Annotated in this window: 40 protein-coding genes and 1 pseudogene (2 of these 41 running past the window's edge); 17 read left to right on the top strand and 24 right to left on the bottom strand. The window is 67.5% G+C overall.

Annotation, left to right across the window (positions count from 1 at the left end; translation table 11 throughout):
* Both O7633_RS25990 and O7633_RS25985 read left to right on the top strand, forming a co-directional pair.
* A protein-coding gene (locus tag O7633_RS25990; protein ID WP_282324265.1) for a hypothetical protein crosses the window boundary here: on the top strand, positions 1–489 show its 3' portion. The gene continues 78 nt to the left of window position 1, outside the view; the window shows 489 of its 567 coding nt (coding positions 79–567); its start codon lies off the left edge, out of view; the stop codon is at positions 487–489.
* A 509-nt stretch (positions 490–998) separates the two neighbouring features.
* A protein-coding gene (locus O7633_RS25985; RefSeq protein WP_282323940.1) for an IS3 family transposase occupies positions 999–2194 on the top strand; the annotation gives its coding sequence in 2 pieces (ribosomal slippage) (positions 999–1284 and positions 1284–2194; 1197 coding nt in all).
* Positions 2195–2261: 67 nt separating this feature from the next.
* On the opposite strand, the gene O7633_RS25980 is transcribed toward O7633_RS25985, so the two are convergent.
* Positions 2262–2615, bottom strand: a complete 354-nt coding sequence (locus O7633_RS25980; protein ID WP_282324264.1) for a hypothetical protein — start codon at positions 2613–2615, stop codon at positions 2262–2264.
* 701 nt (positions 2616–3316) lie between these two features.
* On the opposite strand from O7633_RS25980, the gene O7633_RS25975 reads away from it, so the two are divergent.
* Positions 3317–3940, top strand: coding sequence for a hypothetical protein (locus O7633_RS25975; protein WP_282324263.1), 624 nt, complete (start codon positions 3317–3319; stop codon positions 3938–3940).
* On the opposite strand, the gene O7633_RS25970 is transcribed toward O7633_RS25975, so the two are convergent.
* Together O7633_RS25970 and O7633_RS25965 are read right to left on the bottom strand one after the other, a co-directional pair.
* Positions 3909–5084, bottom strand: a complete 1176-nt coding sequence (locus O7633_RS25970; RefSeq protein ID WP_282324262.1) for a hypothetical protein — start codon at positions 5082–5084, stop codon at positions 3909–3911. The genes O7633_RS25975 and O7633_RS25970 overlap by 32 nt on opposite strands.
* Positions 5081–6184: an XRE family transcriptional regulator gene (locus tag O7633_RS25965; protein WP_282324261.1), complete on the bottom strand. Its 1104-nt coding sequence runs from the start codon at positions 6182–6184 to the stop codon at positions 5081–5083. Before O7633_RS25965 ends, O7633_RS25970 begins: the two co-directional genes overlap by 4 nt.
* Before the next feature lie 347 nt (positions 6185–6531).
* On the opposite strand from O7633_RS25965, the gene O7633_RS25960 reads away from it, so the two are divergent.
* From O7633_RS25960 to O7633_RS25940, 5 genes are all read left to right on the top strand, one after another.
* Positions 6532–7257, top strand: coding sequence for a Hachiman antiphage defense system protein HamA (locus O7633_RS25960; protein WP_282324260.1), 726 nt, complete (start codon positions 6532–6534; stop codon positions 7255–7257).
* On the top strand, positions 7247–10738 hold the full coding sequence (locus tag O7633_RS25955; protein WP_282324258.1) for a DEAD/DEAH box helicase: 3492 nt from the start codon (positions 7247–7249) through the stop codon (positions 10736–10738). Before O7633_RS25960 ends, O7633_RS25955 begins: the two co-directional genes overlap by 11 nt.
* A gap of 145 nt (positions 10739–10883) precedes the next feature.
* A complete protein-coding gene (locus O7633_RS25950; RefSeq protein WP_282324257.1) occupies positions 10884–11816 on the top strand; it encodes a hypothetical protein in 933 nt (310 codons plus the stop codon).
* Between the two features lie 69 nt (positions 11817–11885).
* Positions 11886–12755, top strand: coding sequence for an HNH endonuclease (locus tag O7633_RS25945; protein ID WP_282324256.1), 870 nt, complete (start codon positions 11886–11888; stop codon positions 12753–12755).
* A gap of 435 nt (positions 12756–13190) precedes the next feature.
* Positions 13191–15044, top strand: a complete 1854-nt coding sequence (locus tag O7633_RS25940) for an AAA family ATPase (RefSeq protein WP_282324255.1) — start codon at positions 13191–13193, stop codon at positions 15042–15044.
* 678 nt (positions 15045–15722) lie between these two features.
* Here the strand turns inward: O7633_RS25940 and O7633_RS25935 are convergent.
* From O7633_RS25935 to O7633_RS25915, 5 genes and pseudogenes are all read right to left on the bottom strand, one after another.
* A pseudogene (locus O7633_RS25935) lies at positions 15723–16092 on the bottom strand (IS701 family transposase); the annotation flags it as partial.
* A 214-nt stretch (positions 16093–16306) separates the two neighbouring features.
* A complete protein-coding gene (locus tag O7633_RS25930) occupies positions 16307–16450 on the bottom strand; it encodes a hypothetical protein (RefSeq protein WP_282324254.1) in 144 nt (47 codons plus the stop codon).
* Positions 16451–17073: 623 nt separating this feature from the next.
* Complete coding sequence (locus O7633_RS25925; protein ID WP_282324253.1) at positions 17074–18549, bottom strand: site-specific integrase; 1476 nt, start codon at positions 18547–18549, stop codon at positions 17074–17076.
* Positions 18546–18944, bottom strand: a complete 399-nt coding sequence (locus tag O7633_RS25920) for a hypothetical protein (protein ID WP_282324251.1) — start codon at positions 18942–18944, stop codon at positions 18546–18548. Before O7633_RS25920 ends, O7633_RS25925 begins: the two co-directional genes overlap by 4 nt.
* 17 nt (positions 18945–18961) lie before the next feature.
* The gene (locus O7633_RS25915) at positions 18962–19825 is read right to left on the bottom strand and encodes a DUF2637 domain-containing protein (protein WP_282324250.1); all 864 of its coding nucleotides are present in this window, start codon (positions 19823–19825) and stop codon (positions 18962–18964) included.
* Between the two features lie 441 nt (positions 19826–20266).
* Here O7633_RS25915 and O7633_RS25910 point away from each other — a divergent pair.
* Positions 20267–21462, top strand: a protein-coding gene (locus tag O7633_RS25910) for an IS3 family transposase (protein ID WP_282323940.1) whose coding sequence is annotated in 2 segments (ribosomal slippage) — positions 20267–20552 and positions 20552–21462 — 1197 coding nt in all. Because the reading frame shifts where the segments join, the coding sequence is not laid out codon by codon here.
* Between the two features lie 54 nt (positions 21463–21516).
* Here O7633_RS25910 and O7633_RS25905 read toward each other — a convergent pair.
* On the bottom strand, positions 21517–22404 hold the full coding sequence (locus tag O7633_RS25905; protein WP_282324249.1) for a replication-relaxation family protein: 888 nt from the start codon (positions 22402–22404) through the stop codon (positions 21517–21519).
* A gap of 1331 nt (positions 22405–23735) precedes the next feature.
* Here O7633_RS25905 and O7633_RS25900 point away from each other — a divergent pair.
* Both O7633_RS25900 and O7633_RS25895 read left to right on the top strand, forming a co-directional pair.
* Positions 23736–26954, top strand: a complete 3219-nt coding sequence (locus tag O7633_RS25900) for a hypothetical protein (RefSeq protein WP_282324248.1) — start codon at positions 23736–23738, stop codon at positions 26952–26954.
* Positions 26951–27733, top strand: a complete 783-nt coding sequence (locus O7633_RS25895; protein WP_282324247.1) for a hypothetical protein — start codon at positions 26951–26953, stop codon at positions 27731–27733. Before O7633_RS25900 ends, O7633_RS25895 begins: the two co-directional genes overlap by 4 nt.
* Positions 27734–28561: 828 nt before the next feature.
* Here O7633_RS25895 and O7633_RS25890 read toward each other — a convergent pair.
* The 9 genes from O7633_RS25890 to O7633_RS25850 form a co-directional block, all read right to left on the bottom strand.
* Complete coding sequence (locus tag O7633_RS25890) at positions 28562–29248, bottom strand: helix-turn-helix domain-containing protein (RefSeq protein ID WP_282324246.1); 687 nt, start codon at positions 29246–29248, stop codon at positions 28562–28564.
* 103 nt (positions 29249–29351) lie between these two features.
* Positions 29352–29789 carry a hypothetical protein gene (locus O7633_RS25885; RefSeq protein WP_282324245.1) on the bottom strand — a complete coding sequence of 146 codons (438 nt, stop codon included), beginning with the start codon at positions 29787–29789 and terminating at the stop codon, positions 29352–29354.
* A 450-nt stretch (positions 29790–30239) separates the two neighbouring features.
* Positions 30240–30794 (bottom strand): class IV adenylate cyclase, encoded by a 555-nt coding sequence (gene cyaB / locus O7633_RS25880; RefSeq protein ID WP_282324244.1) that lies wholly within the window; start codon positions 30792–30794, stop codon positions 30240–30242.
* Between the two features lie 13 nt (positions 30795–30807).
* Complete coding sequence (locus O7633_RS25875; protein ID WP_282324243.1) at positions 30808–31854, bottom strand: aldo/keto reductase; 1047 nt, start codon at positions 31852–31854, stop codon at positions 30808–30810.
* An 11-nt stretch (positions 31855–31865) separates the two neighbouring features.
* On the bottom strand, positions 31866–34004 hold the full coding sequence (locus O7633_RS25870; RefSeq protein WP_282324242.1) for a radical SAM protein: 2139 nt from the start codon (positions 34002–34004) through the stop codon (positions 31866–31868).
* Positions 34005–34243: 239 nt separating this feature from the next.
* A complete protein-coding gene (locus O7633_RS25865; RefSeq protein ID WP_282324241.1) occupies positions 34244–34396 on the bottom strand; it encodes a hypothetical protein in 153 nt (50 codons plus the stop codon).
* Between the two features lie 565 nt (positions 34397–34961).
* Positions 34962–35111 carry a hypothetical protein gene (locus tag O7633_RS25860; protein ID WP_282324240.1) on the bottom strand — a complete coding sequence of 50 codons (150 nt, stop codon included), beginning with the start codon at positions 35109–35111 and terminating at the stop codon, positions 34962–34964.
* Positions 35112–35505: 394 nt separating this feature from the next.
* A complete protein-coding gene (locus O7633_RS25855) occupies positions 35506–36390 on the bottom strand; it encodes a phosphotransferase (protein WP_282324239.1) in 885 nt (294 codons plus the stop codon).
* A 7-nt stretch (positions 36391–36397) separates the two neighbouring features.
* Positions 36398–37765, bottom strand: a complete 1368-nt coding sequence (locus O7633_RS25850) for a hypothetical protein (protein ID WP_348776303.1) — start codon at positions 37763–37765, stop codon at positions 36398–36400.
* A 758-nt stretch (positions 37766–38523) separates the two neighbouring features.
* On the opposite strand from O7633_RS25850, the gene O7633_RS25845 reads away from it, so the two are divergent.
* The 6 genes from O7633_RS25845 (at position 38524) to O7633_RS25820 (ending at position 48860) form a co-directional block, all read left to right on the top strand.
* Complete coding sequence (locus tag O7633_RS25845) at positions 38524–39294, top strand: DUF429 domain-containing protein (RefSeq protein WP_282324237.1); 771 nt, start codon at positions 38524–38526, stop codon at positions 39292–39294.
* Positions 39291–40526 carry a DUF6361 family protein gene (locus tag O7633_RS25840; RefSeq protein WP_282324236.1) on the top strand — a complete coding sequence of 412 codons (1236 nt, stop codon included), beginning with the start codon at positions 39291–39293 and terminating at the stop codon, positions 40524–40526. Before O7633_RS25845 ends, O7633_RS25840 begins: the two co-directional genes overlap by 4 nt.
* Positions 40513–42264 (top strand): phospholipase D family protein, encoded by a 1752-nt coding sequence (locus tag O7633_RS25835; RefSeq protein WP_282324235.1) that lies wholly within the window; start codon positions 40513–40515, stop codon positions 42262–42264. Before O7633_RS25840 ends, O7633_RS25835 begins: the two co-directional genes overlap by 14 nt.
* 23 nt (positions 42265–42287) lie before the next feature.
* Entirely contained in the window at positions 42288–45389 is a 3102-nt protein-coding gene (locus O7633_RS25830; protein ID WP_282324234.1) for a DEAD/DEAH box helicase, read from the top strand.
* Positions 45390–45459: 70 nt separating this feature from the next.
* Entirely contained in the window at positions 45460–45876 is a 417-nt protein-coding gene (locus tag O7633_RS25825; RefSeq protein ID WP_282324233.1) for a hypothetical protein, read from the top strand.
* A complete protein-coding gene (locus O7633_RS25820; RefSeq protein ID WP_282324232.1) occupies positions 45873–48860 on the top strand; it encodes a tetratricopeptide repeat protein in 2988 nt (995 codons plus the stop codon). Before O7633_RS25825 ends, O7633_RS25820 begins: the two co-directional genes overlap by 4 nt.
* Before the next feature lie 323 nt (positions 48861–49183).
* Here the strand turns inward: O7633_RS25820 and O7633_RS25815 are convergent, their stop codons facing one another.
* The 6 genes from O7633_RS25815 to O7633_RS25790 all read right to left on the bottom strand — a co-directional run.
* Positions 49184–52225, bottom strand: coding sequence for a hypothetical protein (locus O7633_RS25815; RefSeq protein ID WP_282324231.1), 3042 nt, complete (start codon positions 52223–52225; stop codon positions 49184–49186).
* A gap of 347 nt (positions 52226–52572) precedes the next feature.
* Positions 52573–53739 (bottom strand): hypothetical protein, encoded by a 1167-nt coding sequence (locus O7633_RS25810; protein WP_282324230.1) that lies wholly within the window; start codon positions 53737–53739, stop codon positions 52573–52575.
* Positions 53740–53825: 86 nt separating this feature from the next.
* Positions 53826–55298 carry a site-specific integrase gene (locus O7633_RS25805; protein WP_282324229.1) on the bottom strand — a complete coding sequence of 491 codons (1473 nt, stop codon included), beginning with the start codon at positions 55296–55298 and terminating at the stop codon, positions 53826–53828.
* Complete coding sequence (locus tag O7633_RS25800) at positions 55295–55693, bottom strand: hypothetical protein (RefSeq protein WP_282324228.1); 399 nt, start codon at positions 55691–55693, stop codon at positions 55295–55297. Before O7633_RS25800 ends, O7633_RS25805 begins: the two co-directional genes overlap by 4 nt.
* Entirely contained in the window at positions 55690–56586 is an 897-nt protein-coding gene (locus tag O7633_RS25795; RefSeq protein ID WP_282324227.1) for a DUF2637 domain-containing protein, read from the bottom strand. Before O7633_RS25795 ends, O7633_RS25800 begins: the two co-directional genes overlap by 4 nt.
* A 387-nt stretch (positions 56587–56973) precedes the next feature.
* Positions 56974–57671 carry the 3' portion of a replication-relaxation family protein gene (locus O7633_RS25790; protein WP_282324226.1) on the bottom strand. It continues 190 nt past the right edge of the window, so the window shows 698 of its 888 coding nt (coding positions 191–888); its start codon lies beyond the right edge, outside the window — the gene reads right to left on this strand; it ends in the stop codon at positions 56974–56976.

Here is a 57671-nt window from a genome sequence, read left to right as displayed (position 1 = left end):
GGGGATGACAACCAGGCACCGACAGCCTGGGCGAGGTTCAACCCACCACCGCTTCCGACCGTCCAGATGTTCGGCGACCCAGCGTGCGCCGACTTCGTCCTCGCGATCGAGCCACGAACTCGTCACGGCGCCGTAAGGCCACCGAGCAACCTCAATTTCTGGTTCCGTTGGCTGGTACGAACGCTGTCGGTCCCCACCGCCGTGCGCAACCTTGCCACCGAGGAACTCGGCCTGTCGACTGCCGCGGACCCACCTGACCGGGTGGGGGTCTTCTTCAGCACCCCAAGCGCACTCACCGAGCTGGTCGACATCGGCGATCTCCCGCGTGTCCCAGGCAGCCACATCGCCCAGCGCTTCATCGCTGGTGCCGTCGCCGATCCCGGCGGACAGCATGCATCGGCGACCACACAAGAATGGGTCATGCAGCTTTGCGATCGGGACCTGCCGCTTGATGGCTACGAGCACACTCTCCTGACGATGGGGGCGTGACCACTCCGGCCCGCTGCGCGTCTTCGCCGGCTTCCTCGCTGCCGACGCTGACGCCGATCCTGCCGACGGCCTACCACCGGTAGCGGAATGGGGCGCAAATTGCTCCGCCCACAGGACCACCGTCGATGCCTGGGCCAGCACCGCAGGCCACATCTGGGATCTCCCGCTGCCCTGGCGGTGGGCTCTGGGCGTTGCCCCGAACGAGGACGGCCAGCGCTGCGCCGCAACACTGACTCACCTGGTCTGCGGCCTGCACTAGCGCGGCCAGCCTGCCGCCCTGCAGCTGGCCGCTGGCGAGCCGGACGCCCCGATCCGAGCCGTGTCGGATGCACGATGAACGCACGTTGACCCAGCCCGAACAGGTCGATGGCGGCTGCAGAGCCAGTCCGATCCCGACCTTGTGATGGCAGGAATCCGAGCGCGGAGTCCACGGACGGGAGTTTCCCCCTGGTCCTGGACACTTGAGCCTTGGATCGTGGTGGTCCGGGGAGATCAGGAGTCCCTGACAGATGGTGATGAAGCACTACCCCGCCGAGTTCAAGGCCGACGCGGTCGCGTTGTACCGGTCTCGGCCGGGGGCGACGATCGCGCAGGTCGCTGATGATCTCGGGGTCAATCGGGAGACGTTGCGCAGTTGGGTCCGCGCCGACGATCAGCGTCGGGGCGTGACGGCGGGGCCGGCGGCACCGGCGGCCGGGTCGGTGGAGGACGAGAACGCGGCGTTGCGACGCAGGGTCCGGGAGTTGGAGGAGGAACGGGACATCCTGCGGAAGGCGGCCCGGTATTTCGCCGGGGAGACGCGCTGGTGAACCGCTTCCAGTTCGTCGCCGACCACCAGGCGCGCTACGGCGTGAAGCGGTTGTGCACGGCTATCGGGGTGTCCCGTTCGAGCTTCTACTACTGGCGCTCGACCGCCGAAGCGCGGGCCGCCCGCCATGCCGCGGACGTCGCTCTCGTGGGCCGGATCCGGGCGGTGCACGCCGAACACGACGGCACCTACGGAGCACCACGGGTCACCGCCGAACTCCGCGACGCCGGTCTGGCGATCAACCGTAAACGGGTCGCCCGGGTGATGCGCCGCTTCGGCGTGCAGGGACTGCGACTGCGCCGACGAACTCGTACGACGGTGCCGGACCCGGCCGCGGCGAAGGCGCCGGACCTGATCGGCCGGGACTTCACCGCCGGGCAACCGAACCAGCGCTACGTCGGCGACATCACCTACCTACCAGTCGGTGACCGTGGCTTCCTCTACCTGGCCACCGTCCTGGACCTGCACTCCCGGCGCCTCGCGGGCTGGGCCATCGCCGATCACATGCGCACCGACCTGGTCATCAACGCCCTGCACGCCGCCCGGCGCACCCGGGGCAGCCTGCACGGGGCGATCATGCACACCGACCACGGAGCCCAGTACACCTCCCGGGCCTTTGCCGCAGCCTGCACGGCGGCAGGGGTCCGACAGTCGATGAGCGCTGTCGGCAGCTCCGCCGACAACGCCGCCGCGGAGTCGTTCAACGCCACCTTCAAACGCGAGACCCTGCAAGGCCGCCGCGCCTTCACCGACGAACGCGAAGCACGCCTGACCACGTTCCGCTGGATGCACCGCTACAACACCGTCCGACGCCACTCCCGCCTCGGACAACAACCACCGATCACCTACGAGAAGAACACCCGGCCGACGCCAGCTACGCTCGCCCCAGCCGCATAAACCCCGTGTCCAGGATCAGGGGTCAAGCCCCGACAACGCCGACAGGATCCGCGAACCAGTCGTGTGTTCACGCTCGCTCGGCGCTCCGCAGTGTCAGCGCACCGCTGAACGGGTCGTCGTGGGGGATGTCGTCGTCCCAAAAGCCGTAGCGTTGGGCAAGGAGGCTGATGACGGCATCCGGGTCAGCGGTGGCGTGATGCAGGGTCAGCCCCCCGCGTTTCAGGCTGCTCGCCGCGACAGCTCGAATGCCGGTCTCCATCGCTTCGCGCGTGACTGCCGCAGGCGAGATCCGCGGGTCGGTGGGCTGCTCAGCCCTTACCGAGTCCTCGAACAGAACGCGGCGCAGGCGTGCTGCGCTGTCGCTGGTGAGCGGCCCATGCCGCAACCCGATCCGGTGCGTGACAGTCAGGTTCATCACCACGCTGAGTGGATCGACGCGATGGCCGTCTCTCATCTACGCGACACGCCCAACACAGGCAAGTCGTACACCACTCCCGTGGACGCAACCACGGGCGATCGACGGCACCGTGTTCCCACCGGCCGAGGCGAGCACGACCATCGCCCGCCGAAAGCGGATCGGCGAGCCGGTACCTCTACGAGTGATCCTCAGCAGCTGCTGACCCTCCTGGTCACTGAGCCGCCGAACGCGAACGGGTTCTGCCACCGCCACAGCCTGACCGCCACGACCCCGCCCAGCCGACAGGCCGGGACGGCGTGTCACCCAACACCGTGAACATTCGTGGCCACGGCACTAGACACCCGCCACCGGCATGTGGAGACTGTCCCGCACCGCCGGCTACTCGGAAACGGTCGGCCGGACCGTCACCGACTGTCCACCACCCGCACGCCGCGTCCCTGCCCTTTGTCGGGCGCCTCACAATCTGCCCGGAGTTTTATGTCTCGACCTTGGCCTGCTGCGGCCATGGGCCAGCTATCGTGCTAGCGGGCGTGGGCGGTCCGCAGGTGACCGGTTGACCCGCCGGAGCCAATTGCTTCGCCCTCGTCCGACAGGTGACTCCAGCGCCACATCGGTGGTAGAAATACTGGCGATCATGACATCTGCCCAGTACGGGACAAGGTGCGTGGAACGCTTCAATCAGGCGGACGCAGACGGGTGATCATGTGAGTAGCGCGCTGCAGGACATGTGTACGGACACGGTCCAGCTGGCATCGCGCCAGGTCGCCGACTTTGTTCCAGGCGATCGGGACTGGTCCCTCCTGCAGATGTTCGGCAGTGACGTTCTCATCGCTCATCGCGTCGATGAGGCAGAGCATGATCGTCGGCAACGTGACGGCCTGGGGGTGCTGCTGTCCTCTGATCACCTTGAGCTGCTGATGTCAATGCCGGTCGGATGGCCTGTGCCGGTCTCCTCGCTGTCTCATTGTGATCAACGTACGCTACGCCAGATGCCCCAAGGTTCCGTTCGAATTGCCGCAGGAGCCGCCGAGCGGTTGGCTGTCCGTCCGGCACGGGTCGATCTGGCAGTGGTGCCGGCGACGCGCTGGCGAGCCGGCCTGGAACGTGCTGGCAGGTTCGCCCCGTTCACCGCCCGGATGATGTGGCTGCGGCGCACTCCCCTGGACGTCGACACCATGGTCCGAGAGTCGCGTCGGTTCGGCGTCGGAGTGATGGTCGGGCCCTCCGAACGGGGCGAGGTGCTAGTGCCGCCGGCGCCCTTCAACCAGCGACGGTTTACCGCCGCTGGATGGCTCTTCACCGAGCAGGCTTACCGACACCTGCGATGACGCTCGGATGGGTTCCTTCCATCAACTTCGCAAGGCGCTGCAACGTCTTGGAGGGCTTGAAGGCGTTCGCCTGCTGGATGCGCTCGTTCTCCGCCTCGTAGGCCAGGTGCGCGAGCCGGATCCGCTCGGCCAGCCACCGCTGCCGCTCCGTGCCGGTCGGTAGGGCTTGCATGTGCGCCCAGAGCGCCGACCACGAGGCGGCGTTGTGAGCGCGCGCCTCAGTGTCAACCCCCGTGTCATGGCTGTCGAATCGGTCGAGCCCTCGGCCCGCGCATACCGTGCACCAACAGGACAACGGATCCACGTTCGCCCACCGTTGCGCCAGGGTGTCGGCCCGGAAGAAATGCAGCAGTTCCAGGATGAATACTGACGGCTTGAACCGGTTCGTGATCTTCGTGGGCTGACCGGGGGGTACGAGGTGCCGCAGGCTTCCCGAGGACCCGATGCCGGCGAACATCCCGCCCTGCGCCATCGCATCCAAAGCCGTCACCGGGTCGGTCCGCCACGGTCCAACGCGGCCGATCTCCTGGTAGACACGCCGCAGGTTCCTCATGATGTCGGCGTAGGAGTCGGTCGGATTGTACTGGCCGCCGAGGACGAGCGCAATCGGGTGAGGGATCGTCTTGAGGATCGCGATGAGCTGATCGATCTTGTTGTCGCGCAGCCAGGTCACGTCCAGCGGCACCACGATGACCACGTCGGTGCGGGTTACCTCCTGAGCTGCGGAACGGATGGCCTTAAGCGCGGCCGGCTCACCGGCCTCGACGTATGCGGTAGGCGTGAAAATCGCTGAGTCCGTTCGTGCCCGCATGTCATCGAAGAAGCCGTCACGACCGAACAGGGTCTCCGGGAACAGCATCGGCGTCTCAGGGGTGGCCAGTGTCTTCTCGTAGTAGGCGAGGTCGGCCACCACTGGCAGGCGGCGACGCCCGGAGAGCTCGCCGATACGCTGCTCGCCCTGAGGGCCGCAGAGAGCGAACCCGGTGATGGTCGGGTCGAGGTACTGGGGCACGGCCCAGGTGCCCTTCGGCCTGGTCAACAGGAAGATGCGACCCTTCGTAGCTTGCTCCGCAGCCGTGGTCAGTTCGGCTGTGGCGTCCCAAGCCGGCCGTCGTGACGACGGCGGCACAGGGTCATGCGTCATCTCTCACCTCTTCTGGCGGCGCCCCGAAGGCGTCCGTGTGACGGCGGTGCCAGGTATAGCTGTTGGAACTCATCGGGGAACAGTCCGACTGTAGCCGCCAACTCCTCCACAGTGGCGCCTCGGTCGCGGACTAGGACCTGCACAACATCAAAGATCATCGATGCACTCTCAGGTTCCAGAGAAACCGGCTCGCGCGTCTTGTAGCCCAACATCGACAACTCGACCGCGAGATTGCGGTACTGCCAGTCACTCAGAGCATTCACATCGAGCGCGCGTCGGGCTAGCGCCGCCATCGAAGTCCCCCATCTGGGTTTCAGCTGCATGAGGCGGTTGACATCGACGCCTTGACGCAATTGTTCGCGGATGCTCCTGGCCGGCATCAGAAACTCACTGGCGAACATGTCGGCCTGCTTCTCCTGCGCCGTCGTGCCACCTGGAACGTGATGCATGATCACATGCCCCAGCTCATGAGCGAGACTGAAACGAGCGCGATCAGTGGACGCCGCGACGTTCACGAGAAACAGCGGGATGCCCTCGCTGGGCCAGGCGCTGACCGCATCGAGTTCCCGGGTGCCGAGGTCCCGAATAAGGACGACGGCGCCGGCACCCTCAAGGACGGCGACCACGTCAGGTATCGGACCGTCGCCCAGACTCCACTCTCGACGCACCAGCTGCGCGATCTCCTCGGGAGACTCGTCCTCAGCGAGTTCGTGCCGACGGAAGCGGTGCTGCTGATCTCCCGCTGCAGCAAGCAGTGGCGCAGTCTGACGTCGCCCGAACTTCAGCTGGTTGTGAATGCGCCGCAGAGCCGGAGCGCCCAGGGATGCCCGCTTCCGGTGGTGAATCAGGCCGACACCGACACCTTCCTCGTCGGGAGCATCGCAGAGCACGGCGACCGGGTATCCCAGCGCGGTCGAGAACGCCTCCAGGCGCTCGCCGGAGACGCTCACGCGTCCCGCTTCAGCCTTGCTGACGTACGCCTGCGAGACCGTCATCCCGAGGTGCTTCGACATGGCCTGGGCTACCTCGTTCTGGCGCAGTCCGCGAGACTCGCGCGCCTGAATGAGCATCCCCGGGTCTGCGACCAACAGCTCGGCCATCCATCTCACCACCTCTCGCCGTCGACCACAGTAACCACCCTGAAACCTGAACCACAACCTACGCCCTCAGGAAAGCGCTAGAAATTATTCGCCCTGCTGTTCGGGGTCGCCGGCTGCCCGCCGAACTCCCTGGTGGGTTGAACATGCTCCGAGACCCAGCGCAGGGACCGGTGTGGCTGCCGAGCTGGCGTCGCGCGGCCATGTCCGGCCGGGGGGTGTGCCCCGGACAGGGTGCTGCCAGAGATGCCTGCTCGATACAGTTCGTCCACTCAGGTGCGACACGAGAAGGGACGCGGACGCTGGTGGACACGGCTAACTTTCGGAGCTGGTGCACGGTGGGGACACCCGTGCCCACTGGCCAGCACCACGCCGGGCTGGTCGAGTCGTTCGACGACAGCATCGGGGTTGCCACTCTTGCTGCAGCGCTGCCGGCCGTGTACGCACCGTCTGCGGCCCTGACGGCGATGGCGCAGCGGCTAGAGAAGGACGCTCTGGCTAAGTACCTGCGTAACAAGCTGCCCACTGAGAAGGCCGCCCGCTCTGGGGACATGGGCGAGATTCTGGCGACCGCCTACCTGCGCGAGGAGGCCGGGTACGTAGTGGGGCCAAGCCGGCTCATCCACCGTGATCATCAGCAGTGGGCGATGCGAGGCGACGACGCCCTCGGGGCGAAACGGCACACCGACGGTGCACCCGTCATCGCCAAGGCCGAGGCCAAGAGCCGGACCAAACTCGGCAAACCTACCATCACCGAGGCCCGCGAGGGCTTGGCCCGCAACGACGAGCTGCCCTCGCCGCACTCGCTGACCCAGTTCGCCGACCGGCTCCTGTCGACAGCCGACGACGACCTAGGCCACGCCATTTACGATTTGCTGGTCAACAACGGGGTCCGTCCGGACCGGGTCCGTCACCTGATGTTCCTGCTCACCAGCAGCGATCCCAGCAGCCAGGTGGCCGCGGATCTTCAGGCGTACTCCGGCCGGGTGCGGCAGCTGACGATCACCGTACGGGTCCAGCAGCACCAGGAGTTTATCTGGGATACCTACGAGATGGTGATCGCCGATGGCGCGTGAGCCACAGGAGTTGGCTGCCCGGCTGACGGTGGCCACCGACGCCGGCTTCCGCGGCCGGCTCCTGGCCCGTGGACAGGCCCAGTCGGTGATTCGCCGGGCCGGGGTCCTGCCCCCGGGCGCACCCCCGTTCAGTGCCTTCCTGGACGCTGACCTGCTCAACTACGGATACGCTCTGCTGTCCACCAGCCTACTGCTGATGGAGGCCAGCAATGTGCTGCCCGAGCAGATCGTCGTCGCCCAGCGGGGATTCATCCAGAGCTCGTACGCGATCGAGGCCGCTACCCGCAACGCGGCACCCGACCCGGATCTGGTCTTCCATGGCCTAGTCGCCGGTGCGGCCAGCCACCTGGGCGGCTACGCCGCCCGCGCGTACTCGCTCATCCAGGCCAGTCGCGGGTCCGCCCGCTCAACGCCGATGGAGCAGACCCTGGCGGACCTAATCATGCGAGACCTAGGTGCCATCGAACGCCGTACCCGGCAGTTGCGGCAGTCTCCCCAGGCCACCGACGAGGCCCTGCTCGCGGCGTTCACCGGCGGGGACGACGACGCAGCCGAGGCCGCCACACCGGACCAGGTCGGCCCCGTGAACCTCCTGCTGAGCGAGAACTACCTCTCCGCGCTCTCGGCGGCGCTGTTCGCGATCGAGATCGGCGACCGGGACCTGTTCGCCGCCGCCCTGCGGGATCTGCTCCTGGGCGAGCAAGCGTCCTCCGACGTGCGCGCACCCGGGCCCTGGTGGATCTACCGCCTCACCCGGCACCTGCTCGGCGGCCTATTCGACACCAGCCTGGAAGCCACAATCCCGCAGGCCCCGCCGCCAGGGGCCGCCGATCGGCTCGAACGGTGGCGCGAGCTGCGGGACACATTCGTCACCTCGCTGCTGGCCCGCGACCGTGCCGAGATCGACCTGTGGCCGTCCCAACTGCACGTCGTCAACCGGATCTTCCAGAACCTGCACGATCTCGTCGTCGCGCTCCCGACCAGCGCCGGCAAGACCCGCATCGCCGAGCTGGCGATCCTGGCGTGCCTGGCCCGTGGACGCCGGACGGTCTACATCACTCCGCTGCGGGCCCTGTCCGCGCAAACCGAACAGGTGCTGACCCGCACCTTCACCCCGCTGGGCATCCGCGTCTCGTCGCTCTACGGCAGCATGGGCGCCAGCAACGTCGACGAGGACACCCTGCGCTCCAGCGAGATCGTCGTCGCGACCCCCGAGAAGCTGGACTTCGCGCTGCGCTGCGACCCATCCGTCCTCGACGATGTCGGCCTAGTCGTGCTGGACGAGGGCCACATGATCGGAGCCACCGAGCGCGAAGTCCGCTACGAGGCCCAGATCCAGCGGTTGCTGCGCCGATCCGATGCCGACCTGCGTCGCATCCTGTGTCTGTCAGCGGTGTTCCCCTCCGGCAGCGACCTCGACGACTTCGTCGCGTGGATCACCGACGACGAGCCGGACGGCCTGCACCGCGAGCAGTGGCGGCCCACCCAGCAACGCTTCGGCCTGGTCGAATGGCGCGGCGACCATGCCCGGCTGGAGATCACGCTCGGTCCGGAGCAGTCGTTCATTCCGCGCTACTTCGAAGCCAGGACACCGCGCCGGCCATTCCGCCGAAAGTTCCCGTCCAGCCAGCGCGAACACGTCATCGCCACCGGGTGGCGGCTCGTCGAGGAGGGCCAGACCGTCCTGGTCTTCTGCCCGCAGCGCAACACCGTCGAGAAGTACGCGGAAACGATCATCGAGCTGCACTACCGGGGTCTCGTCGCCTCGGTGCTGCCGCCCGACGTCGACCTCAGCGACGCGCTAGCCGTCGGTGCCGAGTGGTTCGGCGCCGACCATCCCATCCTGCGGTGCCTGCAGCTCGGCGTGGCCATTCACCACGGCGCCCTGCCCGGCCCCTTCCGGCGCGAGATCGAGCGGCTCCTGCAGCGCAAGATCCTGAAAGTGACCATCGCCTCTCCGACACTGGCCCAGGGCCTGAACCTGTCCGCCTCGGCGGTGTTGTTCCACGGGATACGCCGCGGCCAGGACCTGCTGAACGGTGCCGAGTTCGCGAACGTGATTGGCCGCGCCGGCCGGGCCTTCGTCGATACCGAGGGCCTCGTCCTGTATCCGCTGTTCCAACCCGCTGCTTGGCGCCGCCAGGAGTGGCACGAGCTCACGCAGGGTGACAGCGGCCGACCACTGCAATCAGGACTCATCGGCATCGGCATCGCCCTTCTGAGGCAGATGGCCGAAACTCACGGGATCTCCGCCATCGAACCGCTGCTCAGCTATGTGACCGGCGGCCCGGACTGGGCACTGCCGGTGCACACACCCGGCACAGACGAAGGTGCCGCCGCAGCAGCCTGGCGGGACAACCTCGCGCTGCTCGACCTCAGCATCCTGAGCATCGTCGGCGAAGCAGACCAGGACACGGTCGCCGACGCGGCAACGCAAATCCTGGCCGACGGTCTGCGTGACTCGCTATTCGAGCGGCAACTGCGCCGCTACAACCAGCCATGGCAGGCCGCGCTGCGCGAGCTCGTCGTCCGCCGAACCCGGCACCTGTGGCAGACCGCCACCAGCTCACAACGTCGTGGCTGGTACTTGGCCGGGCTGGGCGCGCAAGCCGGCACCGAACTCTCGCAGGTCTCCGGGCGCATCGTCGCCCTGGCCGGTCAGGCCGAAACCGCGCTCATCGGCGACGACCACGAACAGGCCGCCGACCTGATCGTCCAGATCGCCGACATCGTGTTCGCGATGGAGAAGTTCGCGCCGAAAAACCCGCTCGCCAACCGAGACTACGTGATCCGCCACTGGGTGCAAGGCACCGCCCTCGCCGACGTGGCCGGCGACCGCGTCCAGATCGCACAGTTCATCGAAACCGACCTGATCTACAGCCTGGTGTGGGGCTTGGAAGCCGCCCGGGTCTACGAAGCCGCCCAGAACAACCCCGACGCCGGTGCCCTGCTGGGCAGCGCGGTGACCGCGATCGAAACAGGAACCTTCCACCCCTCGGCCGCCATCCTCATCCGCTCCGGCTTTGACTACCGCCTCGCTGCCATCGTGGCGGTGACCGACTCCGACGCCACCTTCGACTCGGTGGCCGGCATGCACCAGTGGATCGATGACCTGGACCCCTGGCTGGCCTCTGACCCGCACTGGCCGACCCCGGAATCCCGGGCGGCGTGGGAAAGGTTCGCGAACCCCTCCCGGACCCGCCGGTCGCGTCGATGGCTGCCACAAAGCGTCGCGATCCCGGAGGTCACCTGGTACGCGACTGTACCCGCACCCGGGACGTGGCTGCGCATCACCGATGCCGGACGAGCAAGAATCGCGATCTGGTCCACCGGATTCGATCTGCTGGGCGAAGCCGCCGTAGACCTCGCCCCGCACCGGCACGGCGTGCTTCGCGGCCAGCGGCCACCAGCCGGCACCGGAATCCGGCTGCACTACCGCGGACCCAGCGATCTGTTCCTGCCGTCGGGCGCCTCCGCGTGAGACACGCGCGGCCCGCGACAGTCGTCTACTCGAGAACGATCTCCAATGGTTCTGTCGGTGGCGAGCCGTACTATCTCCTACCGCCCATTACCCAACGTGAGGGGAACTAGCAATGGTCGAGGCTATCGCGTTCCGGGATCAACTCATGGACTGGGTCTACGACAAGGCGAACGGCACCTCCACCGAAAACACCGCCATCACGGAGTTCACCGAGAGTGTCGGTGTCGACCTTGATGGGGCGTTCACGCTGCTCTGGTACTGCCGCGACGAAGGCCTCCTCAGCGACGAGGGCACGGGCATGGGTAACCCGTGCGCTGTCCTCACCGCGTACGGCATCGCCGATGTCTTGGAGCGCCGCCGTCGGCGGGCGGACCCAGCATCGCGAGCGCGTACGTGCCGGTCGGCCTTGCTGAGCTGGTTCTACCGTCAACGCATCACCCAGGTACACATGCCGGTCACCGATGAGTTCGGGCAGGCCGACGGCTCACTTTGGGAGGCGACCCGGTTCTCCACGGTGGAGATTCAGGATGCGGCCGAGTACCTGTCCGACAAGGGACTGATCAACGGCGTCAGTGTCGCCGAGATCCGTGGACCGGTGCAGGCTGAGATCACCACCGACGGAATCGACTGTGTGACGGACTGGAAGAGCAACGTGGCGGCATACCTGCGTGACCAACGCGGATACGGTCCGACAATCAACCACGGGCCTGTGTTCCATGGAAACACCCAGGGCGGGCAGTGGGCGTGGGGCAACCGCGACGTGTCCCAACACCAGGACATCGCCCACCAGGTGGCGCCGGAGTTCCAGCCGCTCGCGGAAGCAGTCGCTACCATCCTCGGACAACTTCCCGCCTACGGACTCAAGCCGCAGGAACAGCAGGATATCGAAGACGCCGCGAACGAGGTGCTGGCCGAGGCTCAGCAGGACCAGCCCGAGCCGGGGAAACTGCGCCGGCTAGCAACGACTGTCAAGGGCTTCCTGTTCCCGATCGCGACCGACGCGGCGAGCGAGGAGGCGCGCCAGCTGGCGCAGCAGGGACTCGACCAGATCACTGCGGCGATCACCTCGGCCGTCTGATGCCCGCCCGCGCTTCCCAGTCGAGGAAGGGCTGCCCTCGTGCGTAAGCGGCCACCAGAGGCGATGTCCGTGGACCGGGCCGGAGAGGCCCCACTCGATTTCGGGGATGAGCCGCCAGGACCGACGGAGACGGCGCCGCTCAGGCTGATCAAGGTGCTGCGCCCCCGCTCTTTCGACCGCTGCCCGATCTGCGGTGACGCCGCCACGACCGAGGAGCACGTACCGCCGCAACGGCTCGGCGGCACGAAGATGACCCGCACGTGCGACCGGTGCAACCACGGATTCGGAAGCCTCGTCGAAGCCGACCTCATCGACTGGTACGACGGCGCTTTGACGATGCCGTCGTTCGAGGCGGACACGGTCCGAGGCAAGCGGCAGACAGGCCGGCTACTCGTGCGATGGTCACCGAACAGGCAGTTCGTTCTCCTTCCCGAAGGACGCGTCGATCCCGCCATCTGCGAGATCCTGGCCGCCGGGGACGTCACTCTGGAGGTCTCACCACCGAACGAGAACCGATGGCGTCTCGCACTTCTCAAGTCGATGTACCTCGCCGTGTGCCTCAACGCCGGCATACCCGAAGGCGAACCAGCCGACCGCATACGGGCCGAACTCATGGCCGTACGCAACGCCAAGCGCAAGGCCGACGTACCCGTCAGCGCGATCGCCCACGGACTGACCGTGCTGCGGCACTGGGGAGATCCGATCACCGAGGAATCCGTGATGCTGGCCGAAATCCAGCTCGAAACCGGACCGCTCCCGGGCGTCCTCCTCGCGGGCCGCGTGTTCGTCTCCCTGTCATCAACAGGCGGCGAAGCCATGCCAGCACCGACCGGGCGCCTCACCCATGAAGTCCGGGTCGGCACTTCGGTGAAAGGCACGGTCGCCTCCGTCCGTCCCGAGCCGCCGCCGCAACGGACTCACCGGAACCAGGCAGGGTAAGTTCGATGTCGTCGGCCGCGCCGGAGTTACCACCGGCTTCGAGACGATCGCCTTGTCCCTCGGCGCTGCGTCGCCGGCCCTGGGCCTGCGGTCGTGGGCCCACGCGGCAGCTCAGGCCACTGCGGTATTCGCGGTCGGTGACAGCGATGTCCGCAGCACGGACCGTAGTCAGCCTGAGTTCATCCTGGTCTTCGGCTGGGCGCGGCTCGTGGCGGCGTCCCAGAGCCGACCTCGATGAGCAACTGACGGACAGGCTTGGTGGATAGTCGCCGCCGCTGTAGGAGGTCATGCTGGTGGCCCGCGAGTCGTTGACGGGCAGCTCATCGCTGCCGGGGTATGTTGTGGGGCCCAGTGGCGATAGTCGCCGAGCGTTACCACAACGGTTGGCGTAGTGCTCGCTCCCTGGCGGAACTTGTAGAAAGCTGGAGTCAATACGTGCGTCTTGCAACGATCCGAGTGCAGGGCTTCCGGAGCCTCGCCGACATCGGCCCTCTTGAGATCAGCCAGCCGATGATCTTGGTTGGCCACAACGACAGCGGGAAGACAGCATTCCTCGACGCCCTGTCGTTCCTGCTGGGCGCGTACACACTTTCGGACGAGGATCGCACGTACCTCGACACGCAGCCCGGTTCCTCAGACTCGCCGGCCCGGCGACGGGTCGAGGAAACGATCGTCACGGGTGAGTTCCAACTCTCCGTTCACGAGCAGAACACCCTTGCCCTGCCTTCCCGTGTGCGAGTGCGTCGCGGGCGGTTCCCGTCCGGCAAGGTCGAGGCATCGGTTGAGCTTGACGTTGCCGAGGACGAGTCCTTGCGCGGGTTGGCAGGTAAGAAGCTGGATGAGCTTCGGCGTCTTGCCAGGGAGAACTTGGTCGACTTACAGGGCAAGACCCGTAAGGAAGACATCGTGCAAGTGCTGGAGGACTTCGCCAAGGGAGAGCCGACGGTCAGAGACTGGGTTCCCCTGCCGGCACAGGTACGCGATGCCCTGCCTCGGGTGCTGCGTTTCGGCGATCACGAGTCAGCCGAGTCCGCTGTCCGATCAGCGCTCAACGCCCGATTCCAGCAGCACTTGGAAGATCCTAAGCTCAGTGAGCAGGTCACCGTCCTGCAGCAGGAACTGAGCGCGCGAGTTCGTCAGGACGCGCAGGGCCTGGTCGACCACATCAAGGCACGATGCGACGAGTTGACCTCGGTCGAGGTGGAGCCCGAGATCAGCTTCACCAAGGTCCTGAAAGCCACACATCTGAATCTGGCAACCGCCGACGGTGAGGGCGTCGGCGTCGGTCGCTCCGGCGCCGGACGGGCCCGACGGGTCAGCCTCGCCGTCTGGGAATGGGCCAGCGACGCACTGCGCGACACGCTGAACACGCCGGGACCTGACGCCGAAGCGGCCGGTGAAAGCGGGCCGCACGACTGCATCGTCATCTACGACGAACCGGACACCCATCTGGACTACCTGCAACAACGTCGCATCATGAAGGTCATCCGCGAGCAGAGCGCTAACGAGCACATCGGGGTGGTCGTCGCTACTCACTCGATGAACCTCATCGACGGCGCCGAGCCCGGCGACATCGTCCACCTGCGGCTGCAGACGAACAACCGAACCGAGATCGACAGCATCCTCACCTCAGATGCCCACGACATGCAAAGCCGGCACCTGATGCAGATCGCCGCAGCTCTCGGCTTACGTAACACGATCCTGCTTCACGAACGGTTCTTCCTCGGCGTCGAGGGAGACACCGAAATGGTAGCTTTCCCGGTGCTCTTCCGCCTGGTCACCGGACGGACCCTGCAGTCCGCAGGCATCGTTCTGGTGCCGTGCAACAAGGATGAGGGCGCGATCATCTTCGCCGGTCACCTCGTCAGGCACGGCAGACGTGTCGCCTTCGTCGTCGACGGCGACGTGTACGGCAAGAAGTTCTACAGCGAAACAAGGCTGGCGAACGCCGGGCTGGTGAAGCGCGAGCACGTCCACCTGCTCGGCGACCCTGGCAACGAGTTCGAGCACGAGTTCTCCGACGAACAATGGGCGCACGCCGGCAACACACTCTGGAGGCGTACCGACGGCCGCCCCTGGAGGGCAGCCGACATCGCCGAGCTGCGTAGCGGCCCAAAGTTCAGCGCGGCGCTAGAGGATGCTTTCCGGGTCAACAGCGATACCGGGCCCAGCGGGAAACCAGCCACCATGGCAGGCCTCGTGCGCAGCCTCCAGGACGCATCCGAGGTCCCTCCGAAGATTCAGGAGATCTTCGCCAAGATCACTGCGCTCGCCGCACTCGACGAGTGACCCGTCTGTTCGGCGCGGCGGGCTAGCATCCGCACCCGCCGTTGCGCGGGCGTCGGTGCCTCCCAGCCGTGCCATCCGCGGCCTTCGGTCCATAGCTGGACGTGATCGCGTTCAGCTATGCCACACCATCGGCAGCCGTTAGGTGATGTCGGCTGTCCATGCTGGTTGAGGACTTGCACGAGACTTCCTCCTCACCCGCGCGCCTGATCCCACTGTGCCACGGGGGTACGACGATTTCTATCGGTCACCGCCACACATCACGGCCGGACGGACGCATGAACGCACACCCTTTGTAGTCGTATCACACTTAATGCCATGCCAGGTACGTTTTGTCTCCTGATCCATGTTACGAGGCGGGGCAGCACAGGATTGAGGAATCCGCGACGAAGGCCACCTCAAATCGGCGGCGTCGCCGACGTAGAGCACGGCCCGCCGGGTGTTAAGTAGCTGCAGAAGCCTTTTGATCATGGTGTCGAGGGGTTCTTCCGCCGCCAGGGCTTAGCACTTCAGCCGCATCTGGTGAAGTCGGTTCTTCGCTGGTAGTGAACGGTTCCGACGCGGTACTGATGTCGGCATCGCCATCGTGACCATCGATGTATGTGGTCGAACGGTCGGATCGTGGTGGTCAGGTGTGCCAGAAGACGGCGGATCTCACCGTGGGTGAGAGGAATGAGGCCGTCATCGGATTCGGCGCCCCCTTTTGACGTTGGCGGCGGTGACGGTGAGGTAGGTGTGGGCGCACAGAACGAGAGTCATGTGCCGGTACCAGGCGTCGTACCGACGCACCTGGTAGTGATCCAGGCCGACCTCAGTCTTGGCGGTCTGGAAGCACTCCTCGATCGCCCACCGAGTCCCGGCGATGCGGATCAGATCCTCGTCGAGGGTGCCCGCGGGGCCGAAGCACAGGTAGTAGGCCAGGTCCGTGGGGTCGGTGATGCTACGTCGGATGAGCAGCCAGGCCGTATCCATCGACCGTGCCGGCTAAGGAGGCCACGGCCCAGTCGTAGAGTCGCTGTCCTTTGGCGCCGTCGCCGCAGCTGCGCCGTTCCACGCCAGGACCGGTGCATTGTGGCGAGGACGTCAGGACGGGAACTGCCCACCACGGTGGAGACCTGCGGTCGAGCGCGCGGCCGGGCCACGCGAGCAGGTCGCCGGCGCGGTGGCGCCACGCGATCGAGAAGGTGCCGGCGCAGCGCGTGGTGGAGGTCCTCAACGCCGCCCTGGCTTCCCGCCGTGGTCCCCACGCCCGATGACCAGGCGGACTATCCGGCCGGGAGTGCGTAGCGCCGAGCGAGGTCGTCGAAGAACTGGTCGAGGCGCTGCTCGATGCCAGGCTCGTCCAGTTCGTGACCGCCGAACCGGTAGATCTCGTAGCCACGCAGCCGCAGTGCCCGGCCCTCGGCCATCGTCTCGGCATAGCGGCTCGGGTTCGCGTACCGGCGCCGGTTGGCAGCACGTCGTCGTCGGCGTAGTGCTGCGCCCCGTCCCACTCGATCACCACCCGGATCCGGTGGGGCAGCAGCAGGAGGAAGTCCATCCGCTGGCGAGTCAGCGGCGGGGTGTTCGTACCGTAGCGGGCCTGGTGGTAGGGGTCGTAGTGCAGGTAGACCTGCGGGATCAGGGCTGCGATGTCGGGCCGAGGCGCCGGTAGCGCCTCTTGTACGCGTCCAGGATCTGGCGTTCGCCGGGGTTGCCGCCCAGCGAGCGCTCCAGCCGGTCGTGCAGGTTGTTCCAGACCTCTCGCTCAGGCAGGTGTGCCAGGTCGGCGTGGTCGGTCCACCAGTCGCCGAGCTGCCGCCAGGTGAGGCCGTCAGCACCCAGCGGCCGGTCGTAGGAGGCCCTGCCCGGTGCGTCGTGGCAGCGCTGCCGGCCCCGCTACCTGCGCACTGGGCTGGCGAAGATGCCCAAGTCGGCGCAGCCATGGATCGCCGCGGTGTGTGGCGCGCTCGTGCGCCACACACCGTGTCTCCGTCGTTTGAGAGGGCCTGGAGAATCTGGGTGATGACCGCATGCGCGGGGTCGTACCGGTCTACGCCGGCCTTGTCGTCGAGCCACGCCGTCGCGGGACGACTGATGCGGTTGCTTCTGCGGCGGCGTGTGAGAGTTCGGGTAGGACGGCGCCGTAGAAGGTGGCGGTGAAGTGTGGGTTGGAGTGGCGTAGTCGGTTGGAGATGACTTTCATGTGGATGCCGGCGGCGAGGCCCATGGTGGCGGCGCCGTGGCGGAGGTCGTGGAGTCGGATGGGTGGTAGTCCGGCTTGGGTGGCGAGGTGGTGGAAGTGGTCGGTGACGTCGGCGGGGTGGAGCCGCTCGCCGGTGGGGGTGGTGAAGACGAGTCCGGTTTTGGTCCAGGCTGCTCCGGCGGCGAGGCGTTCGCGGTTCTGTTGGGCGCGGTGGGTGCGGAGGACGGTGATGGTTTCGGTGTCGAGGGCGATGGTGGCTTCGCTGTCGGTGGTTTTGGGGGTGTCGATGGTGGTGGCCCAGCCGTGTTGGACGAGTTGCCAGCGGACGGTGAGGGTGGCGGCGTCGAGGTCGAGGTCGTCCCAGTGCAGTCCGCATGCTTCGCCTCGGCGTAGGCCGGTGAAGGTGATGAGGTGGTAGAGGGCGTAGAGGCGGTCGCCGGCGTCGTGGGTGTGGTCGAGGAACCGTCCGGTGTGTTCGGGGGTCCAGATCATGACCGGACTCGGGGTCTTGCCGGTGTCGCGCCAGGTTTTGACGCGTTGGTCGGTCCAGACAGTGGGCTTGGGTACTCGGGCGGCGGGTAGCTCGACCAGGAGGGCGGGGTTGATGTCGAGGTAGCGGTGGCGGCGCATCGCGTCGTTGAGGGCCTTGCGGAGGGTTGCGTGGATGAGGTGCATGGTCCTCGGTCCGACGACCCGCTGGTTCTTGACCTGGTCGCGTTTCGCCGGGTCGCGGCTGGCGCGCAGGGTGGCGATGGTGGTGTTGCGTTCGGCGATGGCCTCGTACATGGCGTCGATGTGGCCGGGGCGGAGCCGGTCGATGCGTAGGTGCCCGAGGTGCGGGATGAGGTAGAGGCGGATGTGTCCTTCGTAGGAGCGGACGGTGCCCTTCTTGATGTTCTGGCGGCCGGCGAGCCAGTCGGTGAGGTACTCGGCCATGGTGGGCAGTTCGGTGGGGGTGATGTCGAGGTGCAGGGTGCGGCGGACCTGGTCGGGGGCGGGGACGGGTGCGCCGGTCTTGACGGCGGTTTCGATGAGGTCGCCGGTTTTGACCATGACGTGGGGGTCGGTGGGGTCGGGGACGGCGAGGGCGGCGCGGATGCGGTCGAGGGTGGTGTCGGCGTCGGTTTGGGTGGGGTAGGGGCCGTGGCGCAGTGTGCGGCGGGTGCCGTTGGCGCGGGCGGGTAGGTCGATCTGCCAGTGCCATTGGCCGTGGTTGCGGGACCAGCCGCCGCCAGGCCGGCGCAGATCGGGGCAGGAACGTCCCAGCCGCCGGCCCGTCGCGGTGTCGCGGCAGCCGCAGCGTTTGAACGTGGAGCCTTTCATCCGTTGTCTCCGGGGTGCTCGACGTGGTGCCGCCAGCGGTGGTGGGTGTAGTCCGCTGGTGGCGGGGTCGATGCATCCACGCTCGACACCACGGCGGGATCAAGTCGCCGGCTGACGTCGGGATCCGGGGCAGGCTGGTCGATGAGGAGGAGCTGGAGGAGGCCGGTGACGGGGACGATGATGCGGGTGCCGGCGCGGATCAGTGGTGTGGGGAAGGTGTCGGTGGCGGCGAGCCGGTAGGCCTGGGACCGGCTGATACCGAGGACGGCTGCGGCGGTGGGCAGGGTGGTGGCGGCACCGAGCGCGCGGATCCGCTCGACGGTCCACGGCACGTTGGTGGGCGTGTGGGGGCCGGCCGGTTGGGTGTGGGGGTCTGGAGTGGTGTGGGCGTTCACAGGTTGGGGTCTCCTGACTACGGTAGAAGCGATGCAGAGGCACGCGCGGTGGCGGGTTCTGGTGGTGTCGGCGGGGTGCTGCGGTCCGCGGGTTCGGGAGTCTGCTGATCGGTGGGTGGGGCTGGTGGGGCCTGGTCGGCTTTGAGGATCTTCAGTAGTTGTGACGCGCGGGTGTTGGACACGGTGTGGCCGGTGGCGCGCAGTGCGGTGGCCAGGGCGGCGCGGGTGAGCGGCCGGCCTTCGGCGGCGAGGTCCTCCTGGGCGCGTCTGGCGACCAGGAGCAGGGCTTCGGTGTCGGTGGGGTGGGTGGTCGGTCCGCGCCGGGACGGCCGGTGTCGGCGGACCGGTCCCCCGGTCCGGGAGTGGCCCGGTCCGGCGTCCGGGTGATTGGTGGGGTGGTGGACGGTCCGCGCGGGCAGACGCCGGTCTGTGGTCGGCAGGGTGGGTTGGGCGTCGGTGCGGTCCGCCGGAAGCTGGCTTGCGGTGGCGGTGGGCTGGTCCGCTGGTCGGGTGGTGGACGGGTTCGTGCCGGCTGGTGTGGGTTGGGGTGGGGTGTTGGTGTAGCCGAGGGCGATCTTGACCATGACGAGGAAGCCGAGCGCGGGCACGGCCGCGGCGGTCCAGCCGATCGGTGACGGTTCGGCCTCCACGACCTGCGCCGCGAGCGACAGGGTCACCGCGCAGGCCAACACCGCCGCCGGGAACACTGTTGAGACCTGTGCCCGTTTGCGGCGGCGCAGTTCCAGGCCGGAGGCGATGGACATCAGCTCCAGCACGATCGCGTCCGCCCACGCCAACCACCCCGGCTGACCATGCGCGGCGGCGACGTTGTGGACGTGGGTGAAGCTGGCCGCACCCGCCGCCCCACCAATCGCCAACATGATCACGACCTGGACAGCTCCCTCTGCCGGATTCCGTCCCGGACCGGCGTCCGGGTCACCGGGTGCGGTCGTGGTCGCCCACCTCCCCCGGCCGGACCACCACCACGCCCGGTCCACCCGAAGGTGCGGACCGGACCAGGGGACGGACGGTCCCGGCGTGCCGGACCAGGAGCGTGGATGGCCCGGTCCGTGGCCGGTCCGCAGACCGGCCACGCGGAGACCGGGACGATACCTTCGCCGGCTCGCTGTCAGGGCTGCTCGGTGCTGTCGCCGGTCTGTCAGCAGCCCCCGGTGAGACGCTGACAGTCCAGTGACAGAACGACCCCGGGGCCATCGTCGTCGCACATGCCGACCGCACGATGAAGGGGGGAGTTTCCCCCTGGTCCTGGACACTTGAGCCTTGGATCGTGGTGGTCCGGGGAGATCAGGAGTCCCTGACAGATGGTGATGAAGCACTACCCCGCCGAGTTCAAGGCCGACGCGGTCGCGTTGTACCGGTCTCGGCCGGGGGCGACGATCGCGCAGGTCGCTGATGATCTCGGGGTCAATCGGGAGACGTTGCGCAGTTGGGTCCGCGCCGACGATCAGCGTCGGGGCGTGACGGCGGGGCCGGCGGCACCGGCGGCCGGGTCGGTGGAGGACGAGAACGCGGCGTTGCGACGCAGGGTCCGGGAGTTGGAGGAGGAACGGGACATCCTGCGGAAGGCGGCCCGGTATTTCGCCGGGGAGACGCGCTGGTGAACCGCTTCCAGTTCGTCGCCGACCACCAGGCGCGCTACGGCGTGAAGCGGTTGTGCACGGCTATCGGGGTGTCCCGTTCGAGCTTCTACTACTGGCGCTCGACCGCCGAAGCGCGGGCCGCCCGCCATGCCGCGGACGTCGCTCTCGTGGGCCGGATCCGGGCGGTGCACGCCGAACACGACGGCACCTACGGAGCACCACGGGTCACCGCCGAACTCCGCGACGCCGGTCTGGCGATCAACCGTAAACGGGTCGCCCGGGTGATGCGCCGCTTCGGCGTGCAGGGACTGCGACTGCGCCGACGAACTCGTACGACGGTGCCGGACCCGGCCGCGGCGAAGGCGCCGGACCTGATCGGCCGGGACTTCACCGCCGGGCAACCGAACCAGCGCTACGTCGGCGACATCACCTACCTACCAGTCGGTGACCGTGGCTTCCTCTACCTGGCCACCGTCCTGGACCTGCACTCCCGGCGCCTCGCGGGCTGGGCCATCGCCGATCACATGCGCACCGACCTGGTCATCAACGCCCTGCACGCCGCCCGGCGCACCCGGGGCAGCCTGCACGGGGCGATCATGCACACCGACCACGGAGCCCAGTACACCTCCCGGGCCTTTGCCGCAGCCTGCACGGCGGCAGGGGTCCGACAGTCGATGAGCGCTGTCGGCAGCTCCGCCGACAACGCCGCCGCGGAGTCGTTCAACGCCACCTTCAAACGCGAGACCCTGCAAGGCCGCCGCGCCTTCACCGACGAACGCGAAGCACGCCTGACCACGTTCCGCTGGATGCACCGCTACAACACCGTCCGACGCCACTCCCGCCTCGGACAACAACCACCGATCACCTACGAGAAGAACACCCGGCCGACGCCAGCTACGCTCGCCCCAGCCGCATAAACCCCGTGTCCAGGATCAGGGGTCAAGCCCCGGGGTCTGGTGAAGCGTTGTCGGTCATGCCGCCTCCCTGGTCGGGTCACGGTCGTCGAGGACCCAGGCCGACAGGTCAGCCAGCGTGGACCGTTGTCCGCCGTCGCCGGCCACCGCCCACACCGCCTCAGCCGGGCACAGGCCGGCCGTAGTGGCGTGGTCGCGGGCACCGGTAGCGACCGGCACCAGCGGCGGCGTCTCGGCCCACACCCGGCGGAGGTTGCGTTCCCGGGCGGCGGAGTGCAGCCAGAACAACACCGGCCATGCCCGCCCCAACGCGGCGAACCACTCCCGGTAGCCGACCAGCTTCCCGGTCAACACCGACAACGGCTCACCACCGATGTCGTACTCCACGAAGAACGGCACCACCCTGCCACCGGTAACCCACAGGCCGTAGCCGTCCGGACGCACACGAGGCTGGTAGGCGCGCACCAGAGCCGGATCCCCCGGCCGGGTGAACACCCCCGACCGCCGGCACTCCGCCTCCGACAACCACTCCCCCAACCGGGCCTCAGAATGAGTGCGGGCATAGCCGGCGAGATCGGTGAAGAAGCCGTTCACCCCCAGGCGGTGCTCCAGGGTGCGGCTGGACGTCCAACGGCGCCGCTCCACCCGGGCGTGATCACGCCGAGGCGGACGCTCGTCGCGGCCCGCGGCGACAACCTCCGCGCCGAGCTGGTCAATTACGTAGTGGTACGGATACGAGCCGCCGTCAGCGCGCTGCGGGCGGAACCGTGCCACCAACCGCAACCGGTACAGGATCCGCAACCGCCGCTGACAGAAATCCAGGGACGGGAACAGGGCATGCGCGATCTGGAACGAGGTCAACACTCCGTGGTCGTAGAGCCAGCCCAACAGCACACGGTCACGGGCGGTCAGCTGGGACTGGACCCGAAGAACCGGATCATCCACCAACCACCACCTCCCCTCCTGCAGGGGATGCCAGCCCCAGGGGGAGAGACCCGAGACCACGCAGGGTCTGTCGCAGGACAAGCCAGCAGGGCTGACAGCCGACCTGACCTGCGGTGCGAGACGGAACAAGGGGTCCGTTCCGGCGTCCGGCTGAAGACTGACCTCAACACCGACGCCAACCCGGACCCCGCAACGGGCACCGAAACGAAATCCGCCGCCGCCACCGGCACCAAACCGGAGCGCGCGACGACAAGATGGACGACGAACACAACAACTCCTTGATCGAGAACAATGAAGATGGGCGACGACAGTTACGACGCCGCAGGGGTACGCAGCCACAGGCGAGCGCGGTGGGCTACGGAAAGGCGCGCTGTGGAGTTGTCAACGAACAAGCCGACCGGCGCACCAGCCGGCCCAGGGGCGGATGAGGACGGCAACCACCGACACGACCACCAGAAGGGCGGTCGCGGCAGCGGGAACAGCGGTAGCAGGTAGCGGCGGAGCATGGCGGCAAGCGGCCCACACCGACAACGGGCTCGTCTCGGCCTGACGCAGATGCTCTGGCGGCCGCAGCATCGCAACGGCCCGATGGAGCGTCGGCTCAACCAGCCGGAGAAAGATCCTTCATCGCGAACCCCCTGACACCCAGAACCATCGACGGCCCGCCCACCCCAAGCCCCGAACGACCGGCAGCGCTCCCGAGGAAGGGTCACCAGACCGGCCGATCGAACCCGACGGACAGACCACCACGCGGTCACGTGCATACCAGTACGCCTCCGCCAGCAACACCCTGTCAACCAGCATCACCAGCAGCCAAACGCCACGCTCCCGGACCCAGCCGGACGCAATGGCACCCGCTAACCCGCACTGACACCCAGTAGCACGGAATCCCGCCCGAAACAGGCAAAAAAAATCTTGACCAACCGGACCAGATGTCTCATATTTTGAGACGAGCTCTTGCCGGCAGACCGGCCGGAGCCACGCCGCCGCTTCTCAGTTGCCGAAACCGCATGCCGGACCAGCGACAGCACGGGCGGACTGGCAGACGAGACCCGCCCCGATAGCACCCCCACCTACAAGTCGAAGGCGCGCTCAGCCGACAGGTCTTCGACGTCGGCCCGATCTGGCACTATCAACCCGACACCCCACCCCAAGACGACGAGATCCACGAGCAGACGATGGCCAGGCCAGGCCCTCTCATGCCGATGACGGGACGTGCGTCTACGGAACTTGGACTCGAAGACGACTGTCCGGTTCACTTTGACCATTCCGCGTGGAACGATCTGAGCTTGAGTGACCATGCTTGCCGCTGATGCCTGCCGAGGAGAGCGATGCCGAAGTCGATGCCCGCGCTGCAGGGGTTTGCTGCTCGGCTCGCCAACGGGCCAGCGTTCCTCCTGCTCGGCCGGTCGGCATCCCTTAATGAGAGCCCCGCTGTGGAGTACCGCTGGAGCGGGATCTACACGACGCGGACCGATCCCGCGGTACCAGCGCAGTTCCGCACCGCATGGCGTACGGTCATGCCGCTCGGCGCGATGTCGTCCACGCCCTCTCGCAGTCAAACCCAACTCGAGGTCCGCTTTCTGCTCGGTGGGCAGGACCTTCCGGAGTCCGAGCGGCCCCCGATCAACCCGCTACAGATAGCGGATGCCCGGATGCGATGCGTCCAAGAGCTTATGCGTCTGGTGACGGAAACCGTCACGCCGCGAGGCACCGTCGTGATCGAGGGCTGGGCGCCGGGCGATGACCTCGCGGTCACCGACCTGGTGCCGGCTTTGCGCGCTCTCGGCCCTGGTCAGGTGCACCTCTTCACGGGACGACCCTGGGTCGGAGACCCCTTCGTCTCAAGCCTGGTCAGCGCCGGCCAACTCGTCTTGCACTCCGAGTCGCTGGACGACGCCATTAGCCGGCTCGCCGAAACAGGCGCGCTCACCGTCGGCCGCCCAGTTGGGCCATCTCGTGGTTCCCAGCACGTCATCGCAATCGGCGACGGTTTCGTCGAGATCGACATCCACACGTGGAACCAGATCCGGCGCTCCGCCCGCCCCGTCGACCTCGAATTGCTGACGCCACCCGTCCTCAGCTCCGAGGCGGCGCGGTACCAGGAGTTCCGCAGGTTCGCCGGTGCCACCGAGGGTTCGCCGCAGTGGCGGGGCATCGCCGCAGGCATGAACATCCGCCGCGATTTCGAGTCGGACCTCGCAGAGAAGGTAGCGGAGGCGCTCAAGGAGCCAGATCTTCTCGCGCCACTCGTCCTGCTGGGACAGACGGCGACCGGAAAGAGCGTTGCCTTGGCCGCGCTTGCTGTGGAGCTGGCCCGCAGTGGTGAGTGGGCGGTGCTGCACCAGTCCCGACGCACCGTACGGCCGTCGCTCGACGACATCGACATGTACGCGACCTGGGCTGAGAAGCACGGTGCGAAGGCGACCGTCCTGGTGTGGGACGGGATGGTCGACCCGGACGAGTACGCGGCACTCCTGCGGCAGCTGCGCAGCCGGGGCCGTAAAGTGCTTATCGTCGGCTCGGGATACGCCGCACGAAACAGCAGCTCTCTGTCCGTTAACGCCCCGGCGGAACTGACTGAGAACGAGTTGAAGCAGCTCCTAGCCTCGTTGAAGTCCTTCGGCATCGAGGTTCGTGCACCCAAGGCCGCCTTGGACACCAGCTTCCTGGCGTTTCTCTACCACGCCCTGCCTGACTCCCACTTCAACCTCACCAGCGGCCTCGCACGGGAAATGCGGGCTGCCGAGAAGGGGATGGAGAAGCTGGTCCGGGAACGGGGCAGGCAGGCGAGCCAGGGTGAACGCTTGACCGCCATGGCGGCGGCGTTTCACGCCGCGGGGTTCGCCCTCGGCAATATGCTTCCCGGTCCGGCGGCAGACGAGAAGCCGCTTATTGAGCAGACCTTCGGCGAGCGCCGTTCGATCCAGCAGGTGACAGCCCTGGTGCTGGTGGCTACCCGGCACGGCGTGCCCGTCCCGATCGATCTGGTCCTGCGCATACTCGGTCGTGAAGGTGCGCGGAACATACTGGAAGTATTGAACTCATTCGACATTATCCGCGATATCGAGGATGACAACGGCGAGTATCTGTTAACAGTCCGCTCTCACCTGGAGGCGGAACTCCTGGCCCAGCATGAGATCTCCCTCGAAGTGGAGATCGAGATCATCACCGAGGTAATCCGGCAGCTCCGGGTGAACGAGGGCTACACCGCCGGGGCAGACGAGGTCGCGTTCGTGGTCTCACTCCTCGAACGGCTCAGCCCGAAGTTGCATGACACCAGGTACAAGCCACACTACGGTGAAATATCTGAGGCACTCGCCGATCGGCGGGCGGAAACCGGGCGCCTTCACCCCCGTCTGGTGCTGCAGGAATCCCTCTTCGTGCGCGGCTTCGTCCACTGGCGGCAGGAGCGGGGCGACGGAACCTCGGAGGAGCGGATCGCCGAGCTTGAGTACAATCGCGACCTACTTGAGGAGGTGCTCGCCGACAGCAGCGTCAAGGGGATGATGCGCCTGACGCTGACGGTCGAACTGGCCTCGACGCTGGGTGCAATCATCCATGAGATCTCCAAGCAGCCCGAGGCTGCCCCCACGGCCGGTATCATCAGCCAGCTCGATGATATCCTCCGCGCGGTGCTCCAGGCACACGCCATCGATCCGGGGAACCCCTACCCCATCGATGTTCTGGCATGGTCGACCCAGGATGCGATCAAGACTGAGTCACTCTCTTCCCACGAACGGCTAGAGCGCCTTACTAATGCCGTCGCCATGCTGGACTCGGTCGACCGGGTGCCGTTGAGCGAGGCACAGCGGGCGAACCTCGACCGCCGCGGCGCCGAGCTCAACAGGCTGATGGCCGATGACGACGCGTTGTGGGCGAACATCCGTAGCCTGGAACAGAATGCTGACCCCGCCGCAACCTACTTTCTGGCCAAATTCGAAGCCGACTCGGGGTCGGTGGGCGAAGCCAACGCGCTCGCTCGTCTGCAAAGAGCACCGCTGGCGACCCGGCGGGATTGGCGTTGTGCCCAGTTACTCCTGGAGCTCACCTGGAAGAAGGTCACTGGAAAACGGCTGCTCCGGGGCGGTCGCATACCAGTCCACTTCTCGCAGGCGGATCTGGACACCCTGCTCCATCTCGTCACCGACCTCAGCGACACCGAGCTTCCCGAGAGCTACAAGATCACCTTCGTCAAGGCGCTGGCTCTCTTCGTCTCCGGCAACTACTCCGAGGCCAAGCGCACGTTCCGAGAGTCCGAGCAGATGACCAGGCAGTTGCCACGGCGGATCCATACCCTGGTACTGCTTGCCGACGAGTCTGGCGACCCGAGGATCTTCACCGGCAGGGTCGAGAGGGCGGATGAGCAGAGTGGTGAGGTCTGGGTCGACGAATTGAGCACGAGGGTATATTTCGAGCCCCGCCTGTTCTCGGCCTCTCAACAGTTCGTCAGGCATCAGCCACTACCCGCTTTCATGATCGGATTCAAGCTCACGCGTGGACCAGTCGCCGAGCCCCGCACCTTGTACCGCGAGACGCGGCCAAAATGACCGATCCACTCGCCGCACTCGCCCTCAATAAGCTGATCTGCACAGGTGTGGACCTGAGCTACGAGACGCCCGCAGATCCGGAACCCCGACCGGGTACCGAAGCCGCTTTCGACGCGCTGGTGACGCAGTACTACAAGCTCTTCCGCGAAAGCATCCGTGCCGACGTAGCATTTCTTCGTTCAATCGAGGAGTCGCCGAACGTCGCGCGCTTCGATAACACCGTCTACCAGCTACGGACGGCGAAACAACACGACGACAACCGGCGGGCGAAGGCCTTCTACGCGGAGTGGGCCCGCGGCCGGTCCTGGGAGGCTGCCGCGGAGGCATTCTTGGGTGAGTCGGCGAAAGCTCTGTCCGACCTGGATCGGATTAGTCTGCTTGTTCGGCGCGATGCGAAGCTGACAAAGAGATGGAGGGACAATGCTTCGGTCGAGCCGGACGCCATCTTCGAGGCGGTATGTCGGGATATGGACGCCCGCTTCGGTTATGGCTATCGACAGAAGCTGCTGCACAACATCAGCCACCGCCAACGGCGCCTGACGCCGGGAGTCGACGTGCGGGCAGCCGTCGAGCAGTTCTGTGCACAGGAGATCACTGCAGCTGAGGATCTCACCTTGCCGGTGCCGTATCACCAGGTTCTCGACAGGCTAGGCCTTCTGGGTAAGCGTAAGGCTCGCGCGGCGCTGCTCGTGGCTTACTCGGTCTGCGCGGCGACTGACCTCACTGGCGAGGCGTTCCTTCAGCGAGTCGAGGAGGCTTGGCAGGTCGGGAGTTCCTGACGACGGACGGGTGCCCGTCCGGAACGAACGGGTCGGCACAGTGGATAGCGTGTCGGGCGCGAGGCAGCCGGGTGACGATGTCCTGCTCAGCCTGCACGGTCAGGGCCGGCACCCGGTTCGCGATCGGCAAGCTCCAAGGCTTTGACGTAGACCCGGGTGGCCGCAAGGTGCACTCTCATGCCGCTGTCCGCTCGGGACAGGCTTCAGATGCCCCAATAAGGAATCGCTATCGTGCTCGGTTCCAAAGCGGTGACGCCGCCGACGCATCCAGGACTGCCCGCTCGAGTGTCACTGCAGCTTGCCGGTCTTTCGTCACAGCCCATCGGATATGTAGGTCGGCCCAGTGCAAGGCGTCTTGCGCCCACGCCGCCGCGCGCTTGGGCTGGCCGCCGACGAGTTGCTCAAGGTGCTCCTGCACGAATGCGACATCGGCAAGGGCCCGATCCAGGACAGCTTCCCCCAGCCCACTGACCGCCGCCTTCCCACGGCGGTACACCGTAAGCCGTCCTCGAAGTCCTTGGCCACGACGCTCGCCGGCCATGCCCACGTAGACGAGATCGCCTGCTGCCCCTTGCCGAGCGAGGTACACGCCCGGGAGACGCGGCGCCGAGACAGCCGCATCGTGGAAGGGCAGCCACGGCGACCACTTTGCAAGGGCTGCGACTACGTCGTTGGCAAACACCGGACCAGCATGCCCGCAAGTGCGAACAAGACGAACCTCTGGAGGTATCGCGTTCTCGTGCCGCCGATCGGGCCCGGCGGAGAAGCCTCGCCGTATCACGCGGCGTGACGCTCGTGCCGTGCAGCCTCACCGCGTGTCCGGCAGGCTTACGCGTGGTGGTTCGGGGTGTCGAGGATCAGCAGGAACCGGGCTTTGACGTTGCTGTCGGCGAGCGTGAGCGTGTCGTCCAAGACGGCTTGTGTGGCCATCGTCGGTGGCGGTGTGGGCATGTGGTGGTGTTCCCAGCCGGAGACCGTCTCGGGTGCCACCTCGAGGTGGCGGGCGAAGTCGTGGACGGTCATCCGGAGTGCCTCGCGTAACGCGCGGGTCTCCTGTCCGGTCCACCGGCCGACGACCACCGTCCCGCACCCGCAGTCACCCGTCGCCGCGTGAGTGGTCTGGGTGGCGGTTCGGCCAGCGCGCCGCTGGCGTTCCTCGTCCCGCGCCTGCGCCCGCTGGGCGTGGAAGTCCCGTACCAGCGCGGCCATCTGGTCGAAGCCGGCCAGCAACGCCCCTCGTGCGTCGACCGCCCGGTCGGCATCCTGCCAGAACCGACGAACGCTGGTGTCCCGGCCGATCTCGGCGTTAGCGACCGAACTACGGGAGTAACAGATGCTCCTGGCCAGCTGCAGCTGCGTCAGCCCCCGCTCGACACGCCACGCGGCCAACCGCCGACCAAGGTCCCTACGCGCCTCGGCCACCTGCTGCTGACTGATCAGCCCCGGAAAGCGCAGACCCGACGAACTCCGGCCGTCCGAGGCCGGCTGCGTGACCCGCACATTCGTCACCGGCACCGCCGATCCGGAAGCCGGCACACCTGGCCAGGGCCGGCCGCAGTTGCCGGTATATCGAGTCCAGGCGCGAGGCAGTCCCTCGCCACATCCGACCGTTCGATCATCACTTCGACGGCCCCGCGAGGACCGCGACAGCGCCGGTCATGTCGTCGCGAGAGACCAGCACCGTGACCGTCTCGGCGTAGATGCTCATGGTCACCCGCACCGCCGCTCGGGCCATCATGGCCGGACCCTCCGCCGCCGCTACCGATACCGGGCGGCCCGGGTCGGCACCGGAAGCCGGTAATCTCCTGCCACTTGGTCTGGATTCGTCCGGGCAAACCTCAGGGTCCTGGGCGTGTCCCTGCATGATGAAGAACCCGGGATCGGCGTTGGTCGTCTTACCGAGGATCTCCCGCAACGCCGTGCGGTACGGCTCGAACGGCCACCGGTGCTCCCCACGCCCGAGCCGGCCAACGTAGCGGGCACCCACGGCACGACAGCACCCCGCAGGCGCGTGGGCGTGGGCGTTGACCGCGTCGGCCAACTCCTGCCGGTACACCGGCCGCCCCGACCCCGACGAGGACCGCAGCGCCAGCCGCCCCCCGCGAAGCAAGTTGTCAGGCCCCGGTTGATAGGCCACGAAGTCCTCTCCCAACTTCAATTCGCCTGCCGCCTCCATGAGCAACCCGCAGAGCACGCGAACGGCACGGTCAGGCGCAGGACGAGGGGATCTGCCCCACGCGACAGCCACCGATCGGCGTGTCAGCGGGCTACGCCTGTTCCTGACTGCTCAGCCGGCGGGTTCCGGACACGCACGGCCGTCAACCGAAGCCGTCGCCCGAGCAGGGACACGTTCGCCACGGCGCACGTTCCGGCCGGCACGCTGCTCGAAGCTCCCGCCGCAGGAGGGTGAGGCTTCAGGCGCGGACCCGTCGGTGCGCCTGATGGTCACGGGACAGCGGAACCCGCGAGTGCCACCGTCCGAGGGCACCCGATGATCGGCGAAGGTTCAGTGGTCGCGGCCGAGAAGGATGTGCGGATACCCCTTGTTGACCTGCTCACCGAGGGCGACGTCGAGGGAGGCGATGAACTCGTCCAGGCGTTGGGTGGCATCGCCGACGTCGGTGGCCTCCCCCTTGAACTCGAACTCGACGAATTCACCAGCGTCCACCACGTGATCGAAGACGACCTCGACGTCGGAGAGAGCCCACGCCTGACGGGTCTTGTCGACCGTCACCAGGGGCCGAAAGTCGAGAGCCGCCAGCAGCAGGCGAACCGCCTCGACGTCCCCGACAGGACTCTCGTACTCGTCAGCGTGAGTCTTGACGACGGCGTCGACCGGGTGCCAACGCTTGAAGTTGATCGAGGCTCGGTGGTCTTCGGTGCGGACGCGTAGCCACTCGGAGATCGTGTCGGGAGCGAGGAAGTCCCGGTGCGGTGCGTTGTAGTAGGCGTCGACCTGCCGGGTCGGCTCAGCGGACTTCGCGCCAAGCTCCACGAGCCTGGCCTTGAGGCCCTCGGCGTCGGGCAGGCTGTACTTCTTCTCGACCTCGATGTAGCGCACGGTGTAGTTCCTATCAGTTGGTGTATGGGCTGGCGTGGAGCACAGCCCGGATCTGGGTGATGTCGTCGGCGTGAAGTGGGTGGTCGAGGCTGGCGATGATGGTGTCGATCTGGCTCTCATTGCGAAAGCCGACGAGTATGGCGGCATCGGGAGCGTGGTGCAGGGCGTACTGCACGCAGAGGCGCGCCATGGCGGCAGGAGCGTGCCCGTACAGGGCGCGGAGGGGTGCGAGTCGGGCGTGTAGCTGCCGGCGGTTTTCTGGGGTGAAGGCCGGGTCGGTGCTGCGGTGGTCACCGACGCTGTACCGCCGCTGATCGGCACTTGTCTCGGTACGTAGGAGGAGGCCCTGCCCGAGGACCTGTTTGATCAGGACGCCGACACCCCTGCGGTGGGCGAAGCGGAAGATGTCGGTTTCGTGGTCGGCGTAAAGCGGGCTGACGAGGTTGTAGCGGGTGGTGAGCACGTCGGGGCGTACCTGGTCGAACAGGTGCAGCCAGCGGCGCGTTTCGGCTGCCTCCGGCCGGTCGGTGGCGGCGCGCTCTTCGGCGAACCGGTGTGGTGCGCGCATGCCGACCGCCCGGATGATTCCCTCGTTTCGCCAGGTCCGCATCAAGTTGACGGCGTCCGGCAGGTACCGGTCGTGCGGGCCAAAGTCGGTGCTGTGCAGGAAGTAGATGTCGAGGTGATCGGTGCCGAGGTTGTCCAGGGTGGTGGCGAGTTGGGCGCGCATCTGTAGGGGGTGGTAGGCGTGGCGAGCGGTGCCGGTGAAGTAGCCGACCTTGCTGGAGATGGTCAAATTGTGGCGTGCGGTGACTCGGATGAGTTTGCCGAGTAGGCGTTCGGAGTGGCCGAGGCCGTAGACGTCTGCGGTGTCGTAGAGCGTGACGCCACGTTCGAAGGCGCGGTCGAGCCCGGCGAAGGCAGCGTCGGGATCGACGTCGTCCCAGCCGATCGGGGTGCCCCGGTTGGTGGCTTGGCCGCCGATGGTCCAGCAGCCGGCCCCGATAGCGGAGACCTGCGCGTTGAGGCCGGCGAGGTGGCGGTGTGGCATGGAGATCATGGGTCGTCCGTTCAGGTGCCGCACGGATCGGCTGCGTTGATCAGCTGCCAGCCGCGGGTGGCGGTCCATCGGTGGTGTTCGTGCCGAAGGATGTTCCTGCGGTCGGCTGGCAGGGCCGCACTGACCGTGGTGACGACTGGCTCCAGGTCGGTGCGCAGCTGGGTCAGGAGTATGTCGGCCGCCGCCTGGCATCGCACGTCGAGGTCGTGGTGGTCCGTTGCGGTCGGACCGGTGCGGTCGAGTTCGTCGAGCATCGAGCCGAGGAGCTGGTAGGCGGCGTTCTTCAGCAGCCGGCGCAGGTGGCGGACCATGGCGTAGGGCTGACCGGTGAGGATCTTCTCCAGGGACTTGAGGGTGTAGTCCAGGGCGAAGTTCCGGTCGATCCACAGCTGGGAGCGGTGGGCGAGCACGCCGATGCGCCAGTCGGCGTAGCGGGCCTCGACTCGTCCCATCGACGGGTCCGCCGCTCCGGTGAGTCTGGCCGCTTCGGCGCGGCGGGTGTAGGCGGCGCCGATCAGGCATTCCATGCCAACGAGCATGTAGCTGATGCCGGTGTAGAAGGGGCGGCCGGTGGTGTGGGCGGCGACCCACCGCTCGTCACGAACCCCGTCGATGATCTCGGCGACGCTCAGGTCGAGCTGTGGCCGCAGCAGCAGGTCGGTGCGGCCCTGGAAGGCGTACGTCTGCTGTAGCTCGGCTGCGGTCATCAGCTGGTCGAAGGTGATGTAGGTGAATCGTGGTGGCACGCCCAGCGCGGTGAGAGTGCGGATGGCCAGGGCGTTCTGCTCGCCGGTGGTCTCCTTGTTGAAGCGCTCCAGGATTGAAGTCACCCCGGACTCCACCCCGAACAGGCAGCGGCGCAGGTTCCGGTCGACCAGGCCGCGCCACAGGTGGCCGCGTTCGAGGTGCCAGGTGCGATCCCGGTCGGGACGGGCCACCTGATCGACACGGCAACTCGTCTCCCAGGTGAACCCCGCCTGGGCGAGCGTGTCCGCTACCTGTAGAGCCCTGGTGGCCGCGTCGTCACCGCGTCCGATGAACTCCTCGTCGACCAGATAGATCGTCTTGTTCAGGTTCGGGTGCCGGTCGAACACCGCCCTCATTTGGCGCAGGAGCCAGGGCAGCGCATCGGGCTGCGCCCCGGACCACTGCCCCTTGTGTCCCCGCGGGCAGAAGGAGCAGTAGTTGGTGCAGCCTCGCGACGACTCCAGCTGCGCCACGCCGCCGTGGGCGAAGGTGTGGTCGAGTAGATCGAGTTCTGGCCACATGTCGGTCTGCGATCGGTTTGCCACAGTCGCGGTCCGGCGGGAACGGCTGATCGGCATCAGGAGGCGGGCCTGCGAGGTGTCCCGGAAACCGATACCCCGGATCTGCCCGATTTGAAGGTCACCGTGCCAATGGGACAGTACGTCGGTGATCGTCGGTTCCCCCGCGCCCCGGCAGATGAGCAGGTTCGGGTAGCGGTCCAGCAGGATCCGCTCGTTGCGGGCGGTCAGCGAGCCGCCGGCGACCACCAGCGGCGGCCGGTCGAGCGAAGCAACGGCATCCAGCAGTCTGGTGGCCAGGTCATACTGGCCGAAGGTCATCGACACGCCGAGTATCTCCACACCCTCGCGGACTCGGGCGACGATGTCGTCCAATCCGGTGCCGAGCTGCATGTCCATCAGCTCGACCTGCCCGATCAGGGTGGACCGCGCTGCCCGGGCCAGGTCGGAAATCGCCAGCGGGAACCGAGGGAGTGGGAAGTGCTCCGGGTGGTACAGCGACGCGAGCAACAGCCGTGGTCGCAGCAACCGCTGCTGTCCCTCTGCGGTGATCCGGGCGGTGGACAGCCAGCTGTCCTGGTCGGCAACATGTAGGTGGCCGACGGTCCAGTTGGGCCACACACGGCTGCGATGTGGCTGCCCGGAGAGGTCTGCTGCCGTCCACGATCCTGACGGTTGCAGGATGAGAGCCAGCCGACGATCGAGCGTTCCGGTCACCACCACCGTTCTCTCCTCGCCGACCGCCGAGGTCAGCGCGGCACGCACGGCATTCGGATCCTCCAACGGCACTTCCGTCAACGGCCCGCCACATGGGGGTATCGAGCCGGTGGCGTGCGCGTACGCGTACAGCAGCCGATCGTGGGCGGACGGGGGCAGGTCACGCATCGAACACCTCCGTGACGAGCAGAGCTTTGCGGGTATGGGCGTGTGCCACCGCCCGCGCGAGACAGCAACGGGAAGAAGGGCTACGAGATGTGAGGACAGAACCGGAGACGGCCTGCTCAGTTCGAGATGGCAGAAACGAGTCTGGACAGCGCGCCGAGCGAACCCATCAGGCGCACTGGATCGACGTCGTCTAGTTCGAGGAACGTAGAAGCGTCCGGCAATGAGGACCGTTGGTCTTGCTAACGATGCGCTTGCTCAGCCGGCACCTCCGGACGTCTTATCCAGGCGATCATGCGGACGTGCCAGGCCGCGAGGTCGATGCACAGCCCAAGCCGGTACGCGTCCTGGACGGCCTCGTTGAGCATCACGACGAGGTACAGCGCCAGGGACACGCGGCATCCTTCGTACTCGCGCAGCAGGCGGAGCCGGGCCGGCGAGCAGGGCCATTCGGCACCGCAGGCTCGGCACCGCCACAACGGGCGCATCGGCAGGTGCGGGCGGGGCGGTTCGGCACGTGTCACCACCGGCCGCCCCGCCCGCGCCACTCCTGCGCCAACGTCGGACAGCCGGCCCGGCCCACCCTCGACGAGTCGGAGGTGGCGTCCTCCGCCAACCGATGATCATCCTCGGCCCCTGTGGCAACCGGTCCCATCGCCCAGGCCGGCGACGCGGATCCTGTTGCCGACCGGTGAGCTGCCCGCACACCGCCCTCACCTCGGCTGGGACGGGCACTTAGCGAGGTCGCGTGAGGGGTGCGGTGGCGGCGATGCCGGCCGTTTGATCGCCCGGCCCCACCGGGTGCGATCGCTTCGCGCCCGAACAGAAAGCGCCAGCCCCGGCGCAGCATCTGGGACGCCGTTGACCGGCCCTGCATCCGCCACCGCGAGTTGAGCGGATCCGGGGCCAGCATCGGAAACCGACCATCGGGCTGGACGGTGTGGGATGAGACGTACAAGGTCATGACCAGTTCTCCAGGAACCCGGCCGCAGTTGTTGTGGTCGAGGGCGGTGGCAGCGTGTGGATGGCGGGCTCGCGCACCTGCACGACGATGCCGGTGCCGTCCGGAGCAGCAGGGCCAGCCTTGAGCCAGGTCGTAGCACCGGTCACGGGGCCTCCCCCGACTCCCGGGTCCTGCGTTCTTCGCGGATTCCTGCTGGAGGTTGCTCTGCGTGCAGGCATGCTCCTACCCCTGTTCCGACAGGCACCGAGAGGGTGGCACGGTGTCGCGGCTCTGGGAGCACGTCCGCCCCAGTGCCGCACCCGCCTCGGGCCGGTACGTCGACCGGTGTTGACTCCGGTCGGGACACGGGCGGCTCGGTCTGGCTATCCAGGTTTCAGGACTTCGCCCGGACCGTTCCGCCTACGCGTTTCCTGGGGTCCACGATCGCTTCGTGGCGGGCGGGGAGATAGACCCAGCGTGGCAGGTCACGGTGGACCTCATCGTGTCTGAGCGCAACCGCCCGCGATTCGGCGAACGGCGAGAGTATTCGGCGGGCTGCGTTCAGAGAATCTGCCACCGACGGATCTCTGCGCCGTCGTCGATAAGGCCCGCGATCCGATGACGCACCTCCTCGGCGGCATCGGTCCCGGGACGGGACTTGCGGGCGTTGGTCGCGATCATCTGCAGTTCGCGAAGCTGGCACAGCTCATCGAAGCCGGGCCAGGAGGTGGCATCCCAGCCGTAGGCGGCAGTGAAGTCCGCGAAGGCCGCCCAGCCAGGAGGGTCGAACCGGCGGCAGTGAACAGCGACTGTCGCGATGTCCCACTCCCGGGGCCCGAGGACGGCACCGTCCCAGTCAGCCAGCACGGGCGTGCCATCGAAGCGCCGAAGCGCGTTGCGGATCTGCGGGTCGGACTGGATAAGGCTCGGACCGTGGGGAAACCGCATCGCCTCCCAGCCAGCCGCCAGCACCTCGAGCCGGTCCATCAGCAGATCCTGCTCCTTGCCGTTCAGGATCTCCGAGCGGGCGACGGACCGGGCGATGCCGTTGATCGGTTGCAGGATCGGCAGCGGTATCGGCGGGGCGGGCAGGGCGTGCAGGTCACGGAGAAGTGTTCCGAGTTCGGCGACGGTGATCGGGCGGTGGTCGGCAGGGTCCAGTCGCTGCCAGACCGTGACGGCGTGACCGCTCACCCGCAACGGCTGTGCCAGGCCCGGATGCAACTCCACCGTGGGAAACCGTCGAGCGACCAGCCAGTCCACCACGGCTACCACCGCCCGCACCCGTTCGATGCCAAGGTCACCGGGGGCGATCTTGATCACCACGTCACGGACGGCGTAGACGGCGTTGGTGTGGTGCCGGAGCAGGGCCGCCTCCGATTCTGGGTAACCCAGACGGCGACACACCTCGGCGAGCACCGGTCGGGTGCGCGCCTCAACGAACATGGGGCTCCTAGGGACCGAGTGCAGCGGCTGCGCTCCCCAGCCTACGGGCGCGCTCGCGGCACACCTGCACGTAGTCCGTCAACGCGGCCACCTCACCGCGCCGGTTGCTACCAGGGATCGCCGACACCACATCGGTTGCCCTGGTCAGGATGATCTCCGTCCGCTGTATCTCGGGCAGGTCCGCGACGGCCTCGCGTGCCGTCACTGCCGCTTCGGCCGCCCGCCGGTCATGGGCAAGACACATCGACCTGTCCAGGGCGATGAGCGCCGCGTCGATCGGTACCGCTGGTGCCGCCCCGTACAGCCGCAACGCCTCGTCCTGGACCCGGTACGCCTCCGTCGTGTCGCCGAGCCACGTGTACGTCCCGGAGAGGTACAGCAGCAGCCGCTTCGCCGGAAACCTGAACGCCACGTCGGTGTCCTCGTCGCCGGCCTGGTCGAACATCCGGCGTGCCTGGTCGATGGCCGCCCGCGCCTGCCCGGTGGCACCGACCCGGGCCAGAGCCCGAGCCCGGCCCGCCGCCGCCAAGGCACCTGACGGTAAGGCTGTCGAGGTCACCGCCAGTGCCTCCTCAGCGACAGCGACGGTCTGACGCGGATCTCCGAAGTAGTAGGGCAGCATCGCCGCCTGGGCCCGCACCAGCACCCTCAACCACGCCTGTCCACTGTCGTCCGCCGCATGGATCGCCGTGCGGTACCACCGTCGTGCCTCGCCCACATCCCCCAGTCGCATCAGCGCATCGGCACACATCGTCGCCAACAGCGCCGCCACCCCCGACAACCGGGCCTGGACCACCGCCGGCTGACGCCGACGCGAAAGGACCTGAACCTCCCGGCAGTCAGCGGCCAACAGCGACAACATCACCTGGGGCGAAGCAGACGGGTACACCCGCATGTGCTCGCCGGCCGACTCCTCGATCAGATCCAGATGCCGCGGAGAGACGCTAGCCGATGCCAAGGCCTCGTCCAGTTCCAGCCGGAGCCGAGCAAGGCTGCTCACCTCGACGCTTGTTCCCTCACCCGCCAACGGCCGCTCCGCCCCGACGTTCGCACCAGTCGCGTGGCTGCGATCCTGCACCGCGTCCGCGTCGTCGGTCCGGCCGAGCCCCATCGCCGGACGCGGAATACTCAAGCCGACCGCGATCCGTTCCAGGACCTCGTAGGCCGTGACCTGACGGATGCCCTTGGCGATCTCCGCGGCACGGTTTGGTGAAACGCCGACAAGCGCCGCGATCCTGCCATAGGACACACCGCGAGCATGGAGAAACCGGAAGGCGGCGGTCACGTCTCGCCGCTGCAGGAACTCGCCGATCGGCCGACCGTTCCAGACTCCCGAACTCCACCACTCGGGATCAACCTGCACGCCCACGACCACCCCGCCCGGACGACAAATCCATCGATCAGCAGCTCAGCGCATCAGCCCTGTGACGGCAAGTCAACATGCAGGCCGGCACCGACGAACATCCACCACAGGATTGAGGCACGCCGCCCCGCCCGGAACCCCCACGGTGGGCCCTCACGGTGGCCAGGCCCCAGGCGCGATCGCGTATGGGACACCACCAGGCGTGATCACCAGCACAAGACGAGCCGCGCCAAGGAGCCCGGACGACCGACAGCCTCCACGACAAGGCCACCAGTCCACCGGCAGCCGGAACGGTCCAACGGCTCCCGAGCACCCACCGAGACACCGAACCACCGGCAGGAACACCAAAAGGCTCCAACCCAGGGTGAAACCCCAGGTCAGAGCCTTTTCGGTGGTGCGCCGCCAGGGACTCGAACCCCGAACCCGCGGATTAAGAGATTGATCTTGATCGAGTCGTCTGGTCCAACGGGGTCGCGTGAGTCCATCTGTTCACGGTCAGGCCCCAGCTTCAGCGGAACGGCGTCCAGCCCAGTCCATCGCGCGCTGGCCCCGTCCCATCGCGCCCGAGCACCCACGGAGACACCGCATGGATCATGACAACCAGCTGGCCACGGATCACGGTAGGCCCTGGGCCATGCTCGCGCAGAACCACTCACACGGACTGGGCCCACTCTCACTCACCGATCCGGGGGTCACGCGTACCTGAACGTCCTACAACGACGGTCGGTCGAGCCATGTCTCGACGCAAGGGCGGCACCTAGAGTGTTGCGGTGCTGACCCTCGGCGTCGACCTCGCAGCGGCGGACAAACGTACGGCCATGGCGACCATCGAATGGCTATCGGACCGCGCAGTGGTGCGAAACCTGGTCCTCGACGTCGGCGACGCCCAGATTGTCAAGGCCAGCCAGGACGCGGACAAGGTCGGGCTGGACTGCCCGCTCGGCTGGCCGGAACCCTTCGTCGCGCTCGTCACGGCCCACCGGTCCGGCCCAGTCACCGTCTACGACGGCGAAGCCGCACGGTGGCGGCGTCGCCTGGCCTACCGGTTCACCGACGAGGTGGTACGCGAGACGACGGGCATCATTCCGCTCAGCGTGTCCGCGGACCGCATCGCTCATGCCGCCTTCCGATGCGCCGGGCTGCTGTCGATGCTGGCCGCCGCCGGCCAGGACGTCGACCGGTGCGGCGACGGCAAACTCGTCGAGGTCTACCCGGCTGCGGCCCTGTGCCGCTGGGGTCTGACGTATCGCGGTTACAAGGGGCGGGGCCAGAAGACGCAGCATGCCGACCTCGTGACCGCGCTCTGCGCGGCCGCACCCTGGCTCGACCTGGGTGCTTCCGAGGCGCTGTGTCGACGCAGCCACGACGCCTTCGACGCGGTCATCGCGGCCCTCAACGCACGTGCCGCCGCCATAGGCAGGGCGACCCGACCCGACGACGAGCAGCGGCAGGTCGCAGGGGTCGAGGGCTGGATCGCCCTGCCCACGGGGCCGCTCAGCGACCTTGTCGACGTCACCGAAGCCGGCGGGAGGCGCTCATGACCTCGGGGCTGAGTTGGCTGGACACTTCTCGCGAGGATCAGCAACGCATGCGCGAGTTACTCAAGCTCTTCAGCGACACGGAGAGCCGGGACGAGCTGGGCATCGGTCAGGTCCGCGACGCGTTCAGCGACCTGCTGTTTCCCGGCACGTCGGTCCTGCAGAACCGGGCACGTTATCTGTTGATCGTGCCCTGGTGCTACCAGGAGGCGCAAAAGCGTGGGCTACGTGGTGACCGCCTCGCCGCGCGGGTCGACCGCAACGAGCGGAAGGTGATCGCCGCTCTGCTGCGTGGCAGCGACACGGAGGGTATGATCGGCAGGCGTGCCGGAGTCGGGGTCCGCACCCTGCCCTCGAACATCTACGCCGTTGCTCTCCAGGAGTACGGCATCCGCAGCGGTGAGGATGACACGGCACCGGACCGACGGCTGGTATCCCGGCTGGCCGAGGCTGATGAGCTGACCGAGCGGTCACGCGGCAGCTGGCATCCGACCCTGCCCGGGGCACCGCCGAACTTTCCACAGAAGGTCGAGGGCGGGCTGAGGTTACTCCCAGACGAGGCCCGTTGGCTGCGCGAACGGATCATCGCCGCGGTGCCCGGCACCCTGCTGGCGTACCTCCTCGAGCCCGCGCATCGCCCTGGATCTGAGGGCGATGCGCCGTGGGACGAGCCGATGGCACTGGCCGCGCCGGAGCCGATCGGTTCCCTGGTTCGGGACGCGCAGCGCTTCTCGCTGGCGATGCATGGTACGGCGCTGTTGTACAACCTGCTCGTCGCCGAGCGGTACGAGCAGGCGGGCCTGTCCGAGCACGAACAGCCGGCCGCCCGATACCGCGACAGGCTATCGAAATGGAGCGATCGGGTGTCGGCGGAGCCGGACCTGAAAGGCTGGGATCGGTCGGGGATGTGGACGCGGCTGATCGAGAAGAATCCCCGGATCAGCACGAACGTCAAGGTCCGGCAGTTCATCGAGCGGTGGCTCGACGCGGTGACCAGCGGGGCTGCCGGCGAGGCGGCCAGCGACCCGGCCCTGCGGGATCTCGTCGGCGAGCGGGAGCGGTCGGTGAAGAAGGGCCAGTCGCGGTTGGTCAACGACAAGTTGTTGCGTACGTGGAGTGGCGCGTCGGGTAGCCGGCAGTTGGTGTTCCGTTGGCCGCAGGTTCGCCGGATCCTCGCCGACATCCACGACGGTTGCGCTGCTGGTCCTTCGGAGGCTGCCGGTGCTCGCGCCTGACTCCCGCGCGCTGTTGCTCGACGCGTTGCGCCCACCGCCGGGGGCGCGGTTGTGCCGGGCGGTGGCGTTGACGTTCACCCTGGATCTGGAGAGTCTGCTGGTCGCACCGTTGGCGTTCGCTGCGCATGGCCTGCGGGAGTCGGCGGACCCGATCGCGGTCATGGAGGGTGTGCGGCGCTGCGCGGACCGGATCGATGTGTTCTGTCAGGCGGGGCAGATCGTGGTGCCGTCAGGGGCGTCGGCGCTGTTGGCGTTCGTCGAGCCGATGGTGCACCAGGTGCACCGGCCCAAGCCGGGTCACCTGTTCCACCCGAAGCTGTGGGCGCTACGGTTCCGCGACGACACGACGGGAGAGGTGTCGCTGCGGCTGCTGGTGCTCAGCCGCAATCTGACCAAGGATCGCAGCTGGGATGTGTGCCTGCGGTTGGATGGCGTGCCGGGCACCCGCCTGAGGAAGGACAACCGGCCTCTGGACGATCTTCTGCGGCATGCGGTGCGGCTGGCGGTCACGCCGCTACCGGCCGCCCGGCACGCGGCGATCGAGGCGCTGTGCGAGGACCTGCGTCGCGCCGAGTGGGAACCACCCGAGGATGCTCAGGGGATCGTCTTTCACGCCTTGGGGGTGCCTGGTGGCCGCCCGCCGGATTTTGCGGGGACTCGTCACCTGGTCATCTCGCCGTTCTGCACGCCGGGTGGCCTGAACCGGTGCGCGCCCAGCGGGGCGCTGTCGGTGGTGAGCCGGCAGGAGGCGCTCGACCGTCTGCCCGAGGAGAGCCTGGCCGGTTCCGAGGCGTTCGTGGTCAGCGCCTTGGCCGGTCTGCCCGCCGAGGAGGCGCCGCCGGGTCAGGAGGTGCTGCACGGGCTGCACGCGAAGGTGTACGTGGTGGAGAAGGGCCACCAGGCGCGGGTCCTGCTCGGCTCGGCGAACGCCACCGACGCGGCGTTCGGCGGCAACGTCGAACTGCTGGTGGAGCTGATCGGCAGCCGGAACCGGTGGGGGATCAACGCCCTCCTCGGTCCCGACGCCGGTTTCCGGGAGATCCTCGAACGGCACGAACGCCAGGACGTCACCGAGCCGGAACCCGACACCGGTTTCCTGCGTGACCTCATCCGGGACATCGCCGCCATACCCATGTCGGCCACCGTCACGACCTCAGCCGGCGGCTACGAGATCCGGCTCGACTCGCAGGAAGCCGTTCCAGAGGTGACGGGCGTGCGGATCACCGCGCAGTTGCACACCCGCCGTGGGGAAGCCGTGCCGCTGGTTCCGGGCCAGCCGGTGTCCGCGGTGTTCGCCGGGCTCGCGTTGGCCGACATCACCCCGTTCGTCCTGGTGGTCGCCGAAGACGGCACGGGTCGGGAGCAGACCGTCGTCCTCGCCACCCTGATCGGTGACCCCGCCCACCGGCTCGACCACGTCCTCGCCCAGCAGATCGACACGCCGGAGAAGTTCCTGCGGTTCCTGCTGTTGATGCTCGGCCTCGGCACCGAGGCTGCCGCCGCCGTGACCGGCGACGACGGCGGGCAGGGCATCTGGCGTACGGGCGGCACCGGCATCCTCGAACTGCTGCTCAACGCTCTCGTGGACCGCCCGGAGCAGCTCGACGACCTGGCCCGGTTGGTCGCCCGTATCGAAGCCGACGGCGACAGCAGACGGCTGCTGCCGCCCGGCTTCACCGAGCTGTGGCGGGTCATCGACCAGGCACGGGACGCGAACCCAGAGGCGGTGGGCCGGTGAAGCGGTACGACGCGGGGCCGGTCATGGCAGGCCTGAAGGACTTCCAGCGCGCCACCGTCGCGCATGTCGTCGACCGGTACTTCGGTGCCGACCCGACCCGCCGGTTCCTCGTCGCCGACGAAACCGGACTCGGCAAGAGCGTCGTCGCCCGGGGCATCATCGCCCAAACCCTGCAACGGCTACAGGACGACGACAGCGTCGGACGGGTAGACGTCATCTACGTCTGCTCCAACCAGGACGTCGCCCGGCAGAACATCGACCGGCTACGGGTCACCGCCGACAAGACCCTCACCCTGTCCAGCCGACTCACCCTGCTCGCCAAACACGCACACAAGCTCAACGCCGCGACCGCCACCACCGGCAAGCCGATCAATCTGATCGCGTTCACCCCGGGCACCTCCTTCGACCAGGGCCGGCTAACCGGTGCCGTAGAGGAGCGGGCGCTGATCTTCCTGCTCCTCGAACAGGCCCACTCGTGGAACGGCTGGCGAACCCGAGCCGCGCTACGCGCATTGCAGGCGACCGTCGCCACCCCTGAACGCTTCGAGGAGCAGTGCAACAGGCTCCGGGAACAACTCGAAGGAAGAATCGACCCAACGATCGCCGAGGGGTTCCTGCGTCGTGCCCGCCACGACGGCCTGCTCGACGAGTTCGATGCGCTACTCGACGGCATCGGTCGACGCCCCGCCCTGCCCGACGCGCTGCGGGAGAAGGCCCGCACACTCACCGGTGCCCTGCGAACGGCGTTGGCCACCGCTGGCGTCGAGGTCCTCGACCCGGACCTGGTCATCCTCGACGAGTTCCAGCGGTTCCGGGAGCTCCTCGACCCGGACGGTGGTGACAGCGCTGAACTCGCCCGGCACCTGTTCGACCATCGAGCCGCCCGGGTGCTGCTGCTGTCGGCCACCCCGTACAAACCGTTCACCTTCGCCGAGGAAGCCGGCGCCGGCGAGGACCACTACCGCGACTTCCGGCAGGTCCTGCGCTTCCTCACCGACGACGAGTCCTGGCACGCCGACGTGACGAAGGCCTTCGAGGCGTACCGGGACGCCCTGGTACGCGGCGAACCCTGCGGCGACCTGCGCGACTGGCTGCGCACTCTGTTGTTGCGGGTCATGTGCCGCACCGAACGGCCCGCGCTGGGCCAGGGCGGGATGCTGAGCGAACACCTCGACCTGGCCGACGACCTCGACACCCGTGACGTGCGCGGCTACGTGGCGATGCGCCGGGTCGCCGACGTTGTCGGCGCACGGATGTCGGTCGAGTACTGGAAGTCCGCCCCCTACTTCCTGAACTTCCTCGACGGCTACCAAATCGGCGACAAGGTCCGCAAGGCGCTCGACGGCAAACCGGACCCCGACGTCACCGCGCTGCTGGCCACCGCGCAACTGCTCGACGCCGACACGATCAACCGACGAGAACCCGTCGATCTCGGCAACGGCCGGCTACGGCGACTCGCCGCGGACACCGTCGACCGGGGCTGGTGGCGACTGCTGTGGCTGCCCCCGTCCCTGCCCTACCACACCCTCGACGAACCGTTCACCACCGCAGCGGCCGAAGGCATCACCAAGCGGCTGCTGTTCTCCTCCTGGAACGCCACCCCCACCGCAGTGGCCGGGCTACTCAGCTACGAAGCCGAACGCCAGCTCGGCGGCCACGGTAAGGAAAGCCGGCACCTCGACTACCGCACCGAGAACAACCGCCCAGCGGCAATGAGCGCCCTGGCACTCTTCTGGCCCCATCCCGCCCTGGCCACACTGTGCGACCCACTGGCACTAGCCCGGCAGCGACCGGACGAGACCACGCCGCTGGCCGTGCTCGAACGCGAGGTGCGGGAAAGGCTACTCGCTTACGCCTCCACCGATACGGCGGCCACCGAAGCGACCCCGGCCGAGCCGTGGGAACTGGTCTTCCGGTGGCCCGGCGCCGACCCCGGCTGCGACGATGCCGCTGCCGCCCTGGGTACCTCCGCCGACGAGGACGCAACAGCCACCGGCCTGGACCGGCACGTGGAACGAGCCCGGGAGCTGGCCAGCAACACCCACTACCCCACAGCAGACCACCTCCACGGTCTGCTCGACAGCGTCGCGGCGATCGGCATGCACGCGCCAGGCAACATCGCCTGGCGGGCACTGTCCCGACTCATCCACCCCGACGACGCGATCACACCAGCCGGGCACTGGCGCGCCGCGGCGGTACTGGCCAACGGACTACGGTCCCTGTTCAACCGGCCTGAATCCGCCCAACTGCTCGACAGCCTGTCCATGGGCCCGGTCTACTGGCAGGCGGTGCTGCGCTACTGCGCCGCCGGTGATCTGCAGGCCGTCCTCGACGAGCACCTGCACACCCTACGCAGCGGTACCGCCGACACTCGCCTCGACGACGAGAAACTCTGTCGGCTCGCCGACGAGGCGCGGCTGGCGATCGCCAGCCGACCGTCAACGTACGAAGCCTTCAACCCGCACCACCCCGACGAGCGGATCAAACTGCCCGGCCGGTTCGCGCTGCGCTACGGCGGCCGCGGCGAAGAACAAGCCCAAGCAGACCGCAAAGCAGTCGTACGCCGAGCCTTCAACAGCCCCTTCTGGCCATTCGTCGTCGCCACCACCAGCGCCGGCCAGGAAGGCATCGACTTCCACCAGTGGTGCTCCGCCGTCGTGCACTGGAACACCCCCGCCAACCCCGTCGACTTCGAACAACGCGAAGGCCGCGTCCACCGCTTCGGCGGACACGCCGTACGCCGCAACGTCGCCACCGCCCACCGCGCCGAAGCCCTACGTTCCCCCGAACCGGACGTCTGGAAAGCCCTCTACGACGCGGCACGAGCAGAATCCGGAGAACTGGGCGACTTCGCCCCGTACTGGGTGTTCCCCGGGCCCGCGAAGATCGAACGACACGTCCTGCCCTACCCACTCAGCCGCGACCAGGCAAAACTCGACCGGCTCAAGTCGGACCTAGCGGTGTACCGGCTGGCGTTCGGCCAACCACGGCAGGAAGACCTCCTGAACCTGCTCCGACGGCGCACCATCGACGCAGCCGATATATCAGACATCCTGAACCTACGACCGGACCCCGAAAGGAGCCTCAGTGACGGATCAGGCAGGACTCCGCATCGGGCTGGTTAATTTTCCCGGCACACGGCCACCTTCGGGTTGTTGCTTTGTCTGGCACCGCTAGCTTGTGTAAGCATGTCGAGTGGATGTCGATGTTTCGCAAACCGCCGCCGCGGTGATGCCATATGTGACCGCTGCGATCGCCGCGTACGGGATGAGCACTCTGGACAAGGTTCGCGACACGGTGGTCGACAAGACGTCCGATGCTACGGCGAACGTGGGCCACCGCTTGCTGAGGCGTCTGCTGGGCCGGGAAGAGTCGCGCGCGGCGATCGAAGACGCGGTCAGCGACCTGGCCAGCGGCGAGCAAGACGGCACTGCGGCACTCAGATTGCAGATCAGGAAGGCGCTCGCGGCGGATAGCGAACTGGCGCGGGAGTTGGCAGCCATGCTGCCGGCCGGGTCTCCGCAGATGAAGGCGGCCGGAGATCGATCGATCGCAATCCAGAACAACTCGGGTGTCGCCAACACCGGCGACAATGCCACGATTCAGCGGTGACCAAACCCAGCGAGCGTGGCGTGACGGCCGAGGGCGAGCGTTCCATCGCCGTCGACACCAACACAGGCATCGCGATCAGCGGCGACAACTCCCAGATTGTCAATGTCGCCCTGGGCAGCCTACGCTCGCCCGAGCGCGTACCGATGCCGGCTCGGCTGACGGGCCTTCCCCGCACGGCGGCGGATCCGTTCGTGGGTCGGCAGGCTGACCTTGACCTGCTCGACCAAAATCTTCGCAGGCAGGGCGCCACGGTGGTGACCCAAGCGGTCTTCGGACTCGGCGGGGTGGGCAAGAGCGAACTGGCGCTGCAGTACGCGACCCGGCACGCCGACCGGCACCAGCTGATCTGGTGGGCGTCGGCGGAAACGGACGAGATGCTGCAGGAGTCGTTGGCTGACCTAGCTCGCAGACTTGAACCGGCGCACTCGCTGCTCGGCACAACGATAGTCGATGCCGCAGGATGGGCGTTGCAGTGGTTGCAGTGCCACCGAGACTGGTTGCTGATCCTCGACAACGTCGAGAATCGTGCGATTGTGGCCGCCGTCCTCGGGCAGGTCGGCCGGCATGGGTTCGTCATCGCCACCACCCGTCGCGACATCAACTGGCGGGGATCCGCCAAGCCGCTACTGGTGGATGTTCTCACTCCCGAGGCGTCGATCGAGCTGTTGAGGGGGTTTGTCGGCGACGCTGGCGACTCGCATGCCTTGGCCGAGTTGGCGGCCGAACTCGGACACTTGCCCTTGGCCCTAGAGCAGGCAGGCGCCTACATCGCGCAACAGAGGATCACGGCGTGGAGTTATCTAACTATTCTCCGTGCGCGGCCCGCTGAGGCGTTCCAGGCAGTGGACGAGGGCGGTGAGGCGTCACGCACTGTCGCCCGCATCTGGAACCTCACCATCACCGCTATCGGCAGCAAGAATCCGAAGGCCGTGTATCTGCTGCGCACCCTAGCGCACTTCGCCCCCGACAACATCCCCCGTCGATTTCTGAGCGGTGATGCGACCGATGTCGTTGCGGTCGATAAGGCCCTCGGCCTTCTTGCGTCCTACAGCATGATCAAGCTCGATCAGCGACGCATTGCCCTGCATCGGCTCGTCGCAGCCGTGCTCCGCGAGCGAGCCAACGACTGCGGCACGCATGGTGAGGACGCCGACACTGTGGTCGCCACGGCTACCCACCTTCTCTCGGCAGCCATCCCGCCAGGAGATCCTCATATTAATATCGATACATGGCCAGCCTGGCATGAGCTCGTACCACACATCGACGCACTAGCCCGTACTGTTCCCAGCGCTGAGACGACGGTGGCGACGGCACGCCTGCTGGCACAATCGGCTTTCTTCGCGTCTTCGCAGGGCCAGCACAACGTCGCGCTCCCGCAAGAACAACGAGCACTGGCCATTCTCAAGGCCAGGCTCGGGCCCGATCACCCCACCGTGGCAACCGCCTTGTTCAACCTCGGGGCATCGTTGACCGCCTTGGGAAAAGCCGACGCGGCGCTGCCGCTTCTGCAACAAGGGCTGGCCGTGGCGGAGGCGGCATTGGGGCCCGAGCATCGCGACGTCGCCGTCGGACTGAGCCACCTTGCACAGGCGTTACTCGAGTTGGGCAGGCCGGCCGAGGCCCTGCCGCTGCGCGAGCGCGAGCTGGCGATCGACACGGCAGCCCTTGGTGCCGACGACCCCACGGTCGCCATCGCGCTCAACAACCTCGCGGGAACGATGGAGGCGCTGGGTAGATCCGATGAGGCGCTGCCGCTGCGCGAGCGTGCCCTAGCCATCAGCGAGGCGGCGTTCGGACCGGACCATCCGGTGGTGGCCTTGCGGCTGGGCAACCTGGCGGTGGCCTTGACGACGCTAGGAAGACCCGCCGAAGCGCTATCACTGCACGAACGCGCGCTGGCCATCAGCGAAGCCGTTTTCGGCATTGAACACCCGGAACTCGCCGTCCGGTTGAACAATATGGCATTGACGTGGGAAGCCTTGGGCAAGCCGGCACAGGCGCTGCCGCTGCGGCGCCGGGCGCTAGCAATTACCGAGGCCGCACTTGGCTCACAGCATCCCACCTTCGCGCGGCGTCTCAACAACCTCGCGTTAACGCTGAGCGATCTCGGCAAGGCCACGGAGGCGCTGCCACTGCAACAGCGCGCACTGACGATCAGCGAAGCAGCATTGGGCGACAACCACCCGGCCATCGCGGTCATGATAGGCAACCTCGCCCAGACAATCGAGGCGTTGGGCAAACCGGTCGAGGCGCTGCCGCTCAGACGCCGCGCGCTGGCGATCAGTGAGACGGCCCTGGGCCACGATCATCCCGATACCGCCATTGGGCTGCTAAACCTCGCCGGATCCTTAACCTCGCTTGGGGAGCCGGGCGAGGCACTACCCGTGGCGCAGCGAGCGCTGCAGATCATGGAGGCAATCTTCGGCCCCGACCATCCCAACACCGCCACGGCAACCGGCAATGTCGGACGAACCCTGTACGAGCTGAACCTAGCCGAGGACGCCCGGCCCCTGCAGCAGCGCGCACTGGCCAGCCTCGAGTCGGCGCTCGGCCCAGACCATCCTCACGTCGCCGTTGCGCTGAACAACCTGGCGGCCACGCTCGTCATGCTAAATCGGGCCGCCGAGGCAGTGCCGCTGCAACAGCGCGCCCTGGCCATCAGCGAAGCGGCGTTCGGTCCCGACCACCCTAGTGTCGCCACAAGACTGGGCGCTCTCGCCACTACCTGGGACGTCCTGGGCAAGCCGGCGCAGGCGATACCATTGCTGCAGCGTGCGTTGAGGATCAGTCAAGACACTCTCGGCCCCGAGCATCCTGACATCGCCATCATGCTTGCCAATCTTGCCCATCTGCTGTCCACTCTTGACCGCGAGGCCGAGGCGACACCGTTGCTGCAACGGTCGCTGGAGATCAGTGAGAACGCACTCGGTGCCGAGCACCCGATGACCGTGTCTATCCGCCGTCGTCTCGCCCGGGACGCCTAAATTCCGCAGATCGTCGCGCCACAGCGGTGGCCGGAAACGTCGCCGGTGCTGTCGGCAACCAACAAACGATTAATGATCGAAGCCGGGTAGACGGCCTGAAGATTGGTGCGAGGACTCGGCCGAGCCCGGGGCCGCACGACCCCCGCTTCTTCACGAAGCCAGATCAGGCTAATGATATCGCGATAGCCAACTATGGATGGGGATCCACACGGCGGGCACCGCGGCAAGTCCGGCGAGACTCGCGGTGGCCCTCCAGCCCACCCACGCCGCTTGCTAACAGCGGAGACCGACCCGACACCCACGCCCCTGCCAAGGCGCCGCGGCTACGGGCATGGCCGAAAAGGATCAACGTGCTCGATGTCGTCTCGGGCCCAGCCATAGCGGACGATAAGCAGCCGCTTCACTGCGTCGATGTCAATGGATTCTTGTCGTAGCTTGAGCTTCCACATCGCACCGGCGGCGGAGGCGGTGGTTGCATCTAGCGCTAGCTCGAGGTCGGGCACCGAGAAGAATTCAAGCGGCACGGGGTCGCCGTCAGGCTCTGGGGACAGGAACAGTTCGCGTACCGTTTTGAGGTCGTCTGGCGAGTGCGGGGATCTGTAGTGCAGGCGGGCGTTCTTTGCGACGCCGTGGATGGCGACGAGGATGTGCCAGTCGAGCCAACCGCGCTTACGCAGGGCGGCGACCGTGTCGGCGAACGTTGGTGCGTGTCTGAGGGCCTCCAGGGTGGGCTGCATGAGCCTCGGGAGGTGCTCGTACTTGTACCGCACCTGGTCATGGCTGTGCGCCAGGGTGTATCCGGGCCCGGGTGTGTCAGGGAATTCGAGGCCTGGGCCGGCGCCGGGGCAGGTCGTGTCGTCGCCGAGCGGTCGTGTCCCGTCGATTCTTCGCTGTAGGCGGTTGTGGCGGGTGGCGTCCTGAAGCGCGACGTCGTGCGGCGTGGCAAACATTACAATCGATGGCAAGTCCTGCTCGATGGCTTGGTCGAGCACCTCCATCCACCGCTCGTCAGACAGCGTGGAGACCGTGACGATGACGGCCGCGACTGCGCCGAGGGTCTGTTGCGCGACGGTCGTGAAGTTGTCCGGGCTGCGGTGCTCGACGGTCGGGAGCGTGCAGCGGAAGCGGGTCTGCGTCGGCGTCGATTCGACCTGCTCGACGGTGAGGTCCGTGCCGGGCGCACCGGTGGCAACGAAGATTTTGGCCTCGGTCGGGATGAGCGCCAAGTCCGTATCGGCCAAGTGGGCGAGGGTGATCTGCAAGGCCGCGGCGAAGCGTTCGCCGACCGCCACGTCGGGCTCCTGGTTATCGAACTCGATCGTCCAGGTCACTCCCAGACATTGGAATCGCACCTGCCGCTGCGGACCTGCGTCCGCGAACGCGGGACGGCCCAACTGTTTGACGACGTGCGCGACGTGCTGGTCGGCGTCCACGGACTCCCACCACGGGGGTCCGTTGGGCGACACGCCAGCGACGAAGGCGTCGACGAGCCCGGCGACGCCGGCCTCGGCGATGGCGTCGTCAACCAGGTCCTTGTAGGCCGTGCCGAGTTTGTCGGCCAATGCTCGGGTGTTGACGAGTTCGAATATGGAGTACCGAAGCCACGAATGCCGGTCGAGGTCGAAGGCCTGCTCCGCCAGCAGGCCATGGGCGAGAAGGGCAGCGCGATTCAGTTGGGTGGAACTGATCCAGTTTCCCTGGTGGTAGTCGGCGGCGGCGGCCTTGAACAGGCCCTGAGGGTATAAATCGAAGTGCTCGCGCTGTGTCAGGGCTGCGGCTACCAGCCCGTAGTACTTGGCCGCCGAGTCGAGGCGCAGGATCCTGTACGCCTCGGCGGTCGCCAGGGTCGCCTCGATAAGTCGAGGTCCGGCCTCCCCATTGAACAGGCGAAGCCGGGCGCGGTGCAGGTGACGCAGTCCGGCGAGGCGGCGACCAGCGGTGAAGAGGGCACCGGCGCGGTCGAGTGCCTTGTCGGCGGTCGCACCGTCGCCCATGGATGCCGCGAGCCGGCGGTCGAAAACGTCGACCAGGGCATCGAACTGCGGCTCGTCGATGAGCAGCGCTGCGTTGAGGCTCAGGAACCTACAGACGGGCTCGACGGGGTACAGCGGGGCGTCCGGCAAGCTTTCGGCGAGGCGACCCAATGCGCCCATGACGCCCGACCGATCGATGCTGGGAACGTCGATCGGTGCCAGCTCGCCGTCGGTAACGGCCTGCAGCCGCTCGGACAGGGTCAGGTCGGTGGTGGCATCGGGCGCCGCATAAACCGTGCCGTCCGCGGCAGCCCGTTCGAGGTCGGGTTGCATCCTGAGCGCGGCGAGCGACTCCAGTAGTGAGCACACGTCGCCGGCGTACCGAGCGCCGGTGAGCAGTTGCTCGACCTGGGCGGTGAGTGCCCTGTTCCAGGCCATGAGCCGGTCGGCGGTGTGACTGGTCTCGCCCCGGGCGAAGGCGGCACAGGTGAGGAGAAGAACCACCGTCGCGTCCGATATGAGGTTGGCGTCGTTCGAGGTCGTGGCCGCGTCGATCTCGGCGGCGGTCAGGTGATCGATCGGGTGCATTGACCCGAGGCCGAGATGGTGGGCAACGATGGTTTGGTGCCGGGCGGCGTGCCGCAGCGACCGTGGCGCGCGCTCATCTAGCAGAGGTGCCAGTCTGTCGAGCCAGAACGGGATGTCCTCGCGGCCCTCTCGGGTGAGGTACGCATAGCGCAGGCAGCCGGCCAGATCTACATAGTGGCCCCAGCTGACCACCGGCTCGGTGGTCGCGTGCCACCTGGCCAGGTCGGCCTCGTACCAACCTGGCCGGTCAGGCGGCGGCGGCAGCGCCCGGGCCGGTAGATGCAAGTATTGCTCGGCGATCCAGAACGTCGAATGCTGCGCTAGCAGCTCCGTGATCCCGGTCCCGTCGAAGATCTCCAAGCAGACGCCGTGCTGGTCACGGACCTCACGCTGCAGGTCGTGCCGGCGGGCGACCGGGATGTTCACCTCGCAGTACGCGAGAATGAACGTCACCGCTGTCCCGGCAGCCATGATCTTGTCGATGTCGCTGCGGATCTTTGACCCGATGTCCGCCTGCTGCAGGGTGCAGGTGAAGCCGACGCCGTCGCCCTCACGCATGCCTATCTCGCGACCGAGTCGCTGCGTCTGTCCGGCCAGCTCGGTGTGGAAGGTCTCGAAGTCGCGGCCCTGATCACCGCCTGCTGCCACAGGACCCGTGGCGGGTATGACGTTCCGCGTGACGGTGGCCCGAGCCAGCATCCGCGTCAGCGTCTCGAACTCATGCTGCCCGTTGCGAGCGGCCAACTGGTTCAAAGCAAAGCGGATCTCCGCCTTGGTCTGCTCAACCGAGCCAGGCATCGTCACCCGTCCCCTCGCCCCTCCCCTGATGCCGCGCCAGTAGGCAGCCCGACCGGCCGCTGCATGGGACCATCCTGTCACGTTGCACTGACAGAATTTGCGGACGTTCAGCGGGTGCGACTGCCCAGTTGGTGGGCATGCCAAAGTGCTGATGGTGCTGCGAACTTGGCGGGGACGGGAGTTGGCGGCCCTGACCTATGAGAGTGTTACGAGCGCCCCGACCCAAGCTGGGGCGGACACGCGGGCTGCGGGGCGGGACGATGCAGGGGCAACGGATAGACGAGTAAGTCCGATGTCGGGTTAGTGGTCATAGGCGAGGTATTTGGCAATGGCCCCTGGTAAATCGCGGCGGCTCACTTCTCAGCAGGCTGACCGTTGTGACCAAACCCCAGAACCTCGTCACGCAGCCCCGCTAGGACTTCGAGGTTTTGCAGCATCACGCCGGGGTCGTAGGTGTGGGTCACCTTCAGCTTCGACATCCGATCGAGCACCTCCTCGTCGGTCAGCTGAGCCAGCCACGCTGCGATCTGCTGGTAGCTCGGGGAGCCATCCACCTGGCCAATCAGCTCGACCAGGTCGGTCCGGACGACTGCCGCGCCCAAGCGCTGAGTATGGCGCTCTACAGCCGACGTCGTCGAACCCACCGACATTGCGCGGCGTTCGTCCTGATGACCAACAGAGATCTCATAGCGCGTCGGAAGGCCCGGCTCGGGCGGCTCCGTGCCCGTAACGAGGCGCGGCACCGCCTGGGTGCGGACCCAATAGAGGATCTCATCGAGCTCCTGCATCAGAACCGGCCACCGGTCCGTACCCGGTCGATTGATCCCGATCGTCGGAAACAGAGTGACAGGGGTAATGGTACCGATTTGGGTCTCCGCGATGACGTCGCCGACGCGCAGCGGCTCTTCGGGCCGCGGAGGCAGGTCGCGTACCGAGTGGGGCATCTGATCATCCTGGTACATGGCAGCCAAGCGCACCGCCGTGATCGCGGGCGTCCTGTGCTTCGCGTGATTCGTATGGAGCACCAGTCGAGCCAGAGGGTGCATCTGAGGATCGCTCTGACGGTGAAAGGGCTGCAGACGATCGATCCGCCGCACGAGTTCGCTGCCAGGTCGCAGCGATGACGGACGGTTGGAGAGTTGCTTCCTCGTCCACTCCTCGAACTTCTCGTACGTGACCGACGCGGGCATCTCGACGAGCCTGGCCGCCTTCTCTCCGAGCGGCGCACCGTCCAAGAACTCAACCTCGGCGAACAGCGCGTGCTCAAGCGCGGCCCGCATTGCCACCAACGCGTCAGCCACGAGGAGTGGCACCTTGCGTGGGATCGGAGCCACGCTGCTCACGACGGTCCTACTGACCGGCCCCGCCGGAACCTCATGCAAGCCGACCACACCATGGGCCTGTGTCTGGTAGGCGAAGAGCAGATCGCCGACCTGTCCGATCAGCTCATCAACGTGCGACAGCGTCGCGGCGACGCCGAGATGGCGCTCGGGGAGCCAATGAGGCATCGATTCCGTCACGCCGCAATTTTACGTGGTGTCGAAGTCGCACACCCCTCGCTGGCCGCAGCGCTACTGCCGATGACAACGGGTAGCAACCTCTGGGGCTACGCCGGTTTTGTCGAGCCGCGCCGTCGCGGAACGACTGATGCGGTTGCTTCCGCGGCGGCGCGGGACAGCTCCGGAAGGACGGCGCCGTAGAACTTGGCGGTGAAGTGTGGGCTGGAGTGACGGAGTCGGTTGGAGATGACTTTCATCTGGACGCCGGCGGCGAGGCCCATGGTGGCGGCGCCGTGGCGCAGGTCGTGAAGCCGGATGGGTGGTAGTCCAGCTTGCGTAGCGAGGTGGTGGAAGTGGTCGGTGACGTCAGCGGGGTGTAGCCGTCCACCGGTGGGCGTGGTGAACACGAGACCGGTGGCGGTCCAGGCAGCACCGGCGGCGAGGCGCTCGCGGTTCTGGCGTGCGCGGTGAGTGCGCAGCACCCCGACGGTTTCGGTGTCGAGAGCGACTGCCGCCTCACTGTCGGTGGTTTTGGGTGTGTCGATGGTGGTGGCCCAGCCGTGTTGGACGAGTTGCCAGCGGACGGTGAGGGTGGCTGCGTCGAGGTCGAGGTCGTCCCAGTGCAGGCCGCAGGCTTCGCCTCGGCGGAGGCCGGTGAAGGTGATGAGGTGGTAGAGGGCGTAGAGGCGGTCGCCTGCGTCGTGGGTGTGGTCGAGGAACCGGCCGGTGTGTTCGGGGGTCCAGATCATGACCGGGCTCGGGGTCTTGCCCGTATCGCGCCAAGTTTTGATGCGTTGGTCGGTCCACACGGTGGGCTTTGGCGCTCGGGCGGCGGGTAGCTCGACCAGCAGGGCGGGGTTGATGTCGAGGTAGCGGTGACGGCGCATCGCGTCGTTGAGGGCCTTACGCAGGGTGGCGTGGATGAGGTGCATCGTCCTCGGTCCGACGACCCGCTGGTTCTTGACCTGGTCGCGTTTGGCCTGGTTGCGGCTGGCGCGCAGGGTGGCGATGGTGGTGTTGCGTTCGGCGATGGCCTCGTACATGGCGTCGATATGACCGGGGCGGAGCCGGTCGATGCGCAGGTGCCCGAGGTGCGGGATGAGATGTAGGCGGATGTGGCCTTCGTAGGAGCGGACGGTGCCCTTCTTGATGCTCTGGCGGCCGGCGAGCCAGTCGGTGAGGTAGTCGGCCATGGTGGGGAGTTCGGTGGGGGTGATGTCGAGGTGCAGGGTGCGGCGGACCTGGTCGGGGGTGGGGACGGGTGCGCCGGTCTTGACGGCGGTTTCGATGAGGTCCCCGGTTTTGACCATGACGTGGGGGTCGGTGGGGTCGGGGACGGCGAGGGCAGCGCGGATGCGGTCGAGGATGGTGTCGGCGTCGGTTTGGGTGGGGTAGGGGCCGTGGCGCAGTGTGCGGCGGGTGCCGTTGGCGCGGGCGGGTAGGTCGATCTGCCAGTGCCATTGGCCGTGGTTGCGGGACCAGCCGCCACCGGGCCGGCGCAGATCAGGGCAGGAGCGTCCCAGGCGGCGGCCCGTGGTGGTGTCGCGGCAGCCGCAGCGTTTGAACGTGGAGCCTTTCATCCGTCGTCTCCCGGGTGCTCGACGTGGTGCCGCCAGCGGTGGCGGGTGTAGTCCGCTGGTGGCGGGGTCGTTGCATCCACGCTCGACACCACGGCGGGATCAAGTCGCCGACCGCCGTCGGGATCCGGGGCAGGGTGGTCGAGGAGGAGGAGTCGGAGGAGGCCGGTGACGGGGACGATGATGCGGGTCCCGGCGCGGATCAGTGGCGTGGGAAAGGTGTCGGTGGCGGCGAGGCGGTAAGCCTGAGACCGGCTGATCCCGAGTACCGCTGCGGCGGTGGGCAGGGTGGTGGCGGCGCCGAGCGCGCGGATCCGCTCGACGGTCCACGGCTCGTTGGTAGGCGTGTGTGGGCTGGCCGGTTGGGTGTGGGGGTCTGGGGTGGTGTGGGCGTTCATGGGGTGGGGTCTCCTGACTGCGGTGGAAGCGGTGCAGAGGTACGCGAGGTAGTAGGCATGGCGGGTTCTGCCGCTGTCGACGGGGTGCCGCGGTCGGCGGGTTCGGGAGTCTGCTGGCCGGTGGTGGGGGCTGGTGGGGCCTGGTCGGCTTTGAGGATCTTCAGTAGCTGGGATGCGCGGGTGTTGGACACGGTGTGACCGGTAGCCCGGAGTGCGGTGGCCAGGGCGGCGCGGGTGAGCGGCCGGCCCTCGGCGGCAAGGTCCTCCTGGGCGCGCCTGGCGACCAGGAGCAGGGCCTCGGTGTCGGTGGGGTGGGTGGACGGTCCGCGCCGGGACGGCCGACGCTGGCGGACCGGTCTCCCGGTCCGGGGGTGGTCCGGGCCGGTGCGCGGGTGGCCGTTGCCGGTGTCGTGGACGGTCCACGCGGGCAGACGCCGGTCCCCGGTCGGCAGGGTGGGCTGAGCGTCGGTGCGGTCCGGCGGAAGCTGGCTTGCGGCGGCGATGGGCTGGCCCGCCGGTCGGGCGGTAGACGGGTGCGTGCCGGCTGGTGGGGGTTCGGGTGGGGTGTTGGTGTAGCCGAGGGCGATCTTGACCATGACCAGGAAGCCGAGCGCCGGCACGGCCGCAGCGGTCCAGCCGATCGGGGACGGCTCAGCCTCCACGACCTGCGCCGCGAGCGACAACGCCACCGCGCAGGCCAACACCGCCGCCGGGAACACTGTTGAGGCCTTGGCTCGTTTGCGGCGGCGTAGTTCCAGGCCGGAGGCGATGGACATCAGCTCCAGCACGATCGCGTCCGCCCACGCCAACCACCCCGGCTGACCGTGCGCAGCGGCCACGTTGTGGACATGGGTGAAGCTGGCCGCACCAGCCGCCCCACCAATCGCCAACATGATCACGACCTGGACAGCTCCCTCTGCCGGGTTCCGTCCCGGACCGGCGTCCGGGTCACCGGGTGCGGTCGTGGCCGCCCACCTCCCCCGGCCGGACCACCAGCACGCCCCGTCCGCCCGCGCCTGCGGACCGGACCAACGGACGGACGGTCCCCGCGTACCGGACCAGGAGCGTGCATGGCGCGGTCTCGGGCCGGTCCGCGGACCGGCCACGCGGGCGCCGGGACGATACCTCCGCCCGCTCGCTGTCAGGACTGTCCGGTCCGGTCACCGGTCTGTCAGCAGCCTCTAGCGAGACGCTGACAGACCGGTGACAGAACGACCCCGGGACTGTCGCCGCCTCACACGCCGGCCGCACGATGAAGGGGTCCGGTGAAGCGTTGTCGGTCATGCCGCCTCCCTGGTCGGGTCACGGTCGTCGAGGACCCAGGCCGACAGGTCAGCCAGCGTGGACCGTTGTCCGCCGTCGCCGGCCACGGCCCATACCGCCTCGGCGGGGCACAGGCCCGTCGTGGTGGCGTGGTCGCGGGCACCGGTAGCCACCGGCACCAACGGTGGCGTCTCGGCCAGCATTCGGCGCAGGTTGCGTTCCCGGGCGGCGGAATGCAGCCAGAACAACACCGGCCACGCCCGCCCCAACGCGGCGAACCACTCCCGGTAACCGACAAGCTTCCCGGTCAACACCGACAACGGCTCACCACCGGTGTCGTACTCCACGAAGAACGGCACCGCCCTGCCGCCGGTAACCCATAGGCCGTAGCCGTCCGGACGCACACGAGGCTGGTAGGCGCGCACCAGAGCCGGATCCTCCGGGCGGGTGAACACCCCTGACCTCTGGCACGCCGCCTCCGATAACCACTCCCCCAACCGGGCATCAGGATGGGTGCGGGCGTAGCCGGCGAGGCCGGTGAAGAAGCCATTCACCCCCAGGCGGTGCTCCAGGGTGCGGCTGGACGTCCACCGGCGCCGCTCCACCCGGGCGTGATCACGCCGAGGCGGACGCTCATCACGACCAGCGGCGACAACCTCCGCGCCAAGCTGATCGATGACGTAGTGATACGGGTACGAACCACCGTCAGCGCGCT

This window comes from Micromonospora sp. WMMD712 (assembly GCF_029581295.1).
In the GTDB taxonomy this organism is placed as follows: Bacteria; Actinomycetota; Actinomycetes; order Mycobacteriales; family Micromonosporaceae; genus Micromonospora; species Micromonospora carbonacea.
The sequence above is the reverse complement of the archived record's forward strand: the minus strand, read 5'-3'. Positions and strand labels throughout refer to the sequence as shown.

Excerpts from the sequence above, each read along its gene's own strand:
- O7633_RS25930 (WP_282324254.1), bottom strand. The coding sequence starts at position 16,450 with ATGGCCGAGGGCCGGGCACTGCGGCTGCGTGGCTACGAGATCTACCGG.
- O7633_RS25925 (WP_282324253.1), bottom strand. The coding sequence starts at position 18,549 with ATGAAAGGCTCCACGTTCAAACGCTGCGGCTGCCGCGACACCGCGACG.
- O7633_RS25795 (WP_282324227.1), bottom strand. The coding sequence starts at position 56,586 with ATGTTGGCGATTGGTGGGGCGGCTGGTGCGGCCAGCTTCACCCATGTC.
- O7633_RS25805 (WP_282324229.1), bottom strand. The coding sequence starts at position 55,298 with ATGAAAGGCTCCACGTTCAAACGCTGCGGCTGCCGCGACACCACCACG.
- O7633_RS25870 (WP_282324242.1), bottom strand. The coding sequence starts at position 34,004 with ATGCGTGACCTGCCCCCGTCCGCCCACGATCGGCTGCTGTACGCGTAC.
- O7633_RS25830 (WP_282324234.1), top strand. The coding sequence starts at position 42,288 with ATGGCAGGCCTGAAGGACTTCCAGCGCGCCACCGTCGCGCATGTCGTC.
- O7633_RS25955 (WP_282324258.1), top strand. The coding sequence starts at position 7,247 with ATGGCGCGTGAGCCACAGGAGTTGGCTGCCCGGCTGACGGTGGCCACC.
- O7633_RS25895 (WP_282324247.1), top strand. The coding sequence starts at position 26,951 with ATGACCGATCCACTCGCCGCACTCGCCCTCAATAAGCTGATCTGCACA.
- O7633_RS25915 (WP_282324250.1), bottom strand. The coding sequence starts at position 19,825 with ATGTTGGCGATTGGTGGGGCGGCGGGTGCGGCCAGCTTCACCCACGTC.
- O7633_RS25950 (WP_282324257.1), top strand. The coding sequence starts at position 10,884 with ATGGACTGGGTCTACGACAAGGCGAACGGCACCTCCACCGAAAACACC.
- O7633_RS25800 (WP_282324228.1), bottom strand. The coding sequence starts at position 55,693 with ATGAACGCCCACACCACCCCAGACCCCCACACCCAACCGGCCAGCCCA.
- O7633_RS25900 (WP_282324248.1), top strand. The coding sequence starts at position 23,736 with ATGCCGAAGTCGATGCCCGCGCTGCAGGGGTTTGCTGCTCGGCTCGCC.
- O7633_RS25965 (WP_282324261.1), bottom strand. The coding sequence starts at position 6,184 with ATGGCCGAGCTGTTGGTCGCAGACCCGGGGATGCTCATTCAGGCGCGC.
- O7633_RS25840 (WP_282324236.1), top strand. The coding sequence starts at position 39,291 with ATGACCTCGGGGCTGAGTTGGCTGGACACTTCTCGCGAGGATCAGCAA.
- O7633_RS25970 (WP_282324262.1), bottom strand. The coding sequence starts at position 5,084 with ATGACGCATGACCCTGTGCCGCCGTCGTCACGACGGCCGGCTTGGGAC.
- O7633_RS25855 (WP_282324239.1), bottom strand. The coding sequence starts at position 36,390 with ATGTTCGTTGAGGCGCGCACCCGACCGGTGCTCGCCGAGGTGTGTCGC.
- O7633_RS25875 (WP_282324243.1), bottom strand. The coding sequence starts at position 31,854 with ATGATCTCCATGCCACACCGCCACCTCGCCGGCCTCAACGCGCAGGTC.